Raw genomic sequence first — 57,671 nt, 5'->3', positions numbered from 1 at the left:
TGTAGTAGTTGCCGTTGCTGAGCTCGCTGTGGAACGCGTTCTCGCTCCACGGGTCGTCGCCGGGGAACAACGCCAGCTCGATCTCGTGGCACTTGGGCACGTCGGCGTGCTGCAGAGGCGCGAGCGTGACGGTGCCGGTGGTCATGCCCTGGTCACCCGCTTGCGCCCGGTGGGCTCCACGGCGTCGGGGCGGCGCAGGTAGAGCGGGGTGAGCGCGGCCGGGCGGGCCTTGGCGAGCACCTCGGCGGCCGCGGCGGCGACCAGGCCCTCCGGGCTCGGGTGCTTCGATTGGAGGAGCTCCAAGCCGAGGACGTCCTGGTAGATCTCGGCGCCCTCACCCGTGGCCTGTTGCACGCCCAGGGCCGGCAGCTTCTCCGCGAGGTCCTGCGGGCGTTCGACGTGCGGACCGTCCGTGCGGCGACCGGCGGCGTCGTAGGCGGCCCAGTAGACCTCCTTGCGCCGGGCGTCGGTCGCGACGAGCAGCGGGTGGCCGCTGGCGGCGTCCTTGGCGATCGCGTCCGTGGTGGCGACCGGGTAGACCGGGCGGTTGAGCGCCTGACCGAGCGCGGCGGCCGTGGCGAGACCGACCCGCAGACCCGTGAACGGCCCCGGACCGGCGCCGACGACGATCGCGTCGAGGTCGGCGAAGGTCTTGCCGGCCTCTTCGAGCGAGTCGCTGATGTGCGGGGTGAGCAGCTCGCCGTGCGCCTTGGCGTTGAGCGTCACCCGCTTCGCGAGCAGGCGCGGCGGGGAGTCTGGCGCGAGTTCGACCACACCGGCGGTGACTGCGGGGGTGGCCGTGTCGACGGCGAGCACTAGCACGATTGTCCAGAGTAGTACGAGGTCGTGTCGGTCCTCCGGTCGCCTCTTGCCGTCAACCGCCGAAGGCGATTCGGAGGCAAGCGGTGGCCGGAGGACCGACTCCCAGACGACCTCGTCCGCCATCTGCGAAGCAGGGGCAGTTGAACACCGTGTCCAGAACCACACTTCCCACGCGTCCTCGAGGGGCTCGTAAGACGCTGTGTCCATGTTCGCTGAACCGAGTGACCGCGAGGCCCTGCGCTTCGGTGAGAAGTCCCTGACCCACGCCGAGCTGCACCGCGCCGCGGGCACTCTGGCCGAACGGTTGCGCGGCCACACCCGCGTCGCCGTCTGGGCGACCTCGACGCTCGAAACGTGCGTCTCCGTCGTGGCGGGCCTGCTGGCGGGCGTGGCGATCGTGCCGCTCAACCCCAAGATCGGCGAGCGCGAGCTGGAGCACATCCTCGGCGACAGCCAGCCCGACCTGGTGCTGAAGGACGAACCGGTCGTGTTCGGTGAGCCCGGCGAGTTCCCGGAACCCGGTCCCGAGACGCCGGCGCTGGTCATCTACACCTCCGGCACGACCGGACCGCCCAAAGGCGTGGTTCTGCCGCGGAGGTCACTCACCTCGAACATCGACGCGCTGGCCAAGGCGTGGCAGTGGACCGGCGACGACGTGCTGGTGCACGGACTGCCGCTGTTCCACGTGCACGGACTGGGCATCGGTGTCCTCGGCCCGCTGCGGCTCGGCGGTTCGGTGCGGCACGTGAAGTTCTCGCCCGAAGCGGTCGGTCACGAGCTCGCGACCGGCGCCACGATGATGTTCGGCGTCCCGACGATGTACCACCGGATCGCCGAGGCCGTGGAGAACGACGGCGCTCTCGCGGACCAGTTCCGGACCGCGCGGCTGCTGGTCTCCGGAAGTGCGGCGCTGCCGGCGAGCGACCACGAGCGGATCGCCAGGGCCACCGGACAGGGCATCGTCGAGCGGTACGGGATGAGCGAGACGCTGATGAACGTCAGCGTGCGGTTCGACGGCGATCGCAGGCCCGGCGCGGTCGGGCTGCCGGTGGACGGCGTCGACGTGCGAGTCGTCGACGAGCAGGGCGACGACATCGGAGTCGGCACCATCGGTGAGATCGAGGTGCGCGGGCCGAACCTGTTCCTGGAGTACCTGAACCGGCCGGACGCGACGGCGGAAGCGTTCCGCGACGGGTGGTTCTCCACCGGCGACATGGCCGTGCGCGATCCCGACGGCTACCTCCGCATCGTCGGGAGGCGTGCCACCGACCTCATCAAGAGCGGTGGCTACAAGATCGGCGCGGGCGAGATCGAGAACGCCCTGCTGGAGCACCCGTCGGTGGCGGAGGTGGCGGTGACCGGCGAACCGGACGACGACCTCGGCGAACGGATCGTGGCCTGGGTGGTTCCAGCGGGCGAAGCGCCGGAACCAGCCGTGCTGAGCGACCACGTGGCGCGACTGTTGTCACCGCACAAGAGGCCACGGGTGGTGCGTTATCTGGAAGCCTTGCCACGCAACGAGATGGGCAAGGTCCTCAAGCGAGAACTGTCCTGAGAGGACTGTCGTGGGGGATGGCCGATGGGCTCGTCCGGCCATCCTCCACGACGTCCGTCGATCAGCCAGCCGAGTTGCCGTTGCAGGCGACGTACGACGGCGCGTGGTCGACCGTGAAGATCTCCAGCGGGCCGTTCCACTGCCACGGCAGCAGGCAGGCGTTGTTGGCGATGCTGATGTCCGAGCCACCACCGGCGTGGTTGTCGTTGCACGCGGCGTAGCCGGGCGCGTGGCCCTCGTGCAGCAGCGAGAACGGGCCGTTCCACTGCCACGGAGCGGCGCACACGTTGTCAGCGATGCTGATGCCGTGGCCGGAACGGTCGTGCCCCTCGCCGGCGGAGGCGGGGGCCGCGGCGACCAGCATGGCGCCACCGATGACAGCAGTCGCGATAAGCGTCTTCTTGATCATGCGAGGGTCATCGGCCGGTCACGCTCTGTCCTTAATGGACATCACCCTATCCGCTGGAGATAGTCACACGGGGAGGGCACGAGCGGTCCAGTCGCCGTGCGGGATCAGCTGAGCTGTGCGAACGTCGTCGATTCCGCGCTCGAGGCGAATGAGCAGATGATCTTCGTTCAGGCGTTCCGCGACACCCTCGCCCCACTCGACGGCCACCACGGCGTCGACGAGGTCCGTGTCCAGATCAAGATCGTCCAACTCGTCCAGGTGACCCCCGAGCCGGTACGCGTCGACGTGCACCAGCCGCACGCCCCTGCCGCCCTCGGCGGGCTCGTGGACGCGCGCGACGACGAACGTCGGCGACGACACCCTGCCCTGCACACCGAGGCCGCGCGCCAGTCCGCGCACCAGTGCCGTCTTGCCTGCGCCCAACGGACCCGCGAGCAGCAGCAGGTCGCCTGCCCGCACGACTTCACCCAGTTTGCGACCGAACTCCTCGGTGTCCTCCACCAGGGGCAGTTCGACGGTCTTCACGCTCGCCGCCACCACTTCTTCCGACTCTCTCCGCGATCGGCCGCGCAGCGTTCGACGAGCGCGACCAGGTGGTCGTTGACGAGGTCAGCCTGCTCCATCATCACCATGTGCCCGGCACCGGGGGCCCGGACGAGGGTGGCGTGGGGCATCTCCTCGGCCATCCGCTCGGCGTGCGAGAACGGCGTGAGCTTGTCCGCGTCGCCGCTCAGGATCAGCACCTCGCAGTGCCTGAGGCCCGCCAGCGCCTTGTAGCGGTCGTGCGTGCCGAGCGTCTCCAGGAACTCGGTGAGCACCTTCACCGTGGTCCCGTTGATCATCTTCTCCATCAGGTCCACAAGGGACGGTGCCACCTTGCGGTCGCCGAACGCCAGCGCGCGGATACCGCTCCAGGTCAGGCTTTTCGCGCTCTTGCGCACCCACTCGACGAGACCGGGCTGCACCCCCGCGAGCCGTCCGACGCCGAGCGTCACGGGGTTGTACCGCGACAGCACGGACTTCGGCAGCCCCGCGCCACCCACGGCACCGGCGGCCGTGCCGACGAGCGCGACGCCGCGCACCCGTTCCGCGAAGAGCTCCGGCCGCTGCTCGGCCAGCGCCATGATCGTCATGCCGCCCATGGAGTGGCCGACGAGCACCAGCGGCCCGTCCGGCACGACCGAGCGGATCACCGCGTCGAGGTCGTGCGCGAGCTGCTCGATCGTGCTGGCCTCGACGGAGGACCGGCCGGACCGGCCGTGGCTGCGCTGGTCGTAGAGCACCTGGTGGACGCGCGGGTCGAGCAGCTCGGCGAGGTCGCGGCGCTGGAAGTGCCAGCAGCGGCGGTCGAGCGCGAACCCGTGCACCAGCACCACGGTGATGTCGGCCTCGCCACCGTCAGCGGGATCGACCTCCTCGACGGAGATCGGCACGCCGTCGTCCGCGGCCACCGTCGACTCGCGATCGGGCCTGAGCTGTCCCAACGGCTCTTCGGCGAGGCTGTCGGACGCGGTCTTGCGCTCGTGCGACACCTTCGCCGTCTGCGCCACGGCCGCACCGGCGACGGCGGCACCCAGCGCACCACCGACCCACCCGACGACCTTCCACACCGGCTTCACGTGTAGATCCTCCGCACCCGCGGCCGGTACATCCCGCAGACGATCTCGTAGTCGATCGTCCCGGTCAGCTCCGCCCACTCCGTCGCCGTCGGCTCCCCGCGGCTCCCGTCGCCGAAAAGCAGGACCTCCGCCCCCTCGGCGATCTCGTCGTCCCCGCAGTCCACGACGATCTGGTCCATGCAGACACGCCCCACCACCGGGCGGCGCTTGTCGTTGAGGAGCACCTCCATCCGGCCGGAGAGTGCCCTCGGAACGCCGTCCGCATACCCGGCCGGCACCAGTGCCAGCGTCGTGTCCTTCTGCGCGGTCCATGTCATCCCGTAGGAGACCGACTCGCCTGCGGGGATACGTTTGGTGAGCGCCACGTGCGAGCGGTAGCTCATGACTGGCCTGAGGTCGTGGTCCGTCGGCACCGGGTTCAGCCCGTACATCGCGATGCCGGGCCGCACGATGTCGAAGTGCAGGTCCGGCCGCGTGAGCAGGGCGGCGGAGTTCGCGATGTGCCTCTTCGGGTCGAGGCCGTGGGACTTCGCCACCTCGTAGGCGTCGTCGAACCGCTTGGCCTGCAGGTCCACCGACGGGTGCCCGATCTCGTCCGCGCACGCGAGGTGCGACCAGACGGCGACGATCTCGTGCTTCTTGGCCTGCTCCACCAGCTCGGGCCAGTCCTGCGGCTGACACCCGTTGCGGCTGAGGCCGGTGTCGATCTTCAGGTGGATCCGCGGCCGGGCGTCGGCCTCCTCCGCGGCCTGCTCGACGCGACGCAGGTCGGTGAGAGACGACACGGACAGGTCCACGTCGGCCGCGATGCCGGCGGCGAGGTCCTCGTCCGGGGCGTCGAGCCAGGCGAGGATGGGCGCCTGGATGCCCGCGGCCCTGAGGGCGAGGGCTTCCTGCGTCGAACAGGAACCGAGCCAGCTCGCACCGGCCTCCAGCGCCGCACGGGCGACCTCGACCGCGCCGTGGCCGTAACCGTCCGCCTTCACGACGGCCATCGTCTCCGCGCGGGGAGCGAGGCCGGCGAGCAGCGCGACGTTGTGCCGCAGCGCACCGAGGTCGACTACTACTTCTGAACGGGCCATAACCTGTTCATCGTGCCATGAGACCGCAGCTCACAAGTGTGAGCGAGCGCTCACGCAGGGGTCCCCTCCAGGGGGTCCCCTGATTTCATTCTCCCAGGCGGCACCGACAAGATCGGGATCGGCGATCCTGCCGGTCTGAACGACCGTGTTGCCGCTGCCCAGCCCAGTGCAGGACCAGTCGTCGGCCGGATCCCAAGTCCCGGTGCCGGTGATGTGGAACTGGACTCCTCGCGGTACACGGACTGCCCTGCCGGAGCCGCACCGGAGCACGGGTGCCCGTGATGCGGAACTGGACTTCCTCGCGGCACTCGGACTGCCCGGCCGAAGCCACGCCGGAGCACGGGATCTCGACGTGGCAGGTCGAGCCGCGGTGCTGCACGGGCGGCGAACGGACAGCTCAGCGGCCTCGGACGAGCCGAATCGCCGCCGGGATCGCCTCCATCAGCCCGGAAGCCGGCACCGGTGCCCCGTCCGCACCCAGCTCAGCCGCCAGCACGTGCAGGTGAGCCGCATACCCCGCCGCCAGGAACGGGTCCAAGCCGGAAGCCAGCAGCGCACCGATGATCCCGGACAACACGTCCCCGGACCCCGCCGTCGCAGGCCACGACGACGTGGCCGAGTTCACCAGCGCCCGCCCGTCCGGCGCCGCCACCACGGTCCGATGCCCCTTCAGCAGCACCACGGCGTTGAACCGCTGGGCAGCCTTCCGCGCCGCCGCCACACGATCAGAGCCGACCGGACCGGCGAGGCGTTCGAACTCGCGGTCGTGCGGGGTCAGCACCAGAGGCGCGTCCGGGTCGCGGGCGTCCCACAGTTCGGGGTGCTGGGAGAGCAACGTGATGGCGTCGGCGTCGGCGATCACCGGCACTCCGGCGTCCAGCACGAACCGCAGGACCTCCGCCGAGGACGAGCCTGTTCCTGCACCGGGGCCGACGACCCAGGCCTGGACGCGGCCGGCGTCGGTGATGGAGCCCGTGCAGATGGTTTCGGGCCAGCGGGCGCGGATGGCGTCGGCGGCGGGACCGGCGTAGCGGACCATGCCCGAGGTGGCGAGGACGGCGGCGCCGGTCGACAGCACCGCGGCGCCCGGATAGGTCGAGCTGCCGGCCGCCACGCCCGTGACGCCCTGGGTGTACTTGTCGTCGGACGGGCCCGGCACCGGCCAGGCGATGTCCGAGCGGTCCAGCAGCACGAAGTCCGGGTCCGCCGGACGCAGACCGATGTCGACCAGGTGCACCTCGCCGCAGTCCGCCAGCGCGTGCACCGGCTTCAGGCAGCCGAACGTGACGGTGGTGTGCGCGCGAACGTGAGGTCCGGAGATCTCACCGGTGTCCGGGTCGATCCCGGAAGGCAGGTCCACGGCCAGGATCGGCGCACGCACCGAGGAGACCAGCGCGGCCGCGTCCGGCCGCAGTGGGCCGCGCGCCGACAGTCCCACGATGCCGTCGATGACCAGGTCTGGCGATCCGACTGAGGAGACGATCCGGCCACCGGCACGGCGAAAGGCGGCCAGGCCCTCGACGTGCGCCTTGGCCGGGTTGAGCAGCACGGCCGACACCGCGACTCCGCGGCGGCGCAGGAAGTAGCCGGCCCACAGGGCGTCGCCGCCGTTGTTGCCCGCACCGACGAGCAACGTGACGCGGCGACGTCCGGCCAGCAAACGCAAGGCGTGGGTGGCCACACCGAACGCGGCCTTCCGCATCAACGAGCCCGGCGGGACCACCGCCATGAGCTCCTCTTCAGCGGACTTGACGCGTTCGGTGTGCCAGACGCCTCTCACTCACTCGACGGTAACGGACTTCGCGAGGTTGCGAGGCTTGTCCACGTCGTAGCCGCGGGCGGTCGCGATCTCCGCCGCGAGCACCTGCAGCGGGATCGTCGAGATGAGCGGCTGCAGCAGCGTCGGGACAGCCGGGATCTCGATCAGGTGGTCGGCGAACGGGCGCACGGTCTCGTCGCCCTCCTCCGCGATCACGATCGTGCGGGCGCCGCGGGCCTGGATCTCGCTGATGTTCGACACCAGCTTCGAGTGCAGGACGGCACGGCCCTTCGGCGACGGCATGACCACGACGACCGGGAGGTTCTCCTCGATCAACGCGATCGGGCCGTGCTTGAGCTCGCCCGCCGCGAAGCCCTCGGCGTGCATGTAGGCGAGCTCCTTGAGCTTCAGAGCGCCTTCGAGAGCCACCGGGTAGCCGACGTGGCGGCCGAGGAACAGCACCGCCTTCGAGTCCGCGAGCTCCCGGCCCAGCGCCTTGACCTGGTCGATGGTGCCGAGCACGCGCTGCACGGCCTCGGGCATGGCCTCGAGCTCGTGGAACTCGCGGGCGACCTCGTCCGGGTACTTGGTGCCGCGGGCCTGCGCCAGGGCCAGGCCGACGAGGTAGTTGGCCGCGATCTGGGCGAGGAACGCCTTCGTCGACGCGACACCGATCTCCGGACCGGCGTGCGTGTAGAGGACGGCGTCGGACTCTCGCGGGATCTGCGCGCCGTTGGTGTTGCAGACGGCCAGGACGCGGGCCTTCTGCGCACGCGCGTGGCGCACGGCCTCCAGCGTGTCCGCGGTCTCGCCGGACTGCGACACGGCGACGACGAGCGTGTCGCGGTCGAGCACCGGGTCGCGGTAGCGGAACTCGGAGGCCAGCTCGACCTCGACGGGCAGGCGGGTCCAGTGCTCGATCGCGTACTTCGCGACGAGACCGGAGTGGTAGGCGGAACCGCAGGCGACGACGAAGACCTTGTCGACGTCGCGCAGGTCCTGGTCGGACAGGCGCTGCTCGTCGAGGACGATCCGGCCGTTCGCGAAGTGGCCGCGCAGCGTGTTCGCCAGCGCCTCCGGCTGCTCCTCGATCTCCTTGAGCATGAAGTACTCGTGGCCGCCCTTCTCGGCGGCGCTGAGGTCCCAGTTCACCGTGAACGGCTTGGCCTCGGCGGGCTCGCCCTCGAAGTCGGTGACCTGGTAACCGTCGCGGGACAGCACGACCATCTGGTCCTGGCCCAGCTCGACGGCTTCCTTGGTGTGCGCGATGAACGCGGCCACGTCGCTCGCGACGAAGTACTCGTTGTCGCCGACACCGACGACCAGCGGCGAGTTCCGGCGCGCCGCGACGACGGTGTCGGGCTCGTCGGCGTGCGTGAAGACGAGCGTGAACGCGCCCTCCAGGCGGTTCACGACCTTGCGCACGCTGGCGACGAAGTCGCCCTTGGTGTCGCCTTCGTTGTAGGCGAACGCCACGAGGTGCGCGACCGTCTCGGTGTCGGTGTCGGACGCCATCTCGACGCCGAGGCCTTCGAGCTCGGCGCGCAGCGCGAGGAAGTTCTCGATGATGCCGTTGTGCACCACGGCGACGCGGTTGGTCGCGTCGCGGTGCGGGTGCGAGTTGCGGTCGATCGGCGCACCGTGCGTCGCCCACCGCGTGTGACCCATGCCGACGGTGCCCGCGAAGTTGTCGCGGCCCACCTCGTCGAGCCTCGTCTCCAGGTTCTGCAGCCGGCCTGCCTTGCGTTCGACGGCGAGATCATCGCCGGCGACGACCGCGACGCCTGCCGAGTCGTAACCCCGGTACTCGAGTCGCCTCAGCCCGTCCAGCACGACGTCGAGCGCCGACTGGTGACCCACGTATCCCACGATTCCGCACACGGAAAACAGACTAGCTAGACCACGCCGCTAACCCTAATGAGTGAGGACGCTCCATACGTGCAGGTCAGGACGCCAGGTGGTGTAGACCAATCTCGGGTGTGGTGCGGACGACAGGATCGACTACGGTTCACCACATGGCTCGCCGCGTGATCACGCTGACCGCGAAACAGGCCCTTGAGCAGCTGAGCAGGCCCGGTCCGCACCCCGTGCTGCGCGGCGACCTCGCGCTCGTGGGCCTGCCGGGGGTGATCTTCACGCCGCAGTCCGGCCTGGGTCTGCCCGCCGTCGCGTTCGGACACGGCTGGATGCAGCCCGTACGCCGCTACCACGGGCTTTTGCGGCACCTGGCGTCTTGGGGCGTGGTCGCCGCCGCACCGGCCGTGGAGCGCGGACCGCTGTTGTCGTCGCGAGTCCTGGCGGCGAACCTCCTGACCACTTTGGACATCTGCACCGGCGTGCGACTCGGCTCGGGAGAGATCAGCGTCGACCCCGCCCGCCTCGCACTGGCCGGGCACTCGATGGGCGGCGGCGCGGCGGTGCTGGCGGCGTCGGACACCGACCGCGTCCGCGCCGTTGTGACTTTGGCCGCAACGGAGACGCGCCCGTCCGCTCTGGACGCCGCACGGACCGTGCGCGCACCCGGCCTGCACCTCGCGGCGGGCGAGGACCGCATCGCACCACCGGTCGGTCACGCCGAGGCGATCGCCCAGGCCTGGGGCGGTCCGGTGCAGCTGCGGTTGCTGCCCAAGGCCTCGCACCTGGGCTTCACCGAGGGCAGGCACTGGAGCGAGCTCCTGCTGGACGGGAAGTCCGAGCGGGGCTCGCACAAGCTCGGCCGGGCGTTCGTGACCGCGTTCCTGCTGCGGGTGCTGACCGGGGAGCGCACGTACGACGAGCTGCTCGACAGCGACCTGAAGAACGCGAGTCTCGTCTTTCAGCGGGAAGCGCTGCGCACCCGCTAGGTTGCTGGGCGTGATGCCGGGAGAACAGAACCAGGGCTGGCACCAGCCGCAGCAGTTCCAGGGTCCGAGGCCGGACACCAAGGGACTGCGGACCGGTTTGATCGTGGCGGTCGGTGTCCTCGCACTCGCGTGCAGCGGCGGCGTGGTGGTCAAGGCCGTCGACCGCGTCCTGACGGGGATCTCGAAGGGCGACGCACTGCGGATCGCGGTGGGCGGTTCGCTCGCGATCGGTGCGCTGGTGTTGCTGGCAGGCGCGCTGATGGTCGCGATCGGCACGGCGGCGAGCAGGTTCGTCGTGGGTGCGGCCGCCGCGCTGTACCTGATCGCGTTCCTGCTGAGGTCGATCGACGGCGCGTTCGACGGCGAACTGCTGGCCGTGCTGGTCGGGGTGCTGATCGCGGCGGCGATCACCTGGTCACCTCCGCTCGCCGCGCACTTCCAGGCCAAGAAGCGTGCCGGACAGCAGCCGGGATGGGGCCACGGACAGCAGGGGTACGGACAGGCGCCGCAGGGACCGCCGCCACCCGGCTATGGCCAGCCTCAGCCCGGTCATGGCCAGCCCCAGCCGGGATACGGCCCACCCCAGCCCGGTCTGGGTCAGTCCCAGCCGGGATATGGCCCGCCGCAGCCCGGCCACGCCCAGCCCGGGTATGGGCAGCAGCCTCAAGGGCCACCTCAACCGGGCTACGGGCCGCCGCAGGGACCGCCGCCACCCGGACACGGGCCTCAGCAAGGTCCACCGCCTCCCGGATACGGACCTCAGTAGAGTCCGCGCTTCCTCAGGCACAGCCCCAACACTGACCCGACGACTACGCCCCTCCAGGTCCACGACCTGGAGGGGCGTTGTCGTTCAGGACAGCCAGCTCTGGTTGCTCATGTCGTCGTCATCGTCGACGACCGGCCGCTGCGGCCGCCGGGGTGCGGGCGGCTGCCGGACCGGAGGGGGCGGCGGAGGCGGCGGCGCCACGTACGCGGGTTCGACGGGCTCCGGAGTGGGTGCGGGGGCCGAGGGAGGCGCCCAGCCACCGGGCCGGAAGCCCGGCATGTCGTCCTGCTCCTCGTCGTCCTCGGCGCCGAACGCGTACTCGCCGGTCTTCTTCTCGGTGGCCGCGGCGGTGCCCCAGCCACCGGCCGCCTTCTGGCGACCGGCCATCTCGTGCAGCCGCGTCGCGACCTTGGCCGCGTCGGCGAGGTTCTTCTCGTTCTTCTCCTTGGCGTCGGCCACCGCCTGGTCGACCTTGCGGCTGGCCAGCTCCGCACGTTCGGAGTGCTCGCGGTTCGTGGCTTCGAACCGCGCTTCCAGAGCCTTGACTTCGTCCTGGACGCTCACGCCCGCGAGTCCTCCCCGAGCACGCCCGCCACACGGGTGAGCGGGTTGTTGTCGTCGTCGAACAGCGAACCGGTCGTGCGCCACTGGCTCGCACCGCGTTCGGTGTCACCGCCCTGCTGGCCTCCGGCGCCACCGCCCATCATGCCGCCACCGCCGCCCATCATTCCGCCGCCCATCATGCCGCCGGTCGCGGCACCGGACGTGGGCTGGCCGTGAGCGTCCTGCATGGACGGCAGGTTCGCCGAGCCCGCCTGACCGGCCTCGGAGGCGTTGGTGTCGAACGCGCCTCCGTTGTCGCTCTGGGACGGCGTGCTCCACGCGCTGTCCGCCGGGGACGAACCACCGAGCACGGACTCGCCGCCGGAGGAGCCGCCGGCGCCCGTGAACGAGACGCCGGACGTCGTCGTGCTGTCCGACGCCGCGGCGATCTTGGGCTCGCCGGCGTTCGGCATGATGCCGTTGTCCTCGATGTAGCTGCGGCCCACCGACTCCTGGAAGCGCTCGGCGACGTTCGGGCCGTCCTGGCCCGGCGGGCTCCAGACCTGCTCGGCCTGGGCCGGCATGGTCTGGAACTCACCCTGTGCGGGCGCGGGCATGGTCTGGAACTCGCCCTGCGCGGGCGCGGGCATCGGCTGGAACTCGCCCTCGGCCGGCCGCGGGAAGTCCTGCTCCGGGAGCGTCAACGGCTCGTCGAGCCGGAGATCGCCGGTCATGCCACCGGCTCCGGCCTTGTCCGTCCCTCCCGCAGCGGGGTTCTCGTCCTCGCCGAAGCCCACGCCGATCTGGTCGGGCGTGCCGTCGCCGTTGTCCGCGGTCAGGTTGATCTCGCCGGTCTTGGAGTCGACCTCGGCGGTGAAGTTGACGCCGTCCTGCTCGATGTGGATCTTGCCGTCCGCACCGACCTCGACCGGGATCGGGTTCGACTCCGAGCCAGGCGCGCCCGTGCCGGCTCCACCGGGGGCGCCGCCACCGGGGGCCGGCGTGTTGCCGCCGGGCGCACCGGGTGCCTGCGAGCCCTGCGTCGCGGTGCCGGTGAGCTGGTTGGCCATGGCCGTGACGGCCTGCGTGCCGTTCTGGCCCATCAGCGCCTTGGCGGCCTCTGGGTTCTTGCTGAAGTCGAGGTCGTAGGTCTTGGGCTCGCCCTTCGGCGTGTCGATCGTCATCTTCACGTGCCCGTTCGAGTCGGGCTCCGTGACCTTGATCGTGTTGTCGCCGGCCTTGACCGTGACGGACTCGAGCTTCTCCTCCGGCTTCGGCTGGTCCGGCTTGCCGTCGCCGTTCTTGTCGTCCGGCTTGCCGTCGCCGTCGAGGTCGTCGATCTTGCCGTCGCCGTCGGTGTCGCCGGGCAGGTCGGGCTTGCCGTCGCCGTTCTTGTCGAGCGGGTTCTCCGGCTTGGGGATCTCCGGCATTCCGCCGCCGCCACCACCGCCGGAGCCGCTACCACCGCCACCGCTGCCGGTGCCGCCACCACCACCGGTGCCGCTTCCGCCGCCGGTGCCCTTGCCGTTGTCGCCGCCCTTGCCGTTGCCGGTGGGCTGGGTCTGGCCGAGCACCTTGAACGGGTCTTCGTCCCGCTCGTTGAGGAACTTGTTCATGTTCGCCCAGTGCTCGTCGACGGCCTTCTTCGTGTTCTCACACGTGGTCTTGAAGGCGTCGAGGATGCCGCGGAACGTGTCGCAAAAGATCTTGCACCACTCGACGGCCTGCCGGGCGGCGTAGTCCTTGGTCTCGTCGTTCAGGTCGCAGTTGTCGTCGCCGACCATGTCCGCGACCGACTGCTGTCCCTGCTGCGTCGGCAGGAACGCGGCGATCGTCTGGATGTCCTCGTCGCTCGCACCGCGACCGGCACGGGCGACGCGGACGATCACGTCGACCTCTTGGGGCGTGCGCTCGCAGATGCGTTCCTTGTAGTTGTCCAGCAACCACTGCGTCTTCACCCGGACCGCCTCGGCTACCTTCGAGCACGCCATGCCCACGGCCTGCTCGGAACCGGTCAGCGAGTCCGTGACGACGCGGACCTGTGCCTGGAACTTGCCGAAGAAGTCGCTCGACTTGTCGGACGCCTTGCCCGTCCAGTGGCTGTACAGACCGTTCATGTCGGTCTGCATCTTGCCCGCGGCGTCGGTGATCGCGCTGCGCGCCGTCGCCCACTCCTGGATCTCGGCTTCGAGCTTCGAGAACAGGATGCCGCGCTGCTCGTCCCAGAGCTTGATGACAGCGTCGTGCGTGAAGTCGCCGTTGCCCTTGCCCGCGATGCCGCACGCCTCGAGGTACTTCGGCAGGAAGCGGTCGAACATCTTCAACGCGGCGTTGCCCTTGTCGATGATGTCGTCCGACTTCGCCACACCGGCGCTGTACGGGCCACCCTTGGCCTGGTCGCGCAGCTGCTGCTTGCCCGCGTCGACGGCCGACTTCTCGGCGGCGGTGTCGCCGTTCTTCTCCTTGTCCGCCTTGGCGGACGCACGGGCGGCGTCGAGGGAGTCCTGGAAGTTGTCGTCCTCGTCGTCGGCCCAGGTGCGGTCCCAGTCGCCGAGCGAGAACTTCTTGTCGTACTCCTCGACGACCTTGTTCGCCTCGTCCTCCGAGAGGCCGGGCATGTCCTCGTCCTCGGCCCGGTCGAAGTACCGGAGGGCGAGTTCCTTGCGCTCTTCGAACGGGATGTTCGGGTTGTCGAGGAGAGCCTTGACTTCCTGCCAGGTGGGCTGCTCCATCACTTGCTCACCTTCTGCGTGTTCTCCGACTCAACCCACTCGTAGCCGCCCTTGCTGGCTTCGAGCCGGGCGGCGAAGTCCGCGCTCGCGGTGACGAAGCTCTGTGCGCACTTGGCGAGTTTCTGGATGCCGGTCTGGTAGCCGGTCAGCGCGGTCTCGTGGGCCTTGCCGAAGTCCTGCTTGCCCATCTCGGTCTGGGCGATCTTGTCGCTGGAGGCCTTGGTGCCCTCACCGGCACCACGCACCTTCCCGGCGACAGTGCCCATCTCCTCCGGGCTAGTACCGAAGCCGGCCACCCGAACTCCCCTCTGTGGCCTCGCGCCACACCCCGTAGAACGTCCGCCGGCGCGAACCGGCATTCCCCAGTCCGACGTAACACCGTTGCATCCGGTTCCCATGTTCGCAGGCCACGGGCGTCACGCGGGAGCGAACCGGCGCGAGGCTTGCATATGCGAACGAGGCTCGGCAGTCACCACTGGTTGGGTGGAGGGGGCTGCTGACCAGGCGGTTGCTGGGGCCACTGCTGGCCGTGCGGTGGCTGCTGCGGCCACTGCTGCCCCTGCGGGGGACCCTGCTGCGGCCATTGCTGACCGGGCGGCGGGCCCTGCGGCGGGTAGGGCTGCTGGCCGTGGCCGGGAGGGAAGTGCTGCGGGTGCTGGGCCCGCTGCTTCTTCTGGCTCTTCAGGGCGACCACCACGATCACCGCGACGACGGCGAGTGCCAGCACGAAGAGGATGACCAGCAGCGCGAGAGGTCCGATGTTCACGTCCGGTCACCAGCCGTTCTGGGCGGGAGGCTGCTGCCCCTGCGGCTGGTACGGCTGGTGACCGGGCATCGGCTGCTGACCTGGCGGGAACTGCTGTTGCTGCGGGTGCGGGTACCCCTGTTGCTGGGGGTACGGGTACCCCTGCTGCGGGGGATGCGGCGGCTTGCGCCTGGTGGCCATCGCTACTGCGACGACCACCACCACGACCACCACGACGAGCAAGAAGAACAGCACCAACCAGATGGCCACGAGAAGTCCTCCGAGATCCTCAGTGGACCGAGGAAACCACACCCGCCAGGCGTTGCGCTGCCGACTCCGCCTGTTCGTGACTGGTGGCCTCGACCATCACTCGCACGAGCTGCTCGGTGCCGGACGGGCGCAGCAGCACGCGGCCGGTGTCGCCCAGCTCGGCCTCGACGGCGGCGACGGCCTCGCTGACCGACGACGCCTTGGCGACCGCGGCCTTGTCGGAGACCTTCACGTTGATCAGGACCTGTGGCAGGCGGCGCATCACCCCGGCGAGGTCGGCGAGCGACTTGCCGGTCTCGGCCATGCGGGCCATCAGGCGCAGGGCGGTGAGCAGGCCGTCGCCGGTGGTGGCGTGCGCGGGCAGCACGACATGGCCCGACTGCTCGCCCCCGAGCGAGTAACCGCCGGCCTTGAGGTCCTGCAGCACGTACCGGTCGCCGACGGCGGTGGTGCGCAGCTGGATCTTGGCTTCCTTCATGGCGATGTGCAGGCCGAGGTTGCTCATCACGGTCGCGACGAGCGTGTCCTCGTACAGCTCGCCCGCGTCGCGCATCGCGAGTGCGAGTACCGCGAGGATCTGGTCGCCGTCGACGGGGGTGCCGTCGGCGTCCACGGCCAGGCAGCGGTCGGCGTCACCGTCGTGCGCGATGCCGAGGTCGGCGCCGTGCTCGCGGACCGCGGCGGCCACGACGTCGATGTGGGTGGAACCACACCCGTCGTTGATGTTGAGGCCGTCCGGAGTCGCGTTGATCGCGATGACCTCGGCGCCGGCGCGGCGGTACGCGTCCGGTGCGGCCACCGACGCGGCACCGTTCGCGCAGTCCACCACGACCTTGAGGCCGTCGAGGCGGTGCGGCGTGACCTTGAGCAGGTGCTCGACGTACTGGATCTCGGCGTCGGGGACGTCGCGCACCCGGCCGATCGCGGCACCGGTGGGGCGGTCGAAACCGGTGCCCATGTGCTGCTCGATCTCGTCCTCGACCTCGTCGGGCAGCTTGTGGCCACCGGCGGCGAAGAGCTTGATCCCGTTGTCCGGCATCGCGTTGTGCGACGCGGAGATCATCACACCGATGTCGGCGCCGAGGGCGGCGACCAGGTGCGCGACGGCGGGCGTCGGCAACGCGCCGACGCGCAGGACGTCCGCGCCGGCCGAGGTGAGGCCGGCGGTGACGGCGGCGTCGAGCATCTCGCTGCTCGCCCTGGGGTCGCGGCCGACGACGGCAACCGGGCGGTGGGAGCGGTCGTGCTCGGCGAGCACGCGTGCCGCTGCTGCGGCGACGGACATCGCGAGCTCAGGGGTGAGATCGGCGTTGGCGAGACCACGCACTCCGTCGGTGCCGAACAGGCGGGCCATGAATCCTCCGATGTGGACACTGCAGGCGGCGGGGACAGACCCGGAAAACCCGGAAGGCCTGGAAACACTGCGGGAGCAGCAGTTCGGAGTGAACTGCTGCTCCCGCAGGTACAGCGATGGGGACGCGCTGGGTGTCCCCGCAGTCACCGCGGAAGAGCAGTGGTCTGACGAACGCAGACCCAGCTCGCCCCGCGATGGAGCATCAACGCTTGGAGTACTGAGGCGCCTTGCGGGCCTTCTTCAGACCGTACTTCTTGCGCTCCTTGACCCTCGGGTCACGGGTGAGGAAGCCGGCCTTCTTCAGCGCCGGGCGGTCCTCGGAGTCGACGGCGATCAGCGCACGCGCGATGGCGAGACGCAGCGCACCGGCCTGGCCGGTGATGCCGCCGCCACGCAGGTTGGCGATCACGTCGAAGGTCTCGGGCTTCTCCGTGGTGACGAGCGGCTCCTTGATGAGCTGCTGGTGCACCTTGTTCGGGAAGTAGGCCTCGAGGGTCTTGCCGTTCAGCGTGAACTTGCCGGTGCCGGGCACCAGGCGGACGCGAACGACGGCCTCCTTGCGGCGGCCGACGGTCTGCGCGAGGTGCGCGGCGCCGTTCAGCGAGGGCGCGACCACCGGCGCGGAGGTCTCCACGACCTCGGCCTCGTCGGCCTCGGCCTCAGGAGCCTCGACGACCTCGGCCTCGACCTCGACGGCCTCGACGGCCTCGGTCTCGTTCTCAGGGGTGGTCACAGGAACTTCCTCGGTGTACTCGTCGCTCACTGGGCGATCTTCTTGATCTCGAAGGCCTGCGGCTGCTGGGCCGCGTGCGGGTGGTTCGGTCCGCTGTAGACCTTGAGCTTGTTCGCGATCTGACGGCCCAGGCGGTTCTTGGGCAGCATGCCCTTGATCGCCTTCTCCACCAGGCGGTCCGGACGGGTGTCCAGGACCTCACCGAAGGACTGCTTGCGCAGACCACCGGGGAAACCCGAGTGGCGGTACTGGAACTCCTGGTCCCGCTTCGAGCCGGTCAGGGCGACCTTGTCAGCGTTGATGATGACCACGAAGTCACCGGTGTCAACGTGAGGGGCGTAGGTCGGCTTGTGCTTGCCGCGCAGCAGCGTCGCGGCCTGGGTGGCGAGCCGGCCGAGCACCACGTCCTGGGCGTCGATCACGTGCCAGGTGCGGGTCACCTCACCGGGCTTCGGGCTGTACGTGCGCACGGATCTACCTCGTCGTCACTTGCGTCTGGGGTCACTGCGGCGGTTGCCCCAGACCGATCTTGGACTGGCCAAGCGGTGGTTCCGAGACAGGCGCGGCACACACGGGCGCCAGCTACCGCACAACAACGTAAGAAGATACCGGATGGGTGGCGCGGGGACCAAAACGGGTCCTCTCCGGGGCCGCCACCTCCGGACATACGCGAGCCCCGGACCACGTGGTTCCGGGGCTCGCGAGGGTCTTGCTCGTACCGCGGGGTCTTACCAGCGGCTGACGTTCTGCTGCTCGGCCTGGCGGTACGCCTCGGCGGCCTGCTGCACCGCGACACCGATGGAGGCGAGAACGCGGTTCAGGTCCTCGGAGGCCTGGTCCCAGCTGGCCTGGGCCTGCTGGTAGGTCTCGCCGGCGGAGCCGTCCCAGCCCGCGAGGGTGGAGGTCACCTTCTGCTTCAGCTGGTCGTTCAGGTCGTCGATCGCCTTGGACGAGGACGTGATCGTCGCCGCCGCGGCCTCGATCTCACCGAAAGTCGCCTTGATCATTGCTTAATCTCCCCTTGAAAAGTCGAAAGTGTGACTGTCGGTTGTGATCAGAGACGGTTCGCGATCGAGCCGACCGAGGACTCCTGCTCTTCCTCGTTGCGGGCGTAGACGTCCGCCGTGCTCGCGATCTGCTCCTGAATGGCCTGCAGGGCGCGGTCGAGCTTGACCACGTCCTCGTCCATGCGCGTCATCAGCGACTGGAACGCGGTGGCGGCGTTGCCGGACCAGCCGGAGGCCACACCGGACGCCGCGTCGCGGACGGTCCGAGCCTGTCCCTGAATCTGCTCGCTGATCGTGCCGATGTGCTTCGCCAACGCGTCGAGATCGGCGGTGGTTACCTCAAAGCCAGCCATGGAGATGCCCCCTGCTCTAGAACTTCAGGTCGTACTTCTTGGTTCGTACGCCTCTTCCGACGAGGACCATGCCACGTCGGTTCCACCGTGTCGCGACTTCTTTCGAAGTAGTTGCGCTAGTAAACGGCTCCGGGTGAAACCAGACGTCAGTAGAGGATTCGCGACTGCGAAAAGTCCTCGTCATCGTCACTCACACGGGGAAGCTGTCCACTCGGACCGGCGACGGCGGCAGAACCCAGCGTGGCCACCGGCTTCGTCTCAACTGGCGCGGGAGCGGTCAGCTCCGCGGCATCCGGCACCTGTTCGACGGCCAGTCCGCGGTCGTGCCGGAACCCGGTGGCTGCCTCCCGGACCTCGCCCGACGTGGGCCGGGCACCGGGCTCGACCTTGCGCGCACGTGCCTGAGCGGCCAGATCGCGGGTGCGTTCCCGCAGCTCGGCGTTGCGTTCCCCGATCTCACCGGAGGCACGGCGGGCACGCGTGACAGCGGCTCCCACCTCGGCGCGGAACCTGGCGAGAACCTCGGTGGCGGACATCGACGACTCCCCTGACGTTGCCTAAGACTTGATCACCAACGACCGGACGACCTGCTCGCAGGCCGCCCGAACCTGGTCCTGAGTGGCCGTGGTCGCCTGGCAGCCCACGCTCACCTGCACCTCGCCGGCGAACTGGATGTACCAGTCGACGCCGGTCGCGCCGACCACTTCGCGATAGTGAACAACAGACTTCCCCGCAAATGTCGCGTTGTCGGTGAAGTCGGCGACTTTGTCACCGTTGCCCTTGCGCTCCTGGTACTTGTCCCGCAGCTCCGAGAGGGCGCGAACGCGGTCCTTGCCGCTGTCGTAAAGAAGAGTTTGCTCCTGCACAGCAATACGCGCCTCCGGCGATTTGCCATCGGAATTCTTTCGCTCGACCGGTTGCAAAAGCACCTGGCGATCCGGAGCGGCGCCGCCCGTCTGCTCCCACCCGTCCGGCCGCGTGAACATGTAGTCGTACACCGCGATCTGATTGGCCGGCGGATTCTGTTGCTGCTCCGTTTTCGCGGGGTTCAACCAGCGGTAGGCCCCGAAACCGGCCGCGGCGAGCGCCACGACGACGCCGATCGTGATGAACAGCGGCGCCCTGCTCTTCTTCCCGGGCTGCGGCGGGGCCACGGGGAACGAGGACGGGAACTGTCCCGCGGGCGGCGGGGTGATCCGGCGGGTGATCTTGCGAGTGGTGTCCTCCGTCACCCGGAGGTTGTGGGTGACGTCACCCGGAGCGCCCTTGGGCGGCCCGTGCTGCTGGGCCACCCCGCCGGTCCGTTCCGGATCGAGGCTGACCGCCCGCAGCGCGCCGCGGGCCACCACCGTCTCCGGCTGGTCGATGCTCGTGGGCACCACGCGGGTGTGTTCGTGCACCAGTCGCGCGACGAGCGGAATCCGGCTCGACCCGCCGACCAGGAACACCCCGGCCAGCTGCTGGGGCGCGAGACCCGCGTCGCGGACGGTGGCGCCCACCAGCGCGGCGGCCCTGCTGAGCGGTGACGTGATCAGCTGTTCGAGGTCCGAGCGCGTCACGTGCGCGTCGGGGAACGGCGGCGGCATCGGCACGTCGGTGTAGGCGTGCCGGGACAACGTCTCCTTGGCACCCCGCACGTCCTGCCGCAGCACCCGCCGCTTGCGCCGGTCGGCCATCTCACGGCCCTCGACGAGCTGCCGCCACGCCTCGGGGTCCTTGGCCCCCACCATGCTGCCGACGTGCTCCAGCAACGCCTGGTCGACGTCCGCGCCGCCGAAGCTCGGGTCGCCCTTGGCCGACAGCACCCGGAAGCTCTTGCCGGTGCGCGCCACCACACTGGCGTCGACCGTTCCGCCGCCGAGGTCGAGCACGGCGAGCGCGGCACCGTCCGGAACGGAGTGACTGGCGGAGTGGAAGACCGCGGCCGCGACGGGCTCCGGCACCAGCACGAGCTGACGACCGAGGCCACGCGCCGCCTGGAGCAGCACGCGGGTCCGCACGGTTCCCCAGTCCGCGGGATGAGTGAGGACGAGGAGGTCGACCGGCGCACCGCCACCAACGCGCCGTGCTTCTCCCACGGCCCGTGTGAGCACCGCGCGCACGACATCCACAACGGGCAGAACAGTGCTTCCCAGCAGCAGCTCGCCCTCATCGACGCGGCGCTTCGGGTGCGGCTCGTAGCGTGCGGGGTCGACGGCGGCCTGACGCTCAGCCTCCTGACCGACGAACAACGTCCCGTCGGCGGCGGCGAACACGGCGGACGGCACCAGCGGCTGGCCGTCGAACACGACGACCTGCGGCTCCCGGCCGTGGGCCGAGACGGCGACGCAGGTGCTGGACGTGCCGAAGTCGACCGCGACGTGCAGGCTCATGCACCTTCCCCTCTTCCGCGCACATGCTTACCCGATGAGGCACGCCTGGACGACAGGGATGGCAAAGGTCGTTCACTCGAGCGCCCGGCGATCACGCCCTCCGGCGGGCCTCGGTCAGCGCGGCCCGCAGCCGTTCCCCGGCCGCGGCGTCACCCGCGTCCGCGTAGTTCTCCAGCGCACCGGCCGCCAGGTCGATCACCGTCTCGACCAGGCCGAGGGCGAGGTTCGCCTCCGCCACGGCCGCGAGCGCACGCACGGTCCCACGCCGTTCGCCCAGTCCCTCGAAGACGTTCAGCGCCTTCTCGGCCCTCGCCAGCGCCGCACCCGCGTCACCCAGCGCGAGGTCGACCTGGGACACCAGGACCGCGCAGTAGGCGGCACCGCGGTCCTCGCCGGCGACGGTCATCAGGTCGAGCGCCTCACGGCTCGCCGCGCTCGCGCGGTCGAGATCACCGTGGTCCAGTGCGCTCGACGCGATGCGGTGGAGCATCAGGCCGAGCTCGTTGCGGTCACCGATCTCGCGGCTGAGCGCCAGGGCCTCGTCCATGACGCGCATCGAGTCGGCGTGCCGGCCTTCGGTCGCGAGCATCGTGCCGAACTCGCGCAGGGAGCTCAGGTAGGTGAGCTGCTCACCGCTGTGCCTGGCGGCCGCCACCGCGCGTTCGGCGAGCGCGAGCTGCGGCTGTCCGGTGTGGAGCATCGTGTAGTACGCCAGAGCACCCAGGCTGACCGCGAGCTCGGCGTGGGCGTCCAGGGCCTCGAACGCCTCCACGCAGCGCGCGTAGTCGGCGAGCACCTGGTCGTTGACGCCTCTGGTGACGACGTGGCCGGTCAGCTGGAAGTGCGAGCGCCAGGCGATCAGCTCCTCGCCCCGGGCGAGCGCCGCGTCCCTGATGAGCCCGTAGAGCTGCAGGATCCGTTCGTGGGAGTGGTAGATGTCGAGGTAGACGAACGCGCGGTGCGCCAGGTTGTCGGCCTCGTCGACCCACCGGTGGTCGAGGCACTGGGTGATCGCCCGGTCGATGTTGACCATCTCCGCGAGCAGCCACTTCTCCCGGGAGGAGGTGAGGTGTTCGATCTCGGCGCGGTCCAGCGCGGCGGACGGCCGGATGGGACGCCGAGGGGTGTCGTCCCCGCCGAACCAGTCCTGCGCCGCCTCCTCCGCGAGGGTCAGCAGCACCTCGACGTACTCGCGCAGGGCAGCGGTCACCACCTCGCGGTCTTCCTGCCGAACGAGTTCGGCCGCGTACACGGCGAGCAGGTCGTGCATGCGGTAGCGCGGCTCGCCTGTCACGTCGAGACCGACCTCGTCGAGGAGGTTGGCCTCCACCAGCCGTTCGACGAGCCGTTCGCCGTCGCCACCCGCGAGCACGCCCACCGTCCAGGACGCGACGTCGGTCGCGCCGAGCAGGCCGAGCCGGCGGAACGCGGTCGCCGCGTCGGAGGGCAGGGCCTCGTAGCTCGGCCCGAACGTCGCCCTGACCTCCAGGTCTCCCGTGGCGAGCTCGTCGAGCCGGCGCCGTTCGTCGGACAGGCGCCTGGCCAGTGACCCCAGCGGCAGGGACTCGCGAGCGGCGAGCCGGGCACCGACGACCCGCAGCGCGAGCGGCAGCCCGCCGCACGCGTCGACGATGGCGGTGACGGCCGCCCGGTCCGTCGCGACCCGCGTCTCACCGATGGCACCCGCCAGCAACGACACCCCGTCCGCGCTGCTCAACGGCGGCAACCGCAGGCCGTGGGCGCCGTCGATCTGAACCAGTCGCTGCCGGCTGCTGATCAGCACCGCGCAGCCCGCCGTGCCCGGCAACAGCGGTCTGACCTGTTCCGGTCCCGCGGCGTCGTCCAGCACGACCAGCATCGCGCGGTCCGCCAGCTGGGCGCGGAAGGCCGCGGTGCGGGCCTCCAGGCCGTCGGGCATGCCCGTGACCGACACGTCCAGCGCGACCAGCAGCTCACCAAGCACCTCCGCGGGATCGCGCGGGGTGGCGCCGGCGCCGTTGAGCCGGACGAAGAGCTGGCCGTCGGGGAAACGGTCGCGCAGCCGGTGCGCGGCCCTGATCGTGAACGCGCTCTTGCCCGCGCCGGGAGCGCCGCTCAGGACGACGACCGGCACGCCACCGCCCGGCGCAAGCTTCGTCTCCACCTCCCGCAGCAGCTGCTCACGACCGACGAACGTCGCCGTGTCGGGCGGCAGCTGGCAGATCACCTTGCGCGGCGGGGCCTCGGTGTCACCGTTGAGCAGCGCGAGGTGCAGCCGGCGCAGCTCCGGTGAAGGGTCGACGCCCAGCTCGTCGGCCAGCAACGCGGTGATCTCGCGGTAGCTCTCGAGCGCCTCCGCCTGCCGGCCCGCGCGGGACAACGCCGACATCCGCTGCGCCCAGAACCGCTCGCGCAACGGGTGTTGCCCGGTGAGCGCGGTCAGTTCGGCGACGAGCTCACCGGCGAGCCCGCGGTCGAGATCGGCGTCGATCCGGCGCTCCAGCGCAGCGAGGCGTTCGTCTTCGAGGGGCGGGACGTCGTCGCGGTGCACCGAGTCCGACACGACGTCCGCCAGCGCCGGGCCGCGCCACAGCCGGGTGGCGGCCGCGAAGTCCCCTGCCCGCACCAGTTCGCGGAACCGCAGCAGGTCCAGCTCGTCCGGCCGCACCTCGGCCAGGTAGCCACCGGGTGCGGTGCGCACGCGGTTGGCCGCGCCGAGAGCCTGACGCAGCCGCAGCACGGTCATCTGCAACGTCTTGTGCGCACGGTCGACAGTCGTTCGTTCGCCTTCCCACAACCGCTCTACCAACTCGTCCACCGACATGAACCTGTTGGGACGCAACAACAAAGTGGCCAGCAATACACGGCCGCGTCCTGCTGGGACGGTCACCGGCGCGCCGTCGAGCAGCACTTCGAGAGGACCGAGCACCCGGAACTCGACGCGCATGATCCCCCTTCCGCCGATGATCGTCGCGTACCCGCACGAGTCTGCCCAAGACCCGGCTGGTTCAGCACGCCGAAAACGCTTCCCGGGGTTGCCCGGACGTCTCACGTGCAGGCACTCGGCGCAGCGGATCCCCGCAGGAACCCGAACTAGGAAAGTTCCGCTATCCGCGCACGCAGCCTCGCCGCTGCGGCCTCGTTGCCCAGCTCCTCCCTGATGAGCAACGCCTCCTTCAACGCGGCCACGGCGTCTTCCGACCGTCCCGCCCGCTCGTGCGCGGTGGCGAGGTTCTCCAGCGTCACGGTCATCACGTCGTACGAAAGCTGACTGCCCGGCAGGGCGAGCACCCGCTGGAACGTCGCCACGGCCTCGGCGAGGTGGCCGCGTTCCAGGTGCAGCAGGCCTCGGGTGTCCAAAGTGGAGGCCACGAGTTCGGTCATGCCCGCCTCGACGACGGCGGCGTGGGCCTCGTCGTTCACGGCCAGTGCGGTGTCGAAGTCCTTCAGCGCCACCAGGGTCATCGCGTAGTTGTTCAGCGCGGTGGCCAGACCTGAGGGCGAGCCCTGTTCGCGGCGCTTCGCCACGGCGCGTTCGTGCAGGGCCTTCGCCGACTCCAGGTCGCCGCTCAACGCGTGGTTGATCGCCCACTGGTCCAGGGTGACCGCTATGCCGTGCAGGTGGTCGATCTCCTCACGCACCCGCAACGCCTCCGAGTAGGCCCCGGAGGCCTCGGTGTGGGCGCCCAGCGAGGAGTACGCGTTGCCGAGCGAGTGCAGGGTGACGCCCTCGGCGTACCTGTCACCGCTCGCACGGGCCGCGGCGAGGGCGACGTGGTACAGCTCGATGCGTTCGGACGGGCGCTGGCGCAGGTGGAGGTAGCCGAACATGACCGTCGCGAGCTGCCAGGCGTGCTGGTGCAGGCCGTGGTCGCTCGCGAGGCGGACGGCGGCGAGCAGGTTCTCGTGCTCGGTCTCGCACCACGCCGCCGCGATCGCCCGGTCCTCGAACAGCACCGGCTGCACCTCGGCGGAGAGCGGGCACAGCTCGATCTCCGGCCGGCCGCGGCGCAACAGCCTGTCGGCGCTGTCCACCGAGTGCAGGTAGAACTCGAGCAACCGTCGCACGGCCGCGGGATCGTGCTCCTCCAACGAGCACGAGTACGCGCGCAGCAGGTCGTGGAACGCGTACCTGCCCGGCGTGTGTTCGGTGGTGAGGTGCATGCGCGTCAACGTCTGCAGCGAGCGGCGCACGTCGGCTCGGCGGCGGCCGTCGAGCGCGGTGGCGGCGTCCAGCGAGATGTCGGAGCCGGTGGTGAGGCCGGACAACCGGAACAGGCGCGCGGTGTCGTCGTCGAGCACGCGGTAGGACGTCGCGAAGACCGCCTCGACGTGGGTCATCGGGCCGCCGGCGGTGGTGAGCTCGTCGACGAGCGCCCGCAGGGTGAGGCCGGGGTCGCCGGCCGCTCGGGACGCGGCGACGGCGAGTGCGAGCGGCAGGCCACCGCAGAACGCGACCAGGTCGTTCACCGCGTCCGGTTCTGCTGTCACACGTTCCGCGCCGAGGCGAGCGGTGAGGAGCGCGACGGCGTCCTCGTCGCCCAGGACGTCGAGCGTCACCGGCACGGCGCCCTCGCGGACGACGAGCCCGGTGAACCGGTTGCGGCTGGTGATCACCGCCAGGCAGCCGCGGCCGGCGGGCAGCAGCGGGCGGACCTGTTCCACGTCGCGGGCGTTGTCGAGCAGCACCAGCACGCGCCGGTCCGCCACCACGCTGCGGTAGAGCGCGGCACGTTCCGGCAGGTCGACGGGCACCCTGCCGCCGGACACCCCGAACGCGCCGAGGAACCCGGCCAGCACCTCGGCCGGGTCGGCCGGCTCGGCGGACGGGTCGAACCCGCGCAGGTCGGCGTACAGCTGCCCGTCCGGGAAGCGCTCGGCGACCTCGTGCGTCCACCGCACTGCCAGCGCGGTCTTGCCGATGCCCGCCGTGCCGTCGATAGCGGTGATCACCACGGCCGCACCACCCCTTGCGGCCGCGGTCAGCCTGGCCAGTTCGGCGTCCCGCCCGGCGAAGTGCGTGACGGGCACGGGCAGCTGGCGCGGCACGTCCGCCCGCGAGCTCGGGTCGAGCAGCCGCTCGTGCAGCTCGCGCAACGGCTGGCCCGGCTCGACCCCCAGCTCGTCGGCGAGGTGGTCGCGGATGTGCTCGTAGGCCGCGAGCGCCTCCTGCGTCCGGCCCGCGCGGTGCAGCGCCTGCACGAGCTGCGCCCAGAACCCCTCGCGCAGCGGGTGCTCCCTGGTCAGCTCGCGCAGCTCGTCCACCAGCTCGGCACCGCGTCCACGCGCCAGGTCGGCGTCGATGCGCCTGCCGTGCACGACCAGCCGTTCCTCGACGAGCGGCGGCACGTCCTCGCGGTGCAGGTGCGGCGAGTCGACGTTCGACGCCACCGGACCGCGCCAGTGGGCCAGCGCGCCCGCGAACTCGCCCTCGGCGGCGAGGTTGCGGAACAGCGCCAGGTCCAGCCGGTCCGGGTGGACCTCCGCCAGGTAGCCGCCGGTGGTCGTGCGCACGCAGTTGGCGTCCCCCAGCGCGAGCCGCAGCCGCCGTACGACCATCTGAAGCGTCTTGTGCGCACGGTCGACAGTGGGAGGTTCTCCGTCCCACAGCCGTTCGACCAGCTCGTCGACCGACACGAACTGGTTGGGCCGCAACAACAACGTCGCCAGCAGCACCCGTCCGCGACCGGCGGGCACCGGAACGGGCACACCGTCGCGGAGAACCTCCAGCGGACCGAGGACGCGGTACTCGACGTTCATGGCCCCTTCCGTTGTGTGAGCGAAGTGTGAGCGGGCGTTGGGAAAGTGGTCACCAGCCGAGGAAGACAGCGACGAGGTTTCACCTGGGGGGTCGCTGTAATCCGGCGCCGTCGCGGTCCAGGCCTCTGCCACCGCGGCGGCGCCCCGGCTCCTGTCCCAGCTCTGCCAGACGTCTGGCCAACTCCTCAGCTCGCTCATCACCGAGATCACGCCACAGGTCGATCTCGCGTTGCCACGCGACGACAACTTCTTCGTGACGGTCGAGCCCTACCGGGGTCGCACCCCGCATGCTTCGTACTCGGGTCGTCAGGTGCTCGTCGCCGACGGCCGCGGCCAGGACGAACTCGTTGGGATGCCACCAGAAGGTGGCGAGCGGAACGTGACAGCGCCCAGCGGCCCCAGCGACCGGCTCGCCGTCGGGCAGCGCCTCCAGCGGCCCCAGCACGCGGTAGTCGGCTCGCACACGTCCCCCCAGGTCACGGCCAGTTTAGACGCTGCGTGATCGGTGTGTGAGCGAAGTGTGAGCACCGTGGTGCAGAGTTCTTCTCAGCGGTGCTGGTGGCGAAGCTCCTGGGGGGCCACCAGCACCGTTCTTCAGTTGCCGGGCAGGGCGGCGAGCTTGGCCCGCACCTTGTCGGCGTCCGGATGCTGGTGCTGCTCGAAGAACTCCAGCGCCTTGATCCACCAGCGCCGCGCTTCGGTGAGATCTCCCAGGCTGCGGTGCGCGTCGCCGAGCACGTCCTGCGCGGCGGCCCGATCCTCCCCGCCTCCCATCTGCTCGAACCAGCCGAGCGCATCGTGCAGAGTCTCGACCACGCCGGTCGTCTCACCCAGCGCGAGCAGTGCCTTGGACCGGGTCACCGCTGTCACTCCCAGAGATATCGGACTCACCTCACGCGCCCGGTTGATCGCTTCCCACTCGGCGAGGTGGTCAAGCGCCTCGGCGGACTCACCGGCTTCCAGCAGTGCGTTCGCGACCTGATGCAACGCCATGGCAATCCGGTCGGGATCAGCGGCGGGGTCGCTGCGCTGGAGCTCCAACGCGTTCCGCGCGACTTCCAGCGCCTCACGCGGCCGTTCCAGCAACCCGAGCACCCAGGCGACGGCGCTCTGCGCGCGAACCTGCTCCGCGATGTTGCCCAGCTCTTCGAAAGCCCGCCTGCTGCTCTCGAACAGCCCCATGCTCCGCTCGTACTGGGCGAGCCTCGCGTACCCGAGGGCCTGCAGGAACAGGAGCTTCGCAGCCACACGCCGCTCACCTGCACGGGCTGCCGCGTGCGAACCACGTCCCAGCTGCGCGATCCAGTCGCGCCAGATGGCGAACCGATCTACGTAGGGCGCGCCGAACCAGGGCAACTGCCAGGTGTAGCCGTCCAGGCCGCGCTCATCAGCCAGTGCGACCAGAGCGCGGAGCACAGCGCGTTCCGCGTCGAACCAGTCGACGGAGGCCGCCTGGTCCGGAAACGTCTCCGAACTCACCCGCGGATCGGGAAAGCCGTCGAAGCGCCGTTCGCCCCAGTTGTACTCGCGGTCGATCCAGGCGAGCGTGTGAACGTAGTGGTCGAACATCCGCACCTCGGCTTCGGCACGGGACTCGGTCGTCTCGTCCGCCGCCGCGCGATCGGCCGCGTACACCCGCAACAGGTCGTGGCACGTGAACCGGCCGGGCACGTGCTCGACGAGCAGGTTGGCCTGGACCAGCTCCCGCACGTCCTCTTCCGCCGGTGCGCCCACGAGGCTCGTCAACGCCGGCACGCTGACGTCCGGTCCTGGATGGACGGCGATCAGCCTGAACATCCTCGCCGCCGCCGGACTGAGCTGCTGGTACGACCACTGGAAGACGGTCCGCACACTGGTGGCCGCGTCACCGGTGTCCAGCGAGTCGAGCCGCGTTCGTTCGTCCGCCAGCTCCGCGACCAGCGCCGACAGCGGGAGGTCCGGCGTCTCGGCAGCACGTGCCGCCACGATCGCGAGCGCCAGCGGCAGTCCTCCGCACCAGACGACGAGCTCGTCGGCCGCAGCATCCACCCGTGCCTCACCGAGCCGGCTGATGAGCAGCGCACGAGCCTCGTCGCGGTCGAGCACGTCGAACGCGAGCTGTCGCGCGCCCAGGCCTTCCAGACGGTCACGGCTGGTGATCAGCACCAACGACGGTGAGGCGCCCGGCAGCAGCGGGCGGACGTGTTCGGCGTCGCGAGCGTTGTCCAGCACCACCAGCATCCGGCGGTCCGCTACGAGGTCGCGGTACATCGCGCCCTGTGCCTCGACGTCGGCCGGGATGCGCTCCGCGGTGACCCCGAGCGCTTCGAGGAACCGGCTGAGCACCTCGCCCGGCGTCATCGGCTCGCGGTGCCGGTCGAACCCGCGCAGGTTCACGTGCAACTGCCCGTCGGGGAAGCGACCGGCCACGCCGTGCGCCCAGTGCACGGCCAGCATGGTCTTGCCCACTCCTGCCGTGCCCGTGATCGCGGCGACCACCGGCCCGCCACTCACCAGACCGGTCAGCTCGCGCAGCTGGGCGGACCGTCCGACGAAGCGCGGCATGGCCGTCGGCAGCAGCTGGGGCGCCGGTCCGCGCGCCTTCACCGAGCCCGAGAGCACCTGCTGGTGCACCGCCCGCAGTCCTTCGCCGGGATCGATCCCCAACTCGCGCCCGAGCAGGGTGCGGATCTGCTGGTACGCGGTCAGCGCCTCCGCCTGTTGCCCGGACTCGGCCAGCGCGCGCATCAGCCCGGCCCACAACGGCTCGCGGAACGGGTGCCGGTTCGTCAGCGAGCGCAGTTCGGCGACCAGCTCCGGGCCTCGACCGGACGCGAGGTCGGCGTCGATCCGCCGTTCCAGCGCCCCGAGCCACTCCTCGGTGACCAGCGGGACTTCTTGCCGGTGCAACACGTCCGACGAGACGTCCCCCAGCACGGGCCCGCGCACCAACGCCACCGCACCACCGACATCGCCCGACCGCACCAGCGAGCGGAAGCGCAGCAGGTCGAGCTGGTCCGGCTCCACCGCCGCCTGGTAGCCACCCGCCAACGTCCGCACGCAGTCGGCGTCCCCGAGCGCGACCCTCAGCCGTCGCACCACCATGTGCAGCGACCGCCTGGCTCGGTCGGCCTGGGGCGCCGAGCCGTCCCAGACCCGTTCGACCAGGTCGTCGACGGACACGAACTCGTTGGGGCGCAACAACAACGTGGCCAGCAACACCCGGCACCGCCCGGCGGGCACCGGTACGACGGCACCGTCGAGCAGCACCTCCAGCGGCCCGAGGACCCGGTACTCGGCGGTCACCCCTCCCCCTTCCACCGGCACGTGACCGAAGTGTGAGCGTGCTCAGGGAACCTGTACCCGGTCGGTCCAGCCGCAGTTACCTCCCTCTTCACTGTGGCGGGACCGGCCTCTCCACGAGGGACAGCAGCTCGCGCACGTCGTCGGCCTTGGCGAACCCGAGGTCGTCGTACACGGCGAGCGCCGAGAGGTAGTAGCCGCGAGCCGCGTCGGCCGCGCCCAGCTCGCGTTTCATGTCGGCCAGCCGAACGAGGGTGTCGGCCTGGTAGTGGCGGTACGACAACGTTGCCTGCAGCTCGACGGATCTGAGGTAGTTCGCCTCCGCCTCCTCGTAGCGGCCCAGTGCGCGGTAGATGCTGCCGAGCGTGTCGCGGTTCGAGGCGACCACGGTGTCCCGCTCGTCCGGCACCAGCTCCAGGTACATGTCCCTGGCCTGCTCTGCCCGGCGTGCCGCTTCGAGGTGGTCGCCGAGCTCGTGGTGCACGAACGCCAGCGAGGCCGAGACACTCGCCAGCTCGATGCGGTCGCCGCTGCGCAACGCCACGTCCGAGGCGCGCAGCAGCGGGTCGAGCGCGTCGGCGTACCTGCCCTGCCTGCCGAGCAGGTAGGCGAGGCCGCGCAGGTCGTTGGACAGCCCGATGAGGTCGCCCAGCCGTTCGTCCAGCGCGACGGCCGCGCGGAGCTGGTGCTCGGCCTCGTCGAACTCCCGCTCCGGTACGAGGCACGACACCAGGCCCCGGCGTGCGCGGCACTCGCCTTCGAGGTCGCCTGCCCGTTGCGCGGCCGCGACGGCCAGGCGTTGCAGCCGTTCGCCCTCGCGCCAGCGGCCGGTGGCGAGCAGGAAGTGGCGGATCGCCCACACGGTGCGCCACACGTGACCGTCGAAGCCCGCCTCGCCCGCGGCGGCCACCGCGGGACCGAACACCGCGCGTTCCTCCGCGTACCAGCGGTCGGCGTCGGTGCTCGCCTCGAACGTCAGCACGACCGCGCCGGGAGCGGGATCCGGTGTGGTGATGGGCTGGCGCAAGGGGTCGGACTTGGCAGTCGCGGCCAGTGCGGAGTGCATGAGGTGGTCGAAGAACCGTCGTTGGGCGGCCGTTCGCTCGGCGCTCGACAACCGTTGAGCCGCCTCCTCCGCCGCGTACGAACGCATCAGGTCGTGCAGCCGGTAGCGGTCCCTCTGGCACGCGATCAGGCTGTAGCGCACCAGTTCGTCCAACGCCTCGGCCGAGGGTGCCGCCAGCAGACTCGTCGCGGCGGGCTCGGTCACGTCGGGGCCGGGGTGCAGGCCGAGCAGGACGAACAGGCGTGCCGCCGCCGGGCTCAGGCAGCCGAACGTCCACGAGAACACCGCCCGCACGCTCGTCAACGGGTCGTCGGTGTCCAACGCGTCCAACGCGGCGTGTTCGAGCTCCTCCACGAGCATGCCCAACGGGTGCTGGTCGAGCGTCGCCCGTGCCGCCACCACCGCCAGCGCCAGCGGCAGGCCCGCGCACAGCTCCACCAGCCGGGTGGCGGCCTGCGGTTCCGCCGCGATCCGTTCGGCGCCCACCCTGCCGCCGAACAACACCATCGACTCGTCCGGGTCCAGCACGTCCAGTGGGAACACGCGGTGCTGGGCGGCCAGCCCGCGCAAACGGTTGCGGGACGTGATCACGGCCAGGCTCTGCGACCCGCCGGGCAGCAGCGGCCACACCTGCGCCACGTCACGGACGTTGTCGAGCAGCACCAGCACTCGCCGCCGGGACAACAGGGAGCGGTAACTGCTCAGCATGTCCTCGGTGCCGACCGGGATCTCGTCCGCGGGCACGCCGAGGGCCAGCATGAAGTCGCGGGCCGTGCTGATCGGGTTCACCGGCGCACCGGTCGGGTCGAACCCGCGCAGGTCGCTGTAGAGCTGACCGTCCGGGAACCGGTTCGCGACCCGGTGCGACCACTGCACCGCGAGCGACGTCTTGCCGATGCCACCGCTGCCGCTGATCACCGTGACCAACCGTCCGGAGGCGAGCACGGTGTCGAGCCTGTCGAGCTCCGGCTCCCTGCCGACGAAGTGCGGCAACGCGGTCGGCAACTGCCTCGGCACGTGGTGCGGCTGCGGCAACGGCGGCGCGGCGGGCACGTCTCCCGCCAGCACCTGCTGCTGCGCCTCCCGCACCCGTGAACCCGGCGGGACACCGAGCTGATCGGCCAGGACCGCCACGACCTCCTGGTGGGCGGCCAGCGCGTCCGCCTGCTGACCGCTGCGGTGCAGGGCCAGCATCAGCTGCGCCCAGAACACCTCCCGCAGCGGGTGCTGGGTGGTGAGCGCCCTCAGTTCGGGCACGAGCTCCGCGGCGACACCCCGGGCCAGGTCGGTGTCGATCCGCCGTTCCAGCGCGTCCAGCCGTTCCTCGGTCAGCGCGGGCACGAAGTCGCGGTGCAGCGACTCCGACGAGACGTTCGCGAGCACCGGCCCGCGCCACAACGCCGTCGCCTCGGTGTGCTCGCCGGCCGCGACGTGAGCGCGGAACCGCAGCAGGTCCAGCTGGCCGGGTTCGACGACGGCCGCGTAACCACCGGGACGCGTGTGCACGCAGCTCGCCTCACCGAGCGCCCGCCGCAACCGGGTCACGATCATGTGCAGCGTCTTGCCCGCGCGATCGGCGCTGGGCGGCGTTCCGTCCCACAGCCGTTCGACGATCTCGCCGGTCGAGACAGGCTCGTTGGCGCGCAACAGGAGTGTGGCGAGCAACACGCGGCACCGACCGGCGGGGACGCTGACCGGAACTCCGTCGAGCAGGACCTCGAGCGGTCCCAGCACGCGGTACTCGACTCGCACGTCGCCCCTCTCCCCGGTGTGACCGAGCGCCGAGTGTAGGGGCGTGGACGCGGTGTGACCGAAGTGTGAGCACGACCCGGCAAAGTGGTGATCAGCCGGACGACGAGAGTGACAACGAGTTCTTGGGGGGTGTCACGATCGTCGACCTCCGTCCCGGTCGCCCCTCCCCAGTGGGTCGACCGGAGAAGGAACCCGGTCATGGGGGAACCGGACAGTCCCCTGCTGTTCGGTTTGGGCCCGCGGCTTCGGCTGCGGGCCCATTTTTCTTGCCCGGAAGTCGAATGCACTTTCCTTGCAGACGCGGCATTCCAGCGCACGCGGGGATCACACGCGGGGTCCCCGCGTGTGCTCTGAGCGCACGCGGGGGCCCCGCGTTCCCCAGAAGGAAACGAAAGGCCCCCGCGTTGCTTTCGAACGGCTTAGTCGGGCGGGATCCAGGCGAACTGCATGCGCTGCTGACCGTGCTTGCGGGTCACCAGCGTGCCCCGGCCAGGAGGCTGCGGCGACGGCTTCAGGTTGCCGACGATGTTGCCCTCCTCCTTCGAACCGGAACCGACGAAGATCGGCGCCGCGATCTCCTTCAGCTTGCCGATGACCGGGTCGTACATCGCGCGGGACGCACCACCCATGCGGCGGACGACGACGATGTGCAGACCGACGTCCTTCGCCTGCGGGATGAACTCGGCCAGCGGCTGCATCGGGTTCGCGCCGCCCTGCGGAGCGACCAGGTCGTAGTCGTCGACGACGATGAACACCTCGGGACCGGTCCACCAGGACCGGTTCTTGAGCTGTTCCTGCGTGACGTCCGGACCGGGCATGCGCTTGGCGAGCGAGCCGCGCACCTCCTGGACGTTCTGCGTGAACTGCGTGCCCGACACCGCGTAGCTGAGCAGGTGGTCGGTGTCGATGAAGCCGAGCATCGTGCGGCGGTAGTCCGCGAGCAGGATCAACGCCTCGGACGAGGTGTAGCTCTGCATGATGCCGCGGACGATCGTGCGCAGGATGTTCGTCTTGCCCGACTCACCGTCGGCGAGTGCCAGGAAGTGCGGGTCCGCGTCGAAGTCCAGGTAGACCGGCGCGAGCTCGTCCTCGTTGACACCGACCGCGACGAGGTGGCCGCGGTTGGGGTTGATCTGCTGGACCTGCGCCATGAACTGCGCGTGGTCGAGCAGGTCGGGCAGCATCCGGACCTGCGGAGCCCGCGGGCCCTGCCACGTCTGGTTGAGCTTGGCGCTGAGGTCCTGCACGCCCGCGGAGACCGTGGTCGGGTCCTGCGAGGTGTCGATGCGCGGCAGGCCGGTGAGGAAGTGCAGCTTGTCACCGGTCAGACCGCGGCCGGGGCGGCCGGGCGGCACGTTGACCGCGACCTTGCGGTCGATCTCGGACTCGCTCGGGTCACCGAGACGCAGCTCGAACCGGGTGCCGAGGAGGTCCTTCATCGCGGGCCGGATCTCCGCCCAACGGTTGGCGGCGACGATCACGTGCACGCCGTAGGACAGACCCTGCGCCGCCAGCGCCTGGACCTGCGGCTCGACCATCTCGAACTCCTGGCGGAAGTTCATCCAGCCGTCCACGATCAGGAACGCGTCACCGAAGTCGTCGTCCTTGATCTCACCGCGGCGCTTGCGGTTGCGGAACTCCGTCATCGAGTCGATGCGCTGGTCGCGCCACCGCAGTTCGCGCTCGGTGATCAGGGTCTGGAGCTCGGCCACCATGCGGCGGACCTTGTCGACGTCGAGACGACCGGCGAAGCCACCGACGTGCGGCAGGTCCTCCATCGCGGCGAGCGTGCCACCACCGAGGTCGATGCAGTAGAACTGCGCCTCCTGCGGGGTGTGCGTCAACGCCATCGACGCGATCATCGTCCTGAGCAGCATCGACTTGCCCGACTGCGGACCACCGACGACGGCACCGTGACCGGCGGCACCGGAGAAGTCGGCCCACAGCAGGTCGCGGCGCTGCTCGAACGGCTTGTCGACCACGCCGACCGGGATCTGCAGCGTGCCGTTCGCCGGGTAGCCCGGTGACGTGAGACCGCGGTCCGGCGTCACGTCGAGCGGCGGCAGCATCGTGTCCATCGTCGGCGGCTCGTTGAGCGGCGGCAGCCACACCTCGTGCGCGGGCGGGCCCTGGCCGACGAGCCGGTCGACGATGAGCTCGAGCTGGGTCGGCTCGTTCGCGTCCTCCTTGACCGGCGCCTCGACCTTGACCGGCTCGATCGGCCGCTCCGGCTCCTTCGGGATCTCGATGAAGTCCGGCACGAAGAACCGCGGGCGCTTGTCGCTGCGGACCGCCACCGACTCGCCGGCGGACTGCATGCCCGACGGACGGTAGGTGCCCGAGACGTAGAGCGCCTTGAACCTGGTCAGCGGCATGCCCTGCACGCTGAGGTAGCCCGAGCCCGGGATCGGCGGCAGCTCGTAGGCGTCCGGCACGCCGATCGCCGCACGCGACTCGGCCGCGTTGAAGGTCTTCAGACCGATCCGGTACGAGAGGAACGTGTCCAGACCGCGCAGCTTGCCCTCTTCCAGTCGCTGCGACGCGAGGAGCATGTGCATCTGCAGCGACCGGCCGACACGACCGATCTGGAGGAAGATGTCGATGAAGTCCGGCTTCGCCGTCAGCATCTCGGAGAACTCGTCGATGCAGATGAACAGCGCGGGCAACGGGTCGAGCTGGGCGCCGTTCTCACGGGCCTTCTCGTAGTCCCAGACGTTCTTGTAGTTGCCCTTCGCCAGGACCTCCTGGCGGCGCGACACCTCACCGGCGATGGCGTCCTTCATGCGGTCGACCAGGGTGAGGTCGCCGGCCAGGTTGGTGATCGTCGCGGCGACGTGCGGTGCCTTGTCCAGACCGAGGAACGTCGCACCACCCTTGAAGTCGACGAGGATCATGTTGAGCGCCGTCGACGAGTGCGAGGCCAGCAGACCGAGCACCAGCGTGCGGAGGAACTCCGACTTGCCGGAACCGGTCGCGCCGATGCACAGGCCGTGCGGGCCCATGCCGTCCTCTGCCGCTTCCTTGATGTCGAGCTCGACCGCCTGGCCGTGCTCGCCGATGCCGAACGGGATGCGGTAGCGGTCGCGCTTGGGCCGGGGCCGCCACGCCTGCTGCACGTCGAACGTGATCGGGTCGCCGGGGATGCCCATGAACTCGAGCAGCGGCGGGTTGTTGCTCATCGCCAACGGGTCCTCGCCGCTGTCGCCACCGGCCTCACCGGCGGCGCCCATGCGGTACGGCGAGAGCCTGCGGGCGAGCGCCTCGGCCTCCACGACGGACAGCCGGTCCGGCGCGCCGAACCACTCGACACCGCTCGCGGAACGGGCACCGAGCTGGTTGTTCTCGACGACGAGACGCAGGCCCCGGCGAGCGGTCAGGTTGCCGAGGCACTCGGACAGGTCCAGCAGCGTGACGCCGACCAGACCCTCCTCGAGGATGATCATCTCTTCGCGGCTGATGTCGCCGTCGTCGATGACGATCACGATGTGCGGCTGGTCGGGCGGCGGCGGGGCGTTGCGGGTGAACCGCTGCCGGTCGCGCAGGTTCTCGTCCAGCATCGCCTCGATCTCGGCGAGCGAGTTCGCCATCATGCGGCGCTGGCCGATGCCGTCGATGTCGGTGGGGTGCTGCGCGTGCGGCAGCCACTTCACCCACTCCCACAGCTGCTTGGTGCGGCCCGCGCTGACGACCGCGATCAGCAGGTCGTCCGGGGCGTGGAAGGTGACGAGCTGGGCGAGGAGGGCGCGCGCGAGGTCGCGGCGGTCCTCCACGTCACCGAGCAGGCCGACGGCGGCGAAACCGCGCAGTGCGATGGAGATCGGCAGGTCGGGCACGAGCGAGTGGGCGCGCACGAACCGGCGCAGCGCCAGCGTCGCGATCGGCTCGAGCTCCTCGACCGGTCCGGTCTGCGGCGGCACCAGGCGGGTGGCGAGGCGCTGCGAGCCCCGTCCCGCGCGCAGGTGGCAGAAGTCGGGGTCGTTCTGGCGGCGTTCCCACATGCGGCGGGTGGTGGCGAGCGACCACAGCATCTGCGGGTCCGGGTGCACCCACTCGCGTTCGGCGCGCTGCTCGTCGGCCGCCTCGCGGGCGCGGTCGCGCATCTGGCCGAGGTACCGCAGGTAGTCCTTGCGGTCCTCGTTCATCTCGGCTTTCTTCTGGCCCTTGCCGGTGCCCATGCCTCCCGCCATCATGCCGATGGTCGAGATCATCATCATGCCGGGCATGATCATCGCGGCGGGCTGCTTGTTCGAGTACACGAACATCATCGCCATCATGCCCACGGACGCGATGATCATCACGACGGGCATCGCCTTCATCATGATGTTGCCGGGGATGATCCGGGGGACCTCGGGTGGCGGCTCGAGGTGGACCTCACCGCCGGGAGGCCGGGGAGCAGCAAGGCGTGCCGTTCGCTTGAACTGCAGCGTGCTCAACTGACAGGCACCTCTTCGACTCTCGTTACGCCACCAGTAGCAACCGACACTATTGCGCATCAGCGCGCGTCACGAAGGTGGGTCGGGAAAACCCAGTCGAACGTGTTCTGCGAACCACACGTGCAGAAGGCGTCGGTGCGGCCATACTAGGGCCGCCCGGCGAGCGTCCGAGTGGACCAATAGGGTCGGGCCGTTGATTTGATTAGTGCTGATCTGACTTAGGGGGCCCTGGTGGCGACCGGTACGACGGTGTTCAGCCGTGTCACGGTGGTGGCACCTCGAACGCGTATCGACGTCGCGCTACCTGCCGACGTGGCGGTGGCCGATCTCCTGCCGATGCTGCTGGACATGGCGAGAGAGGCCACTCCGGACGGTGGCGTGCGGCACGGTGGCTGGTGCCTCGCCAAGCTCGGCGACAGCCCGCTCGACCCGGCGCGCACGCTCGCGTCGCTCGGCGTCGTCGACGGTGAGCTGCTGCAGTTGCGGCGCCGCAACGAGAACCCGCCGCCGCCGCTGTACGACGACGTCGTCGACGCGATCGCGGAGTCGGACCCGGACTCGTTCCGGCCGTGGACCAAGGAGACGGCGCAGAAGTTCGGCCACATCGCCGGTGCTCTCGCGCTGATCGCCGCCGCGGTGGCGCTCTTCCTGTCCGGCCCGTTGATGCAGGGCGATTCCGGCAGCGGGCTCGCCGCCGCGATCGCCGGTGGTGTCGCCGCGATCGCCGCACTGGCCACGGGCGCGACCATCGCGCGGGCGTACAAGGCGGTGTCGACGGGCGTGTTGATCGCTGCGTGCGGTGCGCTGCCGATGGCGTTCGTCGCCGGCTTCCACGCGGTGCCCGGTGTCGGCTTCAACCCGAAGATGCTGCTCGCCTCGGCGTTGATGATGATCTTCGCGTGGGGCGGCATCCTGCTGATCGGCCAGGGCATCACGGTGTTCATCGCCGCGGCGACCAGCGGCACGATCGTCGCGCTGGCGTTCCTCGTCGCGACGTTCGTCGAGCACCCGCTCGCCGGTGTGGCCGCCGCGACCGGTGCGGTCGCGCTCGCCGCGCTGTCGATGCTGCCCAGGCTGACGCTGCAGCTGGCCAAGATCCCGCCGCCCGTCGTGCCGACGAACGCCGAGGACCTCAAGGAGGACACCGGCTTCCCGGAGTACGCGGTGATCGAACGCCGCACCGCCGTCGCGCACGAGTACCTGACCGGCATGATCATCGGAACGGGTGTCGTGGCCGCGCTGGCCGCGATCGTCGCCGCGTCCTCCGACACGATCTGGGGCCCGATCTACGGCGTGGTCGTCTCGATCGTGCTGATGATGCGCGGCCGTGCGTACGCGAACGGCGCGCAGGCCGTGGCGCTGCTGTCGACCGGCATGCTCGCCAGCGCCGGCATCCTGCTCGGCTGGCTGATCGACGCCTCCGAGTTCAACCGCATCGTCTTCGTGTTCGGCACGCTGCTGGTCCTCGGCGCGGGCGCGCTGGTGCTCGGTGTCGTGTTCCCCGGCCAGAAGTTCTCGCCGCCGTTGCGCCGCACCGTCGACATCATCGAGGCGATCCTCATCGCGTCGGTCGTGCCGCTGGCCCTCGCCGTGATGGACCTGTACTCGGTGTTCCGAGGTCTGGTCACGCTATGAGGTCCGGCATCAGGCGCACCACGGCGGTCGCGGCCGCCGGACTGCTTCTGCTGACGGGAGCGCTTCCCCAGGCCTCCGCCCAGCCGTCCTCCTCCGCACCGGCGACGGCGAAGCCGAACTCGGTGCCGCCGGACCTGCCGCCCGGCACCCAGCCGCCGGACGACAAGGGCGTGCCGGACGTGACGTACAAGCGCACCAACAAGGGGTGCGTCGAGTCCGACACCAAGAGCGAGCTCATCGAGTACAAGCCCTGGGGCCAGGTGTACCTGAACCTGGAGCAGGCGCACCGGTTCGCCACGGGCAAGGGCGTCAAGATCGCGATCATCGACACCGGTGTCGACCCGCGCAACCCGCGCTTCGGGGGCAGGGTCAAGGGCGCCGGTGAGTACGTCGACAACTCCGGCGGCAAGAACGGCACCGACGACTGCGACGGCCACGGCACCGAGGTGGCTGGTGTCGCCGCGGCCGCCAAGACCGAGGGCGACTTCGTCGGCGCCGCACCGGAAGCGGAGATCCTCGCGATCCGCCAGACCAGCGACCGCTACGAGTTCGGCGGCGACGCGAACAACGAGAAGCGCAGCTCCGCGGGCAAGGTCGGCACCCTCGCGCAGGCGATCGTGCGCGCGGCGAACCAGGGCGCCAAGGTCGTCAACATCTCGTTGACGAACTGCGGTCCTCCCAAGGGTTTCAGCCAGGACGACCAGAAGCTGCAGGCCGCCATCAAGTACGCGGTGGACGTCAAGGACGTGGTGATCGTCACCGCGGCCGGCAACCTCAGCGACCAGGGCACCGGCTGCGCCAACCAGAACAACAACCTCGATCCGAACAACGTGAACTCGATCTCGTCCCCGGCGTGGTTCGCGAACGACGTGCTGTCGGTGGGATCGATCGCCAGGAACGGCTCGGTCTCGTCGTTCAGCGTCTGGGGTCCGTGGGTCAGCATCGCCGCGCCGGGCGAGGAGATCATCTCCGTCGACCCCAAGGGCACCGGCCTGACGAACGCGAACGTCACCGCGCAGGGCACGACCGACATCAAGGGCACCAGCTTCGCCTCGCCCTACGTCGCCGGCATCACCGCGCTGGTGCGCGAGCGGTTCCCGGACCTCAAGGCGCGCCAGGTGATGGATCGTCTGAAGGCCACCGCCCTGCACCCCGGCAACGTGTCCGGAAAGGACAACAAGGTCGGCTTCGGCATGATCAACCCGGTCGCCGCGCTGACCGCCGTGCTGCCCGCGGAGGCCTCCGGTTTCCAGAAGCCGGAACCCAAGGCGATGAACACGGCCGTCACCCCGCCGCAGGGCCTCGACTGGCCGCCGATCATCGTGGCGCTGGGTGGGATCGGTGTCGGCGGCGGACTGCTGATGCTGACGCTGTTCATCCGCAACTCGCTGAACCGCAAGCGCGGCAAGTCCGCGTAGTCGCGTGAAACGGGAAGGGCCCCGCCGGATTCGGCGGGGCCCTTCCCGTTGTCCGCGAAAGACTTCTCAGTCGTCGTCACCGATCGTCTTCGGCGCCGCCTTCTTCGGCTTGCCGAGCAGGTCGTCGATCGACCCGGAGAGCCGCTGCCTCGGCTTGTGCTCCTTGTCGCCGCCCTGCTGACCGCCGGCGCCGCCCATCGGCATGCCACCCATCATCGGCATGCCACCCGCCATGCCACCGCCAGTGCCTCCAGGACGGCCACCAGCGCCCGCAGCGGCCGCGGCGGCCCCGGAACCCTGCTGGGAGGGCGGAGGCTGCTCAGAGATGCCCGTGGAGCCTCCGAACTGCATCGGCTGCGGCGCCGCGGCGGCAGGAGCACCGACCGAACTGACGCCACCGACACCACCGACGCCACCACCGACGCCACCACCGACGCCACCACCGTGCGACGCGACGCCGCCCGTGCCCGCGGCGGCCGTGGCGGACGCCTTCGCCGGTTCCGGCAGCTTCGTCTCCGGTTTGGCCGGCGCGGTGTAGGTCCAGTCCTTCTCGGGATACTTGTGCTCCATCCGCACGGCGCCGAAGCCCTCGGCCTCACCCGAGACCCCGTCGCACAGCTTGAGGAACGCCTCCATCACCTGCCGCGCGGACTCGTGCAGCTCGCGCACCGGGCCCTTGAGGTCCTCGATGTGCTTGACCGCGCGCTGGTCGCCTTCCAGGGGCAACGCCGCCGTGCCGGACACCGAGTCGGCGACGTCGGCCAGCACGTGCGCCATGTCCTGCACGATGTCGCGCACGCCGTCCGCGGTCTCCTCCAGCGCGTCCGCCATCGCGTTCATCGCGTCGGACATGTCGCCACCCGCGAGGCCCACCTTGCGCATGTGGTCGAGGAACGCGTCGGCGTCCTTGCCCTCCCACCGCGCGTCGACGCCGCCGAGGGGTGCCGCGACGTGCTTGGTGACCGCCTCGGTCACCTTCGCCGCCTTGCGCCAGCGCTCGGCTTCCTCGAGCAGGTCGTTCCAGTCGCCCACCAGCGGGTCGAAGAAGTCGTGCACGAGGTCCACGACACCGAGCTTCCGGCTCACCTGCGAGAGGTAGTCGAGCTCGGGACCGACCTCGGCCGCGATCTGCCTGCCGTCCTTGGCCACCACAGCCCTACCTCCGGTCGGCCTTCTTGACGAGGTGCAGGCTCTCGTCGTCCTGGTGCCCGTACTGCTTCGCGACGGCGTGCAGGCCCTTCGCCGCGGCGTCGAGCGTGTCGCACGCGCGGGCGAGCTGCGAGTTGAGCAACTCGGCCGCACGCGCGTAACCCTGGGCGGTGCCGACGGTTCTGCCGATCTCGCCGAACGACTGCGGGCGCAGCGGGGACACCTTCATGGCGTCCCGCACCCGCCTCAGATCGTCGGTAGTGCCGTCGATGCGGTCGGCGTACTTCTCCAACCACTCGGGATCGACACTGATGCGACCGGCCACGACTGTCCCCTCACGACACTTCCGGGTGCTGGCGTGTGGCGGCCACGATCACCACCGGTTAGTGGCCGCCACACCTTCCTTCATTCGACGGTGATGCACCCGGACCGGTTCCGCTACTTCTGCGTGGACTGCGGATCCTTGATCGTGCCCTTCGGCGCGGGAATCGAGTCGTAGCTGCGGTTCGCCTCGTTCTTGTTGAGCTGCGGTCCCATCGGCAGCAGGCTCAGGATCTGGTTCGGTGCCGGCGGGAACGTCCCGTCGAGCCCCAGCGCCGTCGCGGTGCCGGCGTCCGGGATGCCGTAGCGCACGCCACGACCCGTGACGATCTGCACCGGACCGGTCCCGAAGTCGCCCTTGCCCTGGCTCGCCCGCACGACCGCGGCCTTGCCCGGCAGCATCAGGAACTGGTCGATGATCTCGCCCGCCGCACCCGGTGCGTTGAGCTCGACCGGCGTCATCTCCTTGGGGCCGGGCAGCTTCGAGCCGATCGTGACCGTGGTGTGCTCGGCCTTGGTCTGCTCGGTGTAGTTCTCGGCCTTCCAGCCCAGGCACACCACGGTGTTGTTGGCGTTCGCCTCGAGCGTGGTGGGGATCTTCGCCGGGTAGGAGTCGAGCTTCAGCGGGTCCTTCGGGTCCTTGCGGTCCGCGATCGCCGACGGCGAGAGCGGGGTCGGCTTCTTGTTGTTCGAGTACGCGTAGCGCAGCAGGTCGCCGACCGTCTGGTCGACCTCCTGGAAGCCGTCCTTGAGCGCCACCATGTACGTCGCCGTACCGGTCAGGTTCACCTCGACGACCTCACCGATGTTCACGTTCGTCTCGGTGACGTAGGCCGCCTTCTTGCCCTGGTCGGAGATGACCGGTGCGATCAACGGCGCGACCTCGGGGATCGCGTTCAGCATCGCCGTGCTGATCGCGCGCGCCTGCTTGCCCTTGAGCTTGAGGGCGTTCATCACCTTGTCGTCTTTGAGGTTCACCTCGGCGCGGACCGTCGACGACGAGATGTCGCGCAGCGAACCGGGCTTCTTGTAGATCAGGTACGCCTTCTGCGCGCCCGTGCGCTGCTGGACCAGCACGGCCTCGTCGCCGAGCTCGGGGTTGCCGCCGCTCACGCCCGCGATCACGGAGGTCTTGATCTGGTTGTCGATCGCCTGGTTCTCGCGGAACTCGTCCAGGTCGAGCGTGTCGCAGACGGACCACTGGGCGTCGATGCGCAGGTCCGGCTTCGGCAGCACGTCCGGCGCGTCCGGCAGACCGGTCAGCCTGCCCCGCGGCAGGCTCGCCAGCGCCGACTCGCTCACGAGCTTCGGTTCACCGCCTGCGGCCTGCTGCTGCGCGCCGTTCGCCGTGCCGCCTGGTGCGTCGCCGCCACCGGCCTGCTGGTCGGGGTTGTTGCGCGAGTACCAGAGCAGCCGGGCCGACGCCAGGTTCGTCATCGGGATCAGGCGCTTCGGTGAGGCGTCGACCACGTAGACCTGGCCGGTCTCCTTGCTGATGGCGATCTGCGTCTGGTCGTCCAGTCGCGGCGCGGGCTTGAAAACCCCGTACACGAGGAAGCCCAGGAGACCGACGACACCGAGGACCACACCCACCGCTGTCGCGCGCGAGTGGTTGCGCATCGGGTCGTGCAGCATCACCGCGTCTCTGCGGACAAGCGCGGACTGCATCCGCTGCAGGACGAATCGGTAGGCCTGGACCTGTGACTTGGTGGTGGGTGTTGATGCCATTCTCGGCTCGCTGCTCTCCCAGTCGCGGTACGGTTCGGCAGGATAGCCGGACGCAGGTTGCTCCGTGGGCCGGTTCGCCAAGCCCACCGACCATCGAGGGGAAAGAGACCACAACGGATGTCCGTGACCACTCCACATCCGCCCCGGCCCAACCCAGGGATGGCACGGCCGCAGGGACCTGGGGGTCCTGGCCAGCAGGCACCTGCGCCGCCGCGTCCGGTCGGGCGTGTCCGCCGCAGAGCTTCCGGCGCCAGCCTCGGCTCGTTGCCCGTCTCGAACGTAGTCACGATCGAGGTCGGTCTCGCCATCGCCCTCCTCGTGCTCACCCTCATGGGCCTGAAGAACAGCGCCGGCGCGCTGAACGTCGTCTCGGTGTCGATCGCCGGCGGTGTGCTCTTCATCGCACTGATCCTGGCTTTCACCCGATCGCGTGGTCGTTGGCTGACCCAGTGGATCGGCGTCCGGCTCCGCTACAACTTCCGGTCGCACACCCGCACCGCGAAGCGCGTGGACCCGCAGGAGTCCAAGCCCGGTGACGACGAGATGCAGGTGCTCGGCCCGGAGGACCCGCGCGTCGCGCTGCTGCGCCTCGCGATCCCGGACCTGGTGATCGCCAAGGGCGTGGACCACGAACGCCGTCCGCTCGCGCTGTCGTGGCACGACGGCGTGTGGACCGCGGTGCTGCTGGTCGACCCGACCCCGCCGCTGATCTCCGCGGTCGGTTCGGCACCGTCGCTGCCGCTCGGCGCGCTGGCGCCGTGCCTCGAGGACCGCGGTGTCGTGCTGGACGCGATCACCGTGATCTGGCACTGCTACCCCGGCAGCGCGGCACTTCCGCCGAACTCGCCGGCCGTCAGCTCGTACATGGAAGTCCTCGGCTCGATGCCCGCCGCGGCCCGGCGCACCACGTGGATCACGGTGCGGCTCGACCCGCGCCGCTGCGGCGAGGCGATCAGGGAGCGCGGCGGCGGCGTCGTGGGCGCGCACCGCGCGTTGATCGGCGCATTGTCCCGCGTCCGCAACGCTTTGGAGTCCGCGGGCGTGACGATCCGCCCGCTCGACTCGGACGAGCTGCTGCGCGCGGCGATCTCGTCCGCCGAGCTCACCGCGGCCGTCGGCAACACGAACCCCGTGTCGCTGCGGGAGAAGTGGTCGGGCGTCACCGCGGGTGGCGTCGGTCACGCGAGCTACGCGATCACCGGCTGGCCGTCGAAGGGCCTCAAGGGCAACCTGAACGCGCTGACCGGCGTGCGCGCGCTGTCCTCGACGCTCGCGATGTCGATCTCACCGTCCCGTGAGGACGGTCAGGTCTCGCTGCGCGGCCTGGTGCGCGTGAGCGCCCGCACGCCGAGCGAGCTGGACCGCGCGGAGGACCAGTTGTCGAAGCTGGGTGACAAGCTCGACATCACGCTGACCCCGTTGCGGGGCATGCAGCTCGCCGGCCTGGCCGCGACGCTGCCGCTGGGAGGTGTGGCATGAGCAGCTCGTCCCGTCTGCTGGACTCGCGCGGCCGCGACGGCGTGGCGCCGGAGTTCCTGGTGTCGCCGAGCATGCTCGACGTGGTCAGCCCGAGCGGCGACCGCGGCGGCATGATGCTCGGCCAGGGCACCAAGGGCGAACCGCTCACCGTGTCCGTCCTGCGTCCCACCCCGACCCGCATGGTGGTCGTCGGCGGCCTGTACCTGGCCCGTCAGATCGCGTTGCGGGCCATGGCAACGGGCGCGTGGATCATCATCGCGACGGGCCGCCCCCAGGCCTGGCAGCCGGTGGTGCGCGCCGCGGGCCAGGGCCCGGACGGCCGCCCGTCCCAGCTGGTCCAGCTGCGCCGGCTGTCCCCGGCGGACCTGCCGCGCCCGACGGAGGACATGCCGCTGCTGGTGATCCACGACGGCGGCCACGTCCCGCAGGAGCTGTTCCCGCCCCGCGCCCCGTGGCAGACCACGATGTACGTGCTGCCGTACCTGCACCCGCAGGCGTCGTCGACGGCGAACAACGCGGACCTCGTGCTGCTGCAACGCCTCCCGATGGGCCAGGCGCAGCTCGCGGGCCAGATGTGGCGCCTGCGCCCGCAGATGTTCCAGCAGCTGACCCAGCTGAAGGACGACCAGGTCATCGCGATGGGCCAGGACATGTGGGCGCACCTGCGCCTGTACACCACCCCGGCCGAGCAGCAGATCCTGGGAGCCGTCCGCCGCGGCGATTGAGGCAGTGCTCGATCGCCGCTGCTTCGCAGACGGTGGCGAGTTCGTCTTCCAGTCGGTCGTCCGGGCCACCTCTTCGGGCCGAATCGCCTACGGCGGTTGACCCGAAGAGGCGACCGGATGACCGGCACGAACTCGCAAGTCTTATCCAACTGAGACATAGCGCCCCGAACGGTGAACCGTTCGGGGCGCAATTGTTTTGTCCATAGATCAGCGGCACCAACTAATTCACAGGGCGACCAAATCTGTTGATTCGCCATTCGATGGTAATTCCGTGGACCTTCTTGTGCGAAATCCGTCTACGCCACTAAGAAAACTCTCACCTGTACTACTCCTGCGACGAGGGAGCACGCTGCTATGGGTGAATCGTGGCTCAGACGAGCGGCTGGAATCGGACTGGTGGCGGGCACCGCGCTCGCGCTGACGTCCGTCTCCGCCACCGCTGCGCCCGAGGGGGAGATTCGCAACCTCGGTGCGTCCAACGCGGTCAAGGACAGCTACATCGTCGTCCTGAAGGACTTCAGCACGACCAGCGCGGAGAACCTCAGCGCCAAGTACGGCGCGAAGGTGAAGCACTCCTACAAGTCCGCTTTGCGCGGTTTCTCCGCGCAGATGTCCGAGGCCCAGGCCAAGCGCCTGGCAGCTGACCCGTCCGTCGCCTACGTGGAGCAGGACGGCGAGGTCCACCTCTCGGACACGCAGACCCCGACCCCGTCCTGGGGCCTCGACCGCATCGACCAGCGCACGCTCCCGCTGGACAACAGCTACACCTACCCGAACCGCGGCGCGGGCGTGACGGCCTACATCATCGACACCGGCATCCGCCTGAGCCACAGCGACTTCGGCGGCCGCGCCGTCTCCGGCCGCGACACCGTGGACAACGACAACGATGCCACCGACTGCAACGGCCACGGAACCCACGTCGCGGGCACCGTGGGCGGCACCAAGTACGGCGTGGCCAAGGACGTGAAACTGGTAGCCGTCCGAGTCCTGAACTGCTCGGGCTCCGGCACCTTCGCAGGCGTCATCGCGGGCATCGACTGGGTCACCGACCAGGTGACCAACAACCCGGCCAACAAGCCCGCAGTGGCCAACATGTCCCTGGGCGGCGGCGCCAACGACACGGTGGACGCAGCCGTGAAGCGCTCAATCGCAGCAGGCGTCACCTACGGCCTGGCCGCAGGCAACGACAGCGGCGGCAACGCCTGCAACACCTCCCCGGCCCGCACCCCGGAAGCCATCACCGTCGGTTCCACCGACCGCACGGACTCCCGCTCGTCCTTCTCGAACATCGGCACCTGCCTCGACATCTTCGCCCCGGGCCGAGACATCACGAGCGCCTGGCTGACCGACGACAACGCCACCAACACCATCAGCGGCACCTCAATGGCCACCCCGCACGTGGTGGGCGCGGCAGCGGTCTACCTCGGCTCGTCCCCGACGGCCACGCCCCAACAGGTCCGCGACGCCCTGGTGGCAAACGCCAGCTCCGACGTGGTCACCAGCCCGGGAGCAGGCTCCCCGAACAAGCTCCTGCAGATCACCGGCACGGCCCCCGGCAACCCGCCCGGCCAGTGCCCCGCAGTCACGAACGACACCGACACCGCCATCCCAGACGCCTCATCGGTCACCTCGTCGATCACCATCGCCGACTGCAACGGCAAGGCCAGCGCCACGGGCACCGTCCAGGTGGCCATCAAGCACAGCTACCGAGGCGACCTGGAACTGTCCCTGATCGCCCCCTCAGGCGCGGTGAAGATGCTGAAGGTCTCGAGCGGCAACGACAGCGCCGACGACATCAACGCGACCTACAACGTCAACGTGTCCACTGAGGACGCCAACGGCACCTGGCAACTGCGGGTCCGCGACCTCTACCGACAGGACACGGGCTTCATCAACTCGTGGACCCTGGACATCTAGACCACACAGCATCACCCCCAGGAGCCCCCGGTCCCCCCGCCGGGGGCTCCTCCCTTTCCAGCGAGAAGAGAGACGAGAGACGAGAGAAGGCACCCCAGCCCGATGCCGCAGGCGAGGCGACGCGAAGGCGAAGCCGAGCCAGCTCTTAGCGTGGGGTTCCGGTGGGTTGGTTCCGTCACGAGTCGTGCCACAGCTCTTGTCGCGCCTGAGGGGTGACTCGCTCCTGGCGCGGCTCGTGTCGGGACCAACCCACCCGAACCGCACGCCCTACGCAACAGCAAGCCGCCCAAAGCAACAGGCGTGCCATCAACCCGCGAGCGGCGCTGACCGGTCTTTGATCAGATTGGCGGGGTAAGGGCAGAGCCTCCAAGCCCTAAACAGGCACCCGACACGACGACGCAACCAACCTAGCGAAACACGAAACAGGCAACCCGCCAGCGCAACCGGGGGACGGCAACGGCACCGACGCGCCAGGACAACGCCAGGACGACGTCAGGACAACGTCCGAACCCGCCGAGTCACCTCAGCCCGAGCCCCCAACTCGTCATCCCCAGGAAAGTCCACGCGAACCAAGCACAACCCGTGAGCCGGCGCCACAGCAACCCCACTAGCGCGCCCACTCAACGACAGCAACGACGAAGGCCACGAAACGGGCTTCCGCCCCTCCCCGACAGCCAGCAACGCCCCGATCAGCGACCGAACCATCGAGTGGCAGAACGCGTCAGCCGACACGAACGCCGTGATCACACCATCCGAAGCGGCCCGCACCAGCTCCAGCCGCTGCAACTCCCGGATGGTCGTGGCCCCGTCCCGCCGCTTGCAGAACGCACAAAAATCGTGCTCCCCCAACAGCAACGAGGCAGCAGCGTTCATCGCCGAGACGTCCAACGGCCGAGGCCAGGCAAGAGTGTCCAACCGCCGCAACGGATCCGCCCCGAAAGCAGCATCCGTGACCCGGTACTCGTAGTGCCGCCGCAACGCGGAGAACCGAGCGTCGAACGCCTCAGGCACCACCCGAGCAGAGAACACCCGCACATCAGCCGGCAACGCACGCGCCAACCGCCGCGGCAGCCCGGCAACATCCACAGTGGACGGCAGATCGACGTGGGCGACCTGGCCGGACGCGTGCACCCCGGCATCCGTCCGCCCGGCCACCGTCAGAACGACGTCCTCACGCAGCACCATCGACATGGTGTCCTCGAGAACGCCGCAGACGGTCCGGCGGGACGGCTGCCGAGCCCATCCCGAGAACTCGGTCCCGTCGTAGCCGAGGTCCAGGCGCACACGAACGAGCCCGCCGTCCCCAGAAGCGGGAACGACGGGCTCGTCAGCAGACCTACTGCTCAGGACTTGTCCTTCTCAGCAGCCTCTTCCGCCTTGACGTCCTCGGCCGACGGCTCGCCGTCGACCTCGACAGCGCCCTCAGCGGGCTCGTCGGCGGCGTCGATGGTCGCGGACTCGGGCGCCTCGGCGTCCTGGTCGACAACCTCGGCCGCTGCCGGCTTCTCGTCCTTGGCGAACTTGGTCTTGCGCGCAGCCTCGGCCTCGGTGGAGACGAGCTTCTGCTGCACCAGCTCGATGATGGCCATGGGGGCGTTGTCGCCCTTGCGCGCCAGCGTCTTGGTGATGCGGGTGTAGCCACCGGAACGGTCGCTGAAGAACGGACCGATCTCGGCGATCAGCTTGTGCACAACGTCCTTGTCGCGGATCGTCTTCATGATCTCGCGGCGGTTGTGCAGGTCGCCGACCTTCGCCTTGCTGATGAGCTTCTCGGCGTACGGACGCAGCCGCTTCGCCTTCGCCTCAGTGGTCTTGATCCGGCCGTGCTGGAACAGCGCCGTCGCCAGGTTGGCGAGCAGCAGCCGCTCGTGCGCCGGAGACCCACCGAGCCGGGGGCCCTTGGTAGGGGTGGGCATCGCTTACTCCTGTAACTGAAAGAGATCCTCTAGCTCTGAATCAGAGCGTCAGAGCTGCTCGGTCTCCGCGTAGTCCTGACCGTCGTCGTGCGGGTCCAGGCCGGCACCGGCACCCCAGCCCGTGTCACCGGGGTGGTAGTCCGACGCAGCCGCGGACGGGTCGAACCCAGGAGGCGAGTCCTTCAGCGCGAGGCCGAGGCCGACGAGCTTCATCTTGACCTCGTCGATCGACTTCGCACCGAAGTTGCGGATGTCCAGCAGGTCCGCCTCGCTGCGCGACACGAGCTCGCCGACGGTGTGGATGCCTTCCCGCTTCAAGCAGTTGTAAGACCGGACCGTCAGGTCCAGGTCCTCAATCGGCATCGCGAACGCGGCGATGGTGTCGGCTTCGGCCGGCGACGGGCCGATCTCGATGCCCTCGGCGTCGATGTTCAGCTCGCGAGCGAGGCCGAACAGCTCAACCAGGGTCTTACCCGCGGAGGCAACCGCGTCCCTCGGAGTGATCGAGGGCTTGGTCTCCACGTCGAGGATCAGCTTGTCGAAGTCCGTACGCTGCTCGACACGAGTGGCCTCGACCTTGTACGTCACCTTGAGAACCGGCGAGTAGATCGAGTCGACGGGGATGCGGCCGATCTCGGCGCCCGCCTGCTTGTTCTGGACAGCCGGGACGTAGCCGCGACCGCGCTCGACGACGAGCTCGATCTCCAGCTTCCCCTTGCCGTTCAGGGTCGCGATGTGCAGGTCGGGGTTGTGCACGGTGACACCGGCCGGAGGCACGATGTCGCCCGCGGTCACCACACCGGGGCCCTGCTTGCGCAGGTACATGGTCACCGGCTCGTCCTCCTCGGACGAGACGACGAGCTCCTTCAGGTTCAGGATGACGTCGGTGACGTCCTCCTTCACCCCGGGAACCGTGGTGAACTCGTGCAGCACGCCGTCGATGCGGATGCTCGTGACAGCAGCACCGGGGATCGACGAGAGCAGCGTGCGGCGGATCGAGTTGCCGAGCGTGTAGCCGAAGCCCGGCTCCAGCGGTTCGATGACGAACCGGGAACGGGTCTCGGAGACCGCTTCCTCGCCGAGCGAGGGGCGCTGGGAAATCAGCACTGGGTTCTTCCTTCCACCAACGACGCCCGCTATTTGACGCCGTCAACAACAGCCAGCCGCGAGGACCGGCAAACGCACTCGGCACACCCTTCGCGCCGATGCGGGACCCGACCCGAGCGTCAGTCCACGAAGGACTGACGCTCGGAGAGGATCACTTCGAGTAGAGCTCGACGATGAGCTGCTCGGTGACAGGCGTGTCGATCTGCGCGCGCTCGGGCAGCTGGTGCACGAGGATGCGCAGGTTCGACGGAACGACCTGCAGCCAAGCCGGGATCGGGCGGTCACCGAAGGACGCGCGAGCAGCCTCGAAGGGCAGCGTCGGCATGGACTTCGGCTTCACGTCGATGATGTCGAACTTCGACACCTGGTAGCTCGGGATGTTCACCTTGTGGCCGTTGACCAGAAAGTGCCCGTGGCTGACCAGCTGGCGAGCCTGGCGACGCGTGCGGGCGAGGCCCGCGCGGTACACCACGTTGTCGAGGCGAGCCTCGAGGATCTGGAGCAGGTTCTCACCGGTCTTGCCCGGGCGACGAACCGCTTCCTTGTAGTAGCGGACGAACTGCTTCTCGAGCACGCCGTAGGTGTACCGAGCCTTCTGCTTCTCCTGGAGCTGCAGCAGGTACTCGGACTCCTTCACCCGGCCGCGGCCGTGCTGGCCGGGCGGGTACGGACGGCGCTCGAACGCCTGGTCCCCACCAACGAGGTCGACCTTCAGGCGGCGCGAGATACGCGTCGCGGGTCCCGTGTAACGAGCCATTAGTTCTTACTCCTCCCCGTGCCTCAGACCCGGCGCCGCTTGGGCGGGCGGCAGCCGTTGTGGGGCTGCGGGGTCACGTCCTGGATGGTGCCGACCTCGAGACCGGCGGCCTGCAGCGAACGGATCGCGGTCTCACGGCCGGAGCCGGGACCCTTGACGAACACGTCCACCTTGCGCATGCCGTGCTCGGCGGCCTTGCGGGCGGCGTTCTCGGCAGCCATCTGCGCCGCGAACGGCGTGGACTTGCGCGAGCCCTTGAAACCCACGTGGCCGGCGGACGCCCAGCTGATCACGTTGCCCATCGGGTCCGTGATGGACACGATGGTGTTGTTGAACGTGCTCTTGATGTGCGCCTGGCCGTGCGAGACGTTCTTCTTTTCCTTGCGCCGGATCTTCTTGACCCCGGCGCCCTGGCGGGACTTCGGTGGCAAAACGAGCTCCTAAGTTGAGGGCAGTAGACGCGAGGTCTTACTTCTTGCCGGCCTTCTTCTTGCCGGCCACGGTCTTCTTCGGACCCTTGCGGGTACGGGCGTTCGTCTTGGTGCGCTGACCGCGAACGGGCAGGCCGCGACGGTGCCGAAGACCCTCGTAGCAACCGATCTCCATCTTGCGACGGATGTCGGCCGCGACCTCACGGCGAAGGTCACCCTCGACCTTGTAGTTCGTCTCGATGTGGTCCCGCAGCTTGGCGAGGTCGTCGTCAGACAGGTCCTTGACCCGGAGGTCAGGGGAGATCTGCGTGGCGGCGAGCAGCTCCTTGGAGCGCGTACGACCAATGCCGAAGATGTAGGTGAGCGCGATCTCCATCCGCTTCTCGCGGGGGAGGTCGACGCCAGCGAGTCGTGCCATGTGGCGGTTAACTCCTGTCGATTACTTCCAGGTCTGCTCCTCGCCCAGTTCCGGTGACTGACTCGCTGTGTGTCGTGTCCGGCTGCTCTCACAGCCGGTGTCCCGGCCCCGGCCTGGAATCCGGGGGTGTCCGCACGCTTGAAGCCCTGCGTGCGGCAGGTGCGAGGAGTTTCTCGTTACTGCGTCATCGATGATCTCGACGAGCGCGTGGTGGAGCTGCTCAGCCCTGGCGCTGCTTGTGGCGCAGGTTCTCGCAGATCACCATGACCCGGCCGTGACGGCGGATCACCTTGCACTTGTCGCAGATCTTCTTGACGCTCGGCTGGACCTTCACGCCTGAGATCTCCTGCTATTGGAGGTCACTTGTAGCGGTAGACGATGCGCCCGCGGGACAGGTCGTAGGGCGAGAGCTCCACGACAACCCGGTCCTCAGGGAGGATGCGGATGTAGTGCTGTCGCATCTTGCCGCTGATGTGTGCGAGCACCTTGTGACCGTTCTCCAACTCGACGCGGAACATCGCGTTGGGGAGCGGCTCGACTACGCGGCCCTCGACCTCAATGGCCCCGTCCTTCTTGCCCATGTCCTCCGCGTTTCGTGACGGTGGTAATAACCTTTGGACGCGCGTCAGCCGGGTTCGATCTCACCTGCAAGGGCATGACAGAACCGGCGCGACGGATGCGCCACCTGACCAGTGTACGCACCTCACTCCGGCAACCCAAATCGGGTCCGGTCAGGCCTGCCGGCGGGGCGCTCGCACCCCTCCATCAGCGGCCGGAGCTTCGCGATCTCGTTGATCTCGAACTCGTGCTTGCCCAGCACCGACTTGAGCGTCCGGACGCGCTGGGCGGCGATCTGAGCGCCGTAGCCGCTGTCGTCAGAGCACCGCTGAGCTGCGTTGTTGAGCGCGAGGTCGCCTGATCCGATGCCGTAGCTCTCCAGGCTCGGCTCGCCGGGTCCGCGCTGCGTGAACCCGGCCCGGTCGAGGCAGCGCAGCAGCGTCACGCCGAGAGACCTCGTGTGCACCGCCTCAGGCCCCGAGCCCAGCCGTGCCTCCCACTCGCGGACCACGGTGTCGTGCAGCTCCGTGACGCGTCTCACGGCGTCGACGTACTCCGGCCCGGCGGCGAGCCGGGCCTCACCCCCGCAGCCGCCGTCCGCGGGCGGTGGCGGGCGGACGAAGTCCGGCCGCACGACCCGCACGTCGGCGAACGGCGCCTGGCACTGTTCGACGGCGGCGATCGTGTCGGCCAGGAAGATCCGGTCGGCGATCTGCTCCGCCGGGACGTCCTGGTAGGTGAAATCGGTGGCCGGCTTCGTGGCAGCGCAGCCCGAGACGGAAATCAGAAGGGCGGACAGGACGAAACGGGTTGGCCCCACAATGCCCCCAAGCATTGGACTCGTTCGTCGCCTCGACCGTATCGACCGTGACAAACGAATAACCCCGCTCACCGCACGCGGTGAACGGGGTCGTGTCCGAGCTTCAGGTCACTCTTCGGGCGCGGTGAGCACCCAGGGGCCGTCCTCGGTGATCGCGACGCTGTGCTCCCAGTGGGCGGCACGCGTGCCGTCGAGCGTGATGACGGTCCAGCCGTCCTCGAGCTCCTGGGAGTCGTCGGTGCCGAGCGTCAGCATCGGCTCGATCGCGATGGCCATGCCGACCTTGAGCCGCGGGCCCTTGCCGGGCTTGCCGAAGTTCGGCAGGAACGGGTCCATGTGCATCTTGGAGCCGATGCCGTGGCCGCCGTAGTCCGCGACGATGCCGTACTCGATGCCGTCGCGCTCGCCCGAGGAGATGGCCGAGGACTCGATGGCGAACGAGATGTCCGTGAGCCGCCCGCCGGGCACCGCGGCCTCGATGCCCGCGAGCATCGACAGCCTGGTGGCCTCGGACAGCTTGTGGTCGGCAGGCGACAGCTCGCCGACGCCGACGGTGACCGCCGAGTCGCCGTGCCAGTCGTCGAGGATCGCACCGCAGTCGATGGAGATCAGGTCGCCCTCGGCCAGCACCTGCTTCTTGCTGGGGATGCCGTGGACGATCTGGTCGTTCACCGACGCGCAGATGCTCGCCGGGAAGCCGTGGTAGCCCTTGAACGACGGAATGGCGCCGGCGTCGCGGATGGTCTGCTCGGCGATCTCGTCGAGGTCCCACGTGGACACCCCGGGCTTCACCGCGTCGACCACGTTCTTGAGCGCGCGCGCCACGACCAGGCCGGAGGCGCGCATCGCCTCCAGCTGGCCACGGGTCTTGATCTCGATCATGCGTTCACTACCTGAAACAACAGAGCGAAGCCGGTTGAGCAGTCCACCAACACTCACTTCTCGCCGCGCAGCGAGTGCAGCGCGGCGAGGGCCCGCTCACTGATCTCGTCGATCTCACCGACGGCGTCGATGGAGATGACCTTTTCCGCGTAGTAGTTCAGCAGGGGCGCGGTCTCGTTGCGGTACACCTGCTGCCGGTGCCGGATGACGTCTTCCTTGTCGTCCGTGCGCCCGCGCGCCAGCAACCGCTCGACCACGACGTCCTCGTCGACCCGGAACTCGAGCACCGCGTCGAGCCCGTGGCCGCCGACGGCCAGGAACTCACCGAGCTTGTCGGCCTGGGCCACGTTGCGCGGGAACCCGTCGAGCAGGAACCCGTGCTCCGCATCCGCCTCCGCGAGGCGCTTGCGCACCATCTCGTTGGTGATGGAGTCCGGCACCAGCGCGCCCTCGTCGAGGATGCTCTGCACCTCGAGGCCGAGTTCGGTCTGGTTGGAGATGTGTGACCGGAAGAGGTCGCCCGTCGAGATGTGCGGCACACCGAGCTTGCGGCTCAGCACTTCGGCCTGGGTGCCCTTGCCCGCACCGGGCGGGCCAACGAGAACGAGTCGCATCTAGCGGAGGAACCCTTCGTAATTGCGCTGCATGAGCTGGCTCTCGATCTGCTTCACGGTGTCGAGGCCGACACCGACCATGATCAGAACCGCGGTGCCGCCGAACGGGAAGTTCTGGTTCTGGCCGTCACCGGTCAGGTCCAGGAACAGGTTCGGCAGGATCGCCACGATGCCGAGGTAGAGCGAGCCGGGGAGCGTGATGCGACCCAGCACGAACTTGAGGTACTCGGCGGTCGGACGACCAGGACGGATGCCGGGGATGAAGCCACCGAACTTCTTCATCTCGTCAGCGCGCTCGTCCGGGTTGAACGTGATGCCGACGTAGAAGTACGTGAAGAAGACGATCAGCAGGAAGTAGACGCTGATGTGCACCCAGCTCGACTGCTTGACGAGGTACGTCTGCACGAACGTCGAGAACCAGTTCGGCTCCGAGGAGGAACCCTGGGTGAGGCGAACTACCAGGTCCGGCAGGTAGAGCAGCGACGAGGCGAAGATGACCGGGATGACGCCGGCCTGGTTCACCTTGAGGGGAAGGTACGTCGACGTGCCGCCGTACATGCGACGGCCGATCATGCGCTTGGCGTACTGCACCGGGATGCGACGCTGGGCCTGCTCGACGTAGATGACGCTCGCGATGATGATGAGAGCGGCCACGATCACGAGGGCGAACGTGATGCTGCTCTTGTTGAGGATGTTCTTGCCCTCGGCGGGGATGCGGGCGGCGATACCGGTGAAGATCAGCAGCGACATGCCGTTGCCGATGCCCTTCTCGGTGATCAGCTCACCCAGCCACATGATGACCGAGGTACCGGCGGTCATGGTGATGACCAGCACGATGAGGGTGAAGATGCTGTCCTTGCCAGGAATGACGTCCTGGTCGCACTCGCCGAACAGCTGCCCGCGCACCGCCAGCGCCACCAGACCGGTGGACTGCAGGATCGCCAGACCGATCGTCAGGTAACGCGTGTACTGCGTCAGCTTGCCCTGACCGGCCTGACCTTCCTTCTTCAACTGCTCGAACCGGGGAATGACCACGGTGAGCAGCTGAATGATGATGCTCGCGGTGATGTAGGGCATGATCCCCAGCGCGAACACGGACAGGTTGAGCAACGCTCCACCGCTGAACAGGTTGATCAGCGAGTAGATGTTCTGGCCTTCGAGCTGTTCAGCACACGCCCGCACGTTCTTGAAGGACACGCCCGGCGCGGGCATGGTCGCTCCAAGCCGGTACACAATGATGATCCCGAGCGTGAAGAGGATCTTCTTGCGTAGATCCGGCGTCGCGAGAGCCGAGCGGAATGCGCCGAGCACGCGAACCTCCTGAGCGTTGCCGACCCCCAGGGACCGGCACATGCGGTAGTTGGCAGGCCGAGGTAGGTAGCCACGACCAAGCAACCCGGAGGACATCCGGGTTCAGCCCGCGACTTTAACAGCCCCTCACGACCTGGTCGTACCCAGTGGCCAATCACAGGTTAGAACCGGTTGATCTCCCACCACCACGCTAGCCCATCCGGGGTAGCCACCCCGGTGATTCCGTGCTACGAGCAGGCGTTACGCCAGCCGCGAACGTTTGCGCCCACCGCGAAGTTCCCCGAGAAATACTCGCAAAGCGAACCCGCGCACAGGCGAAGCCGAGCCGCCCACCCCGCGACGGCGTAGCCGAGCGCCCCCACTCCTGTGATGGCGATGGCGAAGCCGAGCGCCCCACCGCAAAGGCGAAGGCGAAGGCGAGCTGCTCACCCCGCGACGGCGAAGCCGAACTCGAGCCCGATGGCGAAGACATCCCAGTTGCTGGGGGTGTCAAGCGGCGGCGGTGTTGGTGTTGGTGTGGTGGGCCCAGGCGGTGGTCTCGTTGTAGGTGGTGCGGGTTTTGAGGCAGCCGTGCAGGATGCCGACGAGGCGGTTGGCGAGTTGGCGTAAGGCCGCGTTGTGGCCGAGGCCGCGGGCGCGTTGCAGGTCGTAGTAGGCGCGGGCGCCGGATGAGACGCGTAAGGCGACGAAGGCCTGCATCATGAGCGCGTCGACGAGCCGGTCGTTGTGGACGTAACGGGTCCGCACGGTTTTCTTCTTGCCGGAGCGGATGGTCAGCGGGCTGGTGCCGGCAGCGTTCTTGCGGGCTTTCGCGCTGGCGTAGCGAGCGTGGTCGTCGCCGAACTCGGCGAGCACCCGAGCGCCGAGAACCGCGCCGATCCCTGGCTGGGACAGCACGATCTCAGCGTCCGGGTGCCGGCCAAAATGGGCCCCGACCTCGCCCTCCAGGACCCTGATCTGCTCGGCCAGAGCGGCCAGGATCGCCAGGGTGGCGCGGGTGGTCGCCGCGTAGGCGGCGGCCACCACCGCCGGCTGGCCCAGGTGCTCGGCGCGCAACGCGGCCTGGATCTCGGTGGCTTTGGCATCCAGATCGCGACGGCGGGCGCGTTGCAGCGCACTACGGATCTGTTTGAACGACAACCTCTTCGCGGCATCCGGGTCAGGGGCGCGGGCCAGCAGCTCCAGCGTGTCCGGCGCGTCCAGATCCGTGAAAGCCACCAGCGCGGCCGGGAAATAGTCACGCAACGCG

The 57,671-nt window shown here is 69.4% G+C and carries 50 protein-coding genes (1 of these 50 running past the window's edge); 8 read left to right on the top strand and 42 right to left on the bottom strand.

The window, feature by feature from the left end:
* Both rimI and tsaB read right to left on the bottom strand, forming a co-directional pair.
* Positions 1-145, bottom strand: the beginning of a protein-coding gene (gene rimI, locus AOM45_RS43825; protein ID WP_030471996.1) for a ribosomal protein S18-alanine N-acetyltransferase. Its footprint begins 314 nt before the window's first position; the window shows 145 of its 459 coding nt (coding positions 1-145); it begins with the start codon at positions 143-145; the stop codon falls past the left edge of the window.
* Positions 142-822, bottom strand: a complete 681-nt coding sequence (gene tsaB, locus AOM45_RS43820) for a tRNA (adenosine(37)-N6)-threonylcarbamoyltransferase complex dimerization subunit type 1 TsaB (protein WP_030471997.1) — start codon at positions 820-822, stop codon at positions 142-144. Before tsaB ends, rimI begins: the two co-directional genes overlap by 4 nt.
* A gap of 205 nt (positions 823-1,027) precedes the next feature.
* Between tsaB and AOM45_RS43815 the strand changes: the two genes are divergently transcribed.
* On the top strand, positions 1,028-2,377 hold the full coding sequence (locus tag AOM45_RS43815) for an acyl-CoA synthetase (protein WP_030471998.1): 1,350 nt from the start codon (positions 1,028-1,030) through the stop codon (positions 2,375-2,377).
* 61 nt (positions 2,378-2,438) lie between these two features.
* Here AOM45_RS43815 and AOM45_RS43810 read toward each other — a convergent pair whose 3' ends face one another.
* The 6 genes from AOM45_RS43810 to glmS all read right to left on the bottom strand — a co-directional run bounded on the left by AOM45_RS43810 (position 2,439) and on the right by glmS (position 9,127).
* On the bottom strand, positions 2,439-2,786 hold the full coding sequence (locus AOM45_RS43810) for a hypothetical protein (protein WP_030471999.1): 348 nt from the start codon (positions 2,784-2,786) through the stop codon (positions 2,439-2,441).
* Positions 2,787-2,849: 63 nt separating this feature from the next.
* Positions 2,850-3,311: a tRNA (adenosine(37)-N6)-threonylcarbamoyltransferase complex ATPase subunit type 1 TsaE gene (gene tsaE, locus AOM45_RS43805; protein WP_035912959.1), complete on the bottom strand. Its 462-nt coding sequence runs from the start codon at positions 3,309-3,311 to the stop codon at positions 2,850-2,852.
* A complete protein-coding gene (locus AOM45_RS43800; protein ID WP_030472001.1) occupies positions 3,308-4,405 on the bottom strand; it encodes an alpha/beta fold hydrolase in 1,098 nt (365 codons plus the stop codon). The genes tsaE and AOM45_RS43800 overlap by 4 nt, the downstream gene beginning before the upstream one ends.
* Positions 4,402-5,487, bottom strand: coding sequence for an alanine racemase (alr, locus tag AOM45_RS43795; protein ID WP_030472002.1), 1,086 nt, complete (start codon positions 5,485-5,487; stop codon positions 4,402-4,404). Before alr ends, AOM45_RS43800 begins: the two co-directional genes overlap by 4 nt.
* A gap of 397 nt (positions 5,488-5,884) precedes the next feature.
* On the bottom strand, positions 5,885-7,267 hold the full coding sequence (locus AOM45_RS43790; RefSeq protein ID WP_030472003.1) for a bifunctional ADP-dependent NAD(P)H-hydrate dehydratase/NAD(P)H-hydrate epimerase: 1,383 nt from the start codon (positions 7,265-7,267) through the stop codon (positions 5,885-5,887).
* On the bottom strand, positions 7,268-9,127 hold the full coding sequence (gene glmS / locus AOM45_RS43785; protein WP_030472004.1) for a glutamine--fructose-6-phosphate transaminase (isomerizing): 1,860 nt from the start codon (positions 9,125-9,127) through the stop codon (positions 7,268-7,270).
* A 149-nt stretch (positions 9,128-9,276) separates the two neighbouring features.
* On the opposite strand from glmS, the gene AOM45_RS43780 reads away from it, so the two are divergent.
* On the top strand, positions 9,277-10,089 hold the full coding sequence (locus tag AOM45_RS43780) for a dienelactone hydrolase family protein (protein WP_372497491.1): 813 nt from the start codon (positions 9,277-9,279) through the stop codon (positions 10,087-10,089).
* A 10-nt stretch (positions 10,090-10,099) separates the two neighbouring features.
* Entirely contained in the window at positions 10,100-10,855 is a 756-nt protein-coding gene (locus AOM45_RS52235) for a hypothetical protein (RefSeq protein WP_176573013.1), read from the top strand.
* Positions 10,856-10,939: 84 nt separating this feature from the next.
* Here AOM45_RS52235 and AOM45_RS43770 read toward each other — a convergent pair whose 3' ends face one another.
* The 18 genes from AOM45_RS43770 to AOM45_RS43685 form a co-directional block, all read right to left on the bottom strand.
* A complete protein-coding gene (locus tag AOM45_RS43770) occupies positions 10,940-11,419 on the bottom strand; it encodes a hypothetical protein (RefSeq protein WP_051784446.1) in 480 nt (159 codons plus the stop codon).
* Positions 11,416-14,130 carry a WXG100 family type VII secretion target gene (locus tag AOM45_RS43765; RefSeq protein WP_030472008.1) on the bottom strand — a complete coding sequence of 905 codons (2,715 nt, stop codon included), beginning with the start codon at positions 14,128-14,130 and terminating at the stop codon, positions 11,416-11,418. Before AOM45_RS43765 ends, AOM45_RS43770 begins: the two co-directional genes overlap by 4 nt.
* Positions 14,130-14,396, bottom strand: coding sequence for a hypothetical protein (locus AOM45_RS43760; RefSeq protein ID WP_035912927.1), 267 nt, complete (start codon positions 14,394-14,396; stop codon positions 14,130-14,132). Before AOM45_RS43760 ends, AOM45_RS43765 begins: the two co-directional genes overlap by 1 nt.
* Before the next feature lie 203 nt (positions 14,397-14,599).
* Positions 14,600-14,896, bottom strand: a complete 297-nt coding sequence (locus AOM45_RS43755) for a hypothetical protein (RefSeq protein WP_051784447.1) — start codon at positions 14,894-14,896, stop codon at positions 14,600-14,602.
* Between the two features lie 6 nt (positions 14,897-14,902).
* On the bottom strand, positions 14,903-15,145 hold the full coding sequence (locus tag AOM45_RS43750; protein WP_051784448.1) for a hypothetical protein: 243 nt from the start codon (positions 15,143-15,145) through the stop codon (positions 14,903-14,905).
* 19 nt (positions 15,146-15,164) lie between these two features.
* Positions 15,165-16,499 (bottom strand): phosphoglucosamine mutase, encoded by a 1,335-nt coding sequence (gene glmM / locus AOM45_RS43745; RefSeq protein ID WP_030472011.1) that lies wholly within the window; start codon positions 16,497-16,499, stop codon positions 15,165-15,167.
* Positions 16,500-16,701: 202 nt separating this feature from the next.
* On the bottom strand, positions 16,702-17,133 hold the full coding sequence (gene rpsI / locus AOM45_RS43740) for a 30S ribosomal protein S9 (RefSeq protein ID WP_236704048.1): 432 nt from the start codon (positions 17,131-17,133) through the stop codon (positions 16,702-16,704).
* Between the two features lie 125 nt (positions 17,134-17,258).
* Positions 17,259-17,702: a 50S ribosomal protein L13 gene (gene rplM, locus AOM45_RS43735; protein WP_030472013.1), complete on the bottom strand. Its 444-nt coding sequence runs from the start codon at positions 17,700-17,702 to the stop codon at positions 17,259-17,261.
* A gap of 258 nt (positions 17,703-17,960) precedes the next feature.
* Positions 17,961-18,239, bottom strand: coding sequence for a WXG100 family type VII secretion target (locus AOM45_RS43730; RefSeq protein ID WP_030472014.1), 279 nt, complete (start codon positions 18,237-18,239; stop codon positions 17,961-17,963).
* Positions 18,240-18,286: 47 nt separating this feature from the next.
* Complete coding sequence (locus tag AOM45_RS43725) at positions 18,287-18,592, bottom strand: WXG100 family type VII secretion target (RefSeq protein WP_051784449.1); 306 nt, start codon at positions 18,590-18,592, stop codon at positions 18,287-18,289.
* A gap of 146 nt (positions 18,593-18,738) precedes the next feature.
* On the bottom strand, positions 18,739-19,128 hold the full coding sequence (locus AOM45_RS43720) for a hypothetical protein (protein WP_035912930.1): 390 nt from the start codon (positions 19,126-19,128) through the stop codon (positions 18,739-18,741).
* A 21-nt stretch (positions 19,129-19,149) separates the two neighbouring features.
* The gene (locus AOM45_RS43715) at positions 19,150-20,964 is read right to left on the bottom strand and encodes a type VII secretion-associated protein (RefSeq protein WP_030472017.1); all 1,815 of its coding nucleotides are present in this window, start codon (positions 20,962-20,964) and stop codon (positions 19,150-19,152) included.
* A 91-nt stretch (positions 20,965-21,055) separates the two neighbouring features.
* Entirely contained in the window at positions 21,056-23,890 is a 2,835-nt protein-coding gene (locus AOM45_RS43710; RefSeq protein WP_051784450.1) for an AfsR/SARP family transcriptional regulator, read from the bottom strand.
* 146 nt (positions 23,891-24,036) lie between these two features.
* On the bottom strand, positions 24,037-26,703 hold the full coding sequence (locus tag AOM45_RS43705) for an AfsR/SARP family transcriptional regulator (protein WP_030472019.1): 2,667 nt from the start codon (positions 26,701-26,703) through the stop codon (positions 24,037-24,039).
* A 79-nt stretch (positions 26,704-26,782) separates the two neighbouring features.
* Positions 26,783-27,166, bottom strand: coding sequence for a hypothetical protein (locus AOM45_RS52055; RefSeq protein WP_162185738.1), 384 nt, complete (start codon positions 27,164-27,166; stop codon positions 26,783-26,785).
* Positions 27,167-27,297: 131 nt separating this feature from the next.
* Positions 27,298-29,988, bottom strand: coding sequence for an AfsR/SARP family transcriptional regulator (locus AOM45_RS43695; protein ID WP_030472021.1), 2,691 nt, complete (start codon positions 29,986-29,988; stop codon positions 27,298-27,300).
* 88 nt (positions 29,989-30,076) lie between these two features.
* Positions 30,077-32,803, bottom strand: coding sequence for an AfsR/SARP family transcriptional regulator (locus AOM45_RS43690; protein ID WP_051784451.1), 2,727 nt, complete (start codon positions 32,801-32,803; stop codon positions 30,077-30,079).
* A gap of 419 nt (positions 32,804-33,222) precedes the next feature.
* Positions 33,223-37,236, bottom strand: coding sequence for a type VII secretion protein EccC (locus tag AOM45_RS43685; RefSeq protein WP_030472023.1), 4,014 nt, complete (start codon positions 37,234-37,236; stop codon positions 33,223-33,225).
* A 231-nt stretch (positions 37,237-37,467) separates the two neighbouring features.
* Here AOM45_RS43685 and eccD point away from each other — a divergent pair, with 231 nt between their 5' ends.
* Positions 37,468-38,871: a type VII secretion integral membrane protein EccD gene (gene eccD / locus AOM45_RS43680; protein WP_030472024.1), complete on the top strand. Its 1,404-nt coding sequence runs from the start codon at positions 37,468-37,470 to the stop codon at positions 38,869-38,871.
* Complete coding sequence (gene mycP, locus AOM45_RS43675) at positions 38,868-40,289, top strand: type VII secretion-associated serine protease mycosin (protein WP_030472025.1); 1,422 nt, start codon at positions 38,868-38,870, stop codon at positions 40,287-40,289. The genes eccD and mycP overlap by 4 nt, the downstream gene beginning before the upstream one ends.
* Positions 40,290-40,355: 66 nt before the next feature.
* On the opposite strand, the gene AOM45_RS43670 is transcribed toward mycP, so the two are convergent.
* The 3 genes from AOM45_RS43670 to eccB form a co-directional block, all read right to left on the bottom strand.
* Positions 40,356-41,441, bottom strand: coding sequence for a WXG100 family type VII secretion target (locus AOM45_RS43670; protein ID WP_030472026.1), 1,086 nt, complete (start codon positions 41,439-41,441; stop codon positions 40,356-40,358).
* 4 nt (positions 41,442-41,445) lie between these two features.
* A complete protein-coding gene (locus tag AOM45_RS43665; protein ID WP_030472027.1) occupies positions 41,446-41,763 on the bottom strand; it encodes a type VII secretion target in 318 nt (105 codons plus the stop codon).
* Positions 41,764-41,876: 113 nt separating this feature from the next.
* On the bottom strand, positions 41,877-43,487 hold the full coding sequence (eccB, locus tag AOM45_RS43660; RefSeq protein WP_030472028.1) for a type VII secretion protein EccB: 1,611 nt from the start codon (positions 43,485-43,487) through the stop codon (positions 41,877-41,879).
* 159 nt (positions 43,488-43,646) lie between these two features.
* On the opposite strand from eccB, the gene eccE reads away from it, so the two are divergent.
* From eccE to AOM45_RS43645, 3 genes are all read left to right on the top strand, one after another.
* Positions 43,647-44,966, top strand: coding sequence for a type VII secretion protein EccE (gene eccE, locus AOM45_RS43655; protein WP_372497489.1), 1,320 nt, complete (start codon positions 43,647-43,649; stop codon positions 44,964-44,966).
* The gene (locus AOM45_RS43650; protein ID WP_030472030.1) at positions 44,963-45,691 is read left to right on the top strand and encodes a hypothetical protein; all 729 of its coding nucleotides are present in this window, start codon (positions 44,963-44,965) and stop codon (positions 45,689-45,691) included. The genes eccE and AOM45_RS43650 overlap by 4 nt, the downstream gene beginning before the upstream one ends.
* Positions 45,692-46,045: 354 nt before the next feature.
* Complete coding sequence (locus AOM45_RS43645; RefSeq protein WP_030472031.1) at positions 46,046-47,608, top strand: S8 family peptidase; 1,563 nt, start codon at positions 46,046-46,048, stop codon at positions 47,606-47,608.
* 492 nt (positions 47,609-48,100) lie between these two features.
* Here AOM45_RS43645 and truA read toward each other — a convergent pair whose 3' ends face one another.
* From truA to AOM45_RS43580, 13 genes are all read right to left on the bottom strand, one after another.
* A complete protein-coding gene (truA, locus tag AOM45_RS43640) occupies positions 48,101-48,892 on the bottom strand; it encodes a tRNA pseudouridine(38-40) synthase TruA (protein ID WP_030472032.1) in 792 nt (263 codons plus the stop codon).
* A 59-nt stretch (positions 48,893-48,951) separates the two neighbouring features.
* Positions 48,952-49,524, bottom strand: coding sequence for a 50S ribosomal protein L17 (rplQ, locus tag AOM45_RS43635; RefSeq protein ID WP_030472033.1), 573 nt, complete (start codon positions 49,522-49,524; stop codon positions 48,952-48,954).
* Between the two features lie 48 nt (positions 49,525-49,572).
* The gene (locus tag AOM45_RS43630) at positions 49,573-50,631 is read right to left on the bottom strand and encodes a DNA-directed RNA polymerase subunit alpha (protein WP_030472034.1); all 1,059 of its coding nucleotides are present in this window, start codon (positions 50,629-50,631) and stop codon (positions 49,573-49,575) included.
* Between the two features lie 151 nt (positions 50,632-50,782).
* Entirely contained in the window at positions 50,783-51,388 is a 606-nt protein-coding gene (gene rpsD, locus AOM45_RS43625; protein WP_030472035.1) for a 30S ribosomal protein S4, read from the bottom strand.
* Between the two features lie 23 nt (positions 51,389-51,411).
* A complete protein-coding gene (gene rpsK / locus AOM45_RS43620; protein ID WP_030472036.1) occupies positions 51,412-51,819 on the bottom strand; it encodes a 30S ribosomal protein S11 in 408 nt (135 codons plus the stop codon).
* A 37-nt stretch (positions 51,820-51,856) separates the two neighbouring features.
* Complete coding sequence (rpsM, locus tag AOM45_RS43615) at positions 51,857-52,237, bottom strand: 30S ribosomal protein S13 (protein WP_030472037.1); 381 nt, start codon at positions 52,235-52,237, stop codon at positions 51,857-51,859.
* A 220-nt stretch (positions 52,238-52,457) separates the two neighbouring features.
* Complete coding sequence (gene rpmJ, locus AOM45_RS43610) at positions 52,458-52,571, bottom strand: 50S ribosomal protein L36 (protein ID WP_010148647.1); 114 nt, start codon at positions 52,569-52,571, stop codon at positions 52,458-52,460.
* A 25-nt stretch (positions 52,572-52,596) separates the two neighbouring features.
* Complete coding sequence (infA, locus tag AOM45_RS43605) at positions 52,597-52,818, bottom strand: translation initiation factor IF-1 (RefSeq protein WP_005166804.1); 222 nt, start codon at positions 52,816-52,818, stop codon at positions 52,597-52,599.
* Positions 52,819-52,940: 122 nt separating this feature from the next.
* On the bottom strand, positions 52,941-53,615 hold the full coding sequence (locus AOM45_RS43600; protein WP_030472038.1) for a hypothetical protein: 675 nt from the start codon (positions 53,613-53,615) through the stop codon (positions 52,941-52,943).
* Positions 53,616-53,723: 108 nt separating this feature from the next.
* Positions 53,724-54,497 carry a type I methionyl aminopeptidase gene (map, locus tag AOM45_RS43595; RefSeq protein ID WP_030472039.1) on the bottom strand — a complete coding sequence of 258 codons (774 nt, stop codon included), beginning with the start codon at positions 54,495-54,497 and terminating at the stop codon, positions 53,724-53,726.
* 53 nt (positions 54,498-54,550) lie between these two features.
* Complete coding sequence (locus AOM45_RS43590; protein WP_030472040.1) at positions 54,551-55,111, bottom strand: adenylate kinase; 561 nt, start codon at positions 55,109-55,111, stop codon at positions 54,551-54,553.
* Complete coding sequence (secY, locus tag AOM45_RS43585) at positions 55,112-56,422, bottom strand: preprotein translocase subunit SecY (protein WP_030472041.1); 1,311 nt, start codon at positions 56,420-56,422, stop codon at positions 55,112-55,114.
* A gap of 489 nt (positions 56,423-56,911) precedes the next feature.
* The coding region (locus AOM45_RS43580) for a transposase (protein WP_156249771.1) at positions 56,912-57,671 on the bottom strand (760 nt) is incomplete at its 5' end.

The organism is Lentzea aerocolonigenes (assembly GCF_000974445.1).
GTDB lineage: Bacteria > Actinomycetota > Actinomycetes > Mycobacteriales > Pseudonocardiaceae > Lentzea > Lentzea aerocolonigenes.
The sequence above is the reverse complement of the archived record's forward strand: the minus strand, read 5'-3'. Positions and strand labels throughout refer to the sequence as shown.

What these genes read in the sequence shown, in the direction of transcription:
- AOM45_RS43815 (WP_030471998.1), top strand. Translation starts at nt 1,028, where the DNA reads ATGTTCGCTGAACCGAGTGACCGCGAGGCCCTGCGCTTCGGTGAGAAG.
- AOM45_RS43810 (WP_030471999.1), bottom strand. Translation starts at nt 2,786, where the DNA reads ATGATCAAGAAGACGCTTATCGCGACTGCTGTCATCGGTGGCGCCATG.
- alr (WP_030472002.1), bottom strand. Translation starts at nt 5,487, where the DNA reads ATGGCCCGTTCAGAAGTAGTAGTCGACCTCGGTGCGCTGCGGCACAAC.
- AOM45_RS43765 (WP_030472008.1), bottom strand. Translation starts at nt 14,130, where the DNA reads ATGGAGCAGCCCACCTGGCAGGAAGTCAAGGCTCTCCTCGACAACCCG.
- AOM45_RS43760 (WP_035912927.1), bottom strand. Translation starts at nt 14,396, where the DNA reads ATGGGCACTGTCGCCGGGAAGGTGCGTGGTGCCGGTGAGGGCACCAAG.
- glmM (WP_030472011.1), bottom strand. Translation starts at nt 16,499, where the DNA reads ATGGCCCGCCTGTTCGGCACCGACGGAGTGCGTGGTCTCGCCAACGCC.
- AOM45_RS43730 (WP_030472014.1), bottom strand. Translation starts at nt 18,239, where the DNA reads ATGATCAAGGCGACTTTCGGTGAGATCGAGGCCGCGGCGGCGACGATC.
- AOM45_RS43725 (WP_051784449.1), bottom strand. Translation starts at nt 18,592, where the DNA reads ATGGCTGGCTTTGAGGTAACCACCGCCGATCTCGACGCGTTGGCGAAG.
- AOM45_RS43720 (WP_035912930.1), bottom strand. Translation starts at nt 19,128, where the DNA reads ATGTCCGCCACCGAGGTTCTCGCCAGGTTCCGCGCCGAGGTGGGAGCC.
- AOM45_RS43715 (WP_030472017.1), bottom strand. Translation starts at nt 20,964, where the DNA reads ATGAGCCTGCACGTCGCGGTCGACTTCGGCACGTCCAGCACCTGCGTC.
- AOM45_RS43710 (WP_051784450.1), bottom strand. Translation starts at nt 23,890, where the DNA reads ATGCGCGTCGAGTTCCGGGTGCTCGGTCCTCTCGAAGTGCTGCTCGAC.
- AOM45_RS43705 (WP_030472019.1), bottom strand. Translation starts at nt 26,703, where the DNA reads ATGAACGTCGAGTACCGCGTCCTCGGTCCGCTGGAGGTTCTCCGCGAC.
- mycP (WP_030472025.1), top strand. Translation starts at nt 38,868, where the DNA reads ATGAGGTCCGGCATCAGGCGCACCACGGCGGTCGCGGCCGCCGGACTG.
- eccB (WP_030472028.1), bottom strand. Translation starts at nt 43,487, where the DNA reads ATGGCATCAACACCCACCACCAAGTCACAGGTCCAGGCCTACCGATTC.
- eccE (WP_372497489.1), top strand. Translation starts at nt 43,647, where the DNA reads ATGGCACGGCCGCAGGGACCTGGGGGTCCTGGCCAGCAGGCACCTGCG.
- AOM45_RS43650 (WP_030472030.1), top strand. Translation starts at nt 44,963, where the DNA reads ATGAGCAGCTCGTCCCGTCTGCTGGACTCGCGCGGCCGCGACGGCGTG.
- AOM45_RS43645 (WP_030472031.1), top strand. Translation starts at nt 46,046, where the DNA reads ATGGGTGAATCGTGGCTCAGACGAGCGGCTGGAATCGGACTGGTGGCG.
- rplQ (WP_030472033.1), bottom strand. Translation starts at nt 49,524, where the DNA reads ATGCCCACCCCTACCAAGGGCCCCCGGCTCGGTGGGTCTCCGGCGCAC.
- rpsD (WP_030472035.1), bottom strand. Translation starts at nt 51,388, where the DNA reads ATGGCTCGTTACACGGGACCCGCGACGCGTATCTCGCGCCGCCTGAAG.
- rpsM (WP_030472037.1), bottom strand. Translation starts at nt 52,237, where the DNA reads ATGGCACGACTCGCTGGCGTCGACCTCCCCCGCGAGAAGCGGATGGAG.
- infA (WP_005166804.1), bottom strand. Translation starts at nt 52,818, where the DNA reads ATGGGCAAGAAGGACGGGGCCATTGAGGTCGAGGGCCGCGTAGTCGAG.
- map (WP_030472039.1), bottom strand. Translation starts at nt 54,497, where the DNA reads ATGATCGAGATCAAGACCCGTGGCCAGCTGGAGGCGATGCGCGCCTCC.
- AOM45_RS43590 (WP_030472040.1), bottom strand. Translation starts at nt 55,111, where the DNA reads ATGCGACTCGTTCTCGTTGGCCCGCCCGGTGCGGGCAAGGGCACCCAG.